General features: G+C 62.4%; 49 protein-coding genes and 2 pseudogenes (1 of these 51 running past the window's edge). 19 read left to right on the plus strand and 32 right to left on the minus strand.

The features are described 5' to 3' along the window. The 6 genes and pseudogenes from PG883_RS00895 to PG883_RS00920 all read right to left on the minus strand — a co-directional run. Positions 1-473: pseudogene (locus tag PG883_RS00895) on the minus strand (IS481-like element ISAs19 family transposase); the annotation flags it as partial. A gap of 169 nt (positions 474-642) precedes the next feature. Next, complete coding sequence (locus tag PG883_RS00900; protein ID WP_257710249.1) at positions 643-768, minus strand: hypothetical protein; 126 nt, start codon at positions 766-768, stop codon at positions 643-645. 366 nt (positions 769-1134) lie between these two features. Beyond that, complete coding sequence (gene guaA / locus PG883_RS00905; RefSeq protein ID WP_010674550.1) at positions 1135-2724, minus strand: glutamine-hydrolyzing GMP synthase; 1590 nt, start codon at positions 2722-2724, stop codon at positions 1135-1137. 83 nt (positions 2725-2807) lie between these two features. Then, complete coding sequence (guaB, locus tag PG883_RS00910; RefSeq protein WP_010674549.1) at positions 2808-4271, minus strand: IMP dehydrogenase; 1464 nt, start codon at positions 4269-4271, stop codon at positions 2808-2810. A gap of 264 nt (positions 4272-4535) precedes the next feature. After that, positions 4536-5171 carry a YitT family protein gene (locus tag PG883_RS00915; RefSeq protein WP_010674548.1) on the minus strand — a complete coding sequence of 212 codons (636 nt, stop codon included), beginning with the start codon at positions 5169-5171 and terminating at the stop codon, positions 4536-4538. Between the two features lie 825 nt (positions 5172-5996). After that, positions 5997-9203: an alpha-amylase family glycosyl hydrolase gene (locus PG883_RS00920; RefSeq protein ID WP_270806857.1), complete on the minus strand. Its 3207-nt coding sequence runs from the start codon at positions 9201-9203 to the stop codon at positions 5997-5999. Positions 9204-9579: 376 nt separating this feature from the next. Here PG883_RS00920 and PG883_RS00925 point away from each other — a divergent pair, with 376 nt between their 5' ends. Continuing rightward, positions 9580-10488, plus strand: coding sequence for a DMT family transporter (locus PG883_RS00925; protein ID WP_270806858.1), 909 nt, complete (start codon positions 9580-9582; stop codon positions 10486-10488). Positions 10489-10594: 106 nt separating this feature from the next. Next, positions 10595-11959, plus strand: coding sequence for an exodeoxyribonuclease VII large subunit (gene xseA, locus PG883_RS00930; RefSeq protein WP_143238326.1), 1365 nt, complete (start codon positions 10595-10597; stop codon positions 11957-11959). A gap of 56 nt (positions 11960-12015) precedes the next feature. Here the strand turns inward: xseA and hutW are convergent, their stop codons facing one another. The 12 genes and pseudogenes from hutW to pspA all read right to left on the minus strand — a co-directional run bounded on the left by hutW (position 12016) and on the right by pspA (position 23181). Then, the gene (hutW, locus tag PG883_RS00935) at positions 12016-13371 is read right to left on the minus strand and encodes a heme anaerobic degradation radical SAM methyltransferase ChuW/HutW (protein WP_270806883.1); all 1356 of its coding nucleotides are present in this window, start codon (positions 13369-13371) and stop codon (positions 12016-12018) included. A 275-nt stretch (positions 13372-13646) separates the two neighbouring features. Beyond that, positions 13647-14134: pseudogene (locus PG883_RS00940) on the minus strand (OmpA family protein). A gap of 33 nt (positions 14135-14167) precedes the next feature. Next, positions 14168-15409 carry a diguanylate cyclase domain-containing protein gene (locus tag PG883_RS00945; RefSeq protein ID WP_270806859.1) on the minus strand — a complete coding sequence of 414 codons (1242 nt, stop codon included), beginning with the start codon at positions 15407-15409 and terminating at the stop codon, positions 14168-14170. Then, positions 15406-15954, minus strand: a complete 549-nt coding sequence (locus tag PG883_RS00950) for a YfiR family protein (protein WP_029314443.1) — start codon at positions 15952-15954, stop codon at positions 15406-15408. The genes PG883_RS00945 and PG883_RS00950 overlap by 4 nt, the downstream gene beginning before the upstream one ends. Positions 15955-16146: 192 nt before the next feature. Next, complete coding sequence (gene tyrR, locus PG883_RS00955; protein ID WP_010674540.1) at positions 16147-17694, minus strand: transcriptional regulator TyrR; 1548 nt, start codon at positions 17692-17694, stop codon at positions 16147-16149. Between the two features lie 142 nt (positions 17695-17836). Continuing rightward, positions 17837-18175: a 4a-hydroxytetrahydrobiopterin dehydratase gene (locus tag PG883_RS00960; protein WP_010674539.1), complete on the minus strand. Its 339-nt coding sequence runs from the start codon at positions 18173-18175 to the stop codon at positions 17837-17839. Between the two features lie 41 nt (positions 18176-18216). After that, positions 18217-19011, minus strand: coding sequence for a phenylalanine 4-monooxygenase (gene phhA, locus PG883_RS00965; RefSeq protein ID WP_041215282.1), 795 nt, complete (start codon positions 19009-19011; stop codon positions 18217-18219). 166 nt (positions 19012-19177) lie between these two features. Then, complete coding sequence (locus PG883_RS00970) at positions 19178-20221, minus strand: YcjF family protein (RefSeq protein ID WP_201984275.1); 1044 nt, start codon at positions 20219-20221, stop codon at positions 19178-19180. 49 nt (positions 20222-20270) lie between these two features. Further along, on the minus strand, positions 20271-21677 hold the full coding sequence (locus tag PG883_RS00975; RefSeq protein ID WP_201984276.1) for a YcjX family protein: 1407 nt from the start codon (positions 21675-21677) through the stop codon (positions 20271-20273). 72 nt (positions 21678-21749) lie between these two features. Further along, positions 21750-22154 (minus strand): envelope stress response membrane protein PspC, encoded by a 405-nt coding sequence (pspC, locus tag PG883_RS00980; RefSeq protein WP_201997396.1) that lies wholly within the window; start codon positions 22152-22154, stop codon positions 21750-21752. Positions 22155-22260: 106 nt separating this feature from the next. Next, positions 22261-22497 (minus strand): envelope stress response membrane protein PspB, encoded by a 237-nt coding sequence (pspB, locus tag PG883_RS00985; RefSeq protein WP_005300084.1) that lies wholly within the window; start codon positions 22495-22497, stop codon positions 22261-22263. Between the two features lie 3 nt (positions 22498-22500). Beyond that, on the minus strand, positions 22501-23181 hold the full coding sequence (gene pspA, locus PG883_RS00990; protein ID WP_010674534.1) for a phage shock protein PspA: 681 nt from the start codon (positions 23179-23181) through the stop codon (positions 22501-22503). A 196-nt stretch (positions 23182-23377) separates the two neighbouring features. Here pspA and pspF point away from each other — a divergent pair, with 196 nt between their 5' ends. The 6 genes from pspF to PG883_RS01020 all read left to right on the plus strand — a co-directional run bounded on the left by pspF (position 23378) and on the right by PG883_RS01020 (position 30100). Next, positions 23378-24418: a phage shock protein operon transcriptional activator gene (gene pspF, locus PG883_RS00995; protein WP_010674533.1), complete on the plus strand. Its 1041-nt coding sequence runs from the start codon at positions 23378-23380 to the stop codon at positions 24416-24418. A 136-nt stretch (positions 24419-24554) separates the two neighbouring features. Further along, positions 24555-26150: an ABC transporter substrate-binding protein SapA gene (sapA, locus tag PG883_RS01000; RefSeq protein WP_270806884.1), complete on the plus strand. Its 1596-nt coding sequence runs from the start codon at positions 24555-24557 to the stop codon at positions 26148-26150. A gap of 61 nt (positions 26151-26211) precedes the next feature. After that, entirely contained in the window at positions 26212-27171 is a 960-nt protein-coding gene (locus PG883_RS01005; RefSeq protein WP_010674531.1) for an ABC transporter permease, read from the plus strand. A gap of 89 nt (positions 27172-27260) precedes the next feature. Next, on the plus strand, positions 27261-28154 hold the full coding sequence (locus PG883_RS01010) for an ABC transporter permease subunit (RefSeq protein ID WP_010674530.1): 894 nt from the start codon (positions 27261-27263) through the stop codon (positions 28152-28154). A gap of 79 nt (positions 28155-28233) precedes the next feature. Beyond that, a complete protein-coding gene (locus PG883_RS01015) occupies positions 28234-29232 on the plus strand; it encodes a peptide ABC transporter ATP-binding protein (RefSeq protein ID WP_010674529.1) in 999 nt (332 codons plus the stop codon). An 82-nt stretch (positions 29233-29314) separates the two neighbouring features. Beyond that, positions 29315-30100, plus strand: a complete 786-nt coding sequence (locus tag PG883_RS01020; RefSeq protein ID WP_039039015.1) for a peptide ABC transporter ATP-binding protein — start codon at positions 29315-29317, stop codon at positions 30098-30100. A gap of 138 nt (positions 30101-30238) precedes the next feature. Here PG883_RS01020 and miaE read toward each other — a convergent pair whose 3' ends face one another. Further along, positions 30239-30997, minus strand: coding sequence for a tRNA isopentenyl-2-thiomethyl-A-37 hydroxylase MiaE (miaE, locus tag PG883_RS01025; RefSeq protein WP_270806860.1), 759 nt, complete (start codon positions 30995-30997; stop codon positions 30239-30241). A 93-nt stretch (positions 30998-31090) separates the two neighbouring features. Next, a complete protein-coding gene (locus PG883_RS01030) occupies positions 31091-32101 on the minus strand; it encodes a LacI family DNA-binding transcriptional regulator (RefSeq protein ID WP_134997779.1) in 1011 nt (336 codons plus the stop codon). Positions 32102-32354: 253 nt separating this feature from the next. On the opposite strand from PG883_RS01030, the gene ascF reads away from it, so the two are divergent. After that, complete coding sequence (ascF, locus tag PG883_RS01035) at positions 32355-33809, plus strand: PTS cellobiose/arbutin/salicin transporter subunit IIBC (RefSeq protein WP_128296697.1); 1455 nt, start codon at positions 32355-32357, stop codon at positions 33807-33809. Positions 33810-33840: 31 nt separating this feature from the next. After that, positions 33841-35271, plus strand: coding sequence for a 6-phospho-beta-glucosidase (locus PG883_RS01040; RefSeq protein ID WP_048207539.1), 1431 nt, complete (start codon positions 33841-33843; stop codon positions 35269-35271). Between the two features lie 90 nt (positions 35272-35361). On the opposite strand, the gene purF is transcribed toward PG883_RS01040, so the two are convergent. The 7 genes from purF to lrp all read right to left on the minus strand — a co-directional run bounded on the left by purF (position 35362) and on the right by lrp (position 44419). Beyond that, positions 35362-36882 carry an amidophosphoribosyltransferase gene (purF, locus tag PG883_RS01045; RefSeq protein WP_010674523.1) on the minus strand — a complete coding sequence of 507 codons (1521 nt, stop codon included), beginning with the start codon at positions 36880-36882 and terminating at the stop codon, positions 35362-35364. Between the two features lie 18 nt (positions 36883-36900). Continuing rightward, positions 36901-37392 (minus strand): CvpA family protein, encoded by a 492-nt coding sequence (locus tag PG883_RS01050; RefSeq protein WP_010674522.1) that lies wholly within the window; start codon positions 37390-37392, stop codon positions 36901-36903. A 175-nt stretch (positions 37393-37567) separates the two neighbouring features. Next, positions 37568-38863, minus strand: coding sequence for a serine--tRNA ligase (gene serS, locus PG883_RS01055; protein ID WP_039039009.1), 1296 nt, complete (start codon positions 38861-38863; stop codon positions 37568-37570). A gap of 279 nt (positions 38864-39142) precedes the next feature. Beyond that, positions 39143-40480, minus strand: a complete 1338-nt coding sequence (locus PG883_RS01060) for a replication-associated recombination protein A (protein ID WP_270806861.1) — start codon at positions 40478-40480, stop codon at positions 39143-39145. A gap of 67 nt (positions 40481-40547) precedes the next feature. Continuing rightward, entirely contained in the window at positions 40548-41156 is a 609-nt protein-coding gene (gene lolA, locus PG883_RS01065) for an outer membrane lipoprotein chaperone LolA (protein ID WP_102948398.1), read from the minus strand. Positions 41157-41233: 77 nt separating this feature from the next. Beyond that, a complete protein-coding gene (locus tag PG883_RS01070; RefSeq protein WP_041211364.1) occupies positions 41234-43738 on the minus strand; it encodes a DNA translocase FtsK in 2505 nt (834 codons plus the stop codon). A 189-nt stretch (positions 43739-43927) separates the two neighbouring features. Then, entirely contained in the window at positions 43928-44419 is a 492-nt protein-coding gene (lrp, locus tag PG883_RS01075; protein WP_005300047.1) for a leucine-responsive transcriptional regulator Lrp, read from the minus strand. A 150-nt stretch (positions 44420-44569) separates the two neighbouring features. Here lrp and ald point away from each other — a divergent pair, with 150 nt between their 5' ends. The 3 genes from ald to PG883_RS01090 all read left to right on the plus strand — a co-directional run bounded on the left by ald (position 44570) and on the right by PG883_RS01090 (position 48119). Continuing rightward, positions 44570-45685 (plus strand): alanine dehydrogenase, encoded by a 1116-nt coding sequence (gene ald, locus PG883_RS01080; RefSeq protein WP_010674517.1) that lies wholly within the window; start codon positions 44570-44572, stop codon positions 45683-45685. 183 nt (positions 45686-45868) lie between these two features. Further along, positions 45869-46819, plus strand: coding sequence for a thioredoxin-disulfide reductase (trxB, locus tag PG883_RS01085; RefSeq protein ID WP_104452880.1), 951 nt, complete (start codon positions 45869-45871; stop codon positions 46817-46819). Positions 46820-46877: 58 nt separating this feature from the next. Next, on the plus strand, positions 46878-48119 hold the full coding sequence (locus tag PG883_RS01090) for a diguanylate cyclase (protein WP_052815246.1): 1242 nt from the start codon (positions 46878-46880) through the stop codon (positions 48117-48119). Between the two features lie 83 nt (positions 48120-48202). On the opposite strand, the gene PG883_RS01095 is transcribed toward PG883_RS01090, so the two are convergent. Further along, positions 48203-48673 (minus strand): glycine zipper 2TM domain-containing protein, encoded by a 471-nt coding sequence (locus PG883_RS01095; protein ID WP_010674514.1) that lies wholly within the window; start codon positions 48671-48673, stop codon positions 48203-48205. Positions 48674-48690: 17 nt separating this feature from the next. Between PG883_RS01095 and aat the strand changes: the two genes are divergently transcribed. The 3 genes from aat to infA all read left to right on the plus strand — a co-directional run bounded on the left by aat (position 48691) and on the right by infA (position 50398). Beyond that, entirely contained in the window at positions 48691-49398 is a 708-nt protein-coding gene (gene aat, locus PG883_RS01100; protein WP_270806862.1) for a leucyl/phenylalanyl-tRNA--protein transferase, read from the plus strand. Further along, on the plus strand, positions 49395-50111 hold the full coding sequence (locus tag PG883_RS01105) for an arginyltransferase (protein WP_010674512.1): 717 nt from the start codon (positions 49395-49397) through the stop codon (positions 50109-50111). Before aat ends, PG883_RS01105 begins: the two co-directional genes overlap by 4 nt. Before the next feature lie 68 nt (positions 50112-50179). Next, positions 50180-50398, plus strand: a complete 219-nt coding sequence (gene infA / locus PG883_RS01110) for a translation initiation factor IF-1 (RefSeq protein WP_005300033.1) — start codon at positions 50180-50182, stop codon at positions 50396-50398. A 69-nt stretch (positions 50399-50467) separates the two neighbouring features. Here the strand turns inward: infA and clpA are convergent, their stop codons facing one another. Then, positions 50468-52720, minus strand: a complete 2253-nt coding sequence (clpA, locus tag PG883_RS01115; protein WP_128273140.1) for an ATP-dependent Clp protease ATP-binding subunit ClpA — start codon at positions 52718-52720, stop codon at positions 50468-50470. A gap of 60 nt (positions 52721-52780) precedes the next feature. Then, complete coding sequence (clpS, locus tag PG883_RS01120; RefSeq protein ID WP_005325410.1) at positions 52781-53098, minus strand: ATP-dependent Clp protease adapter ClpS; 318 nt, start codon at positions 53096-53098, stop codon at positions 52781-52783. Between the two features lie 228 nt (positions 53099-53326). On the opposite strand from clpS, the gene cspD reads away from it, so the two are divergent. After that, positions 53327-53545 (plus strand): cold shock-like protein CspD, encoded by a 219-nt coding sequence (gene cspD / locus PG883_RS01125; RefSeq protein WP_010674510.1) that lies wholly within the window; start codon positions 53327-53329, stop codon positions 53543-53545. A 116-nt stretch (positions 53546-53661) separates the two neighbouring features. On the opposite strand, the gene asd is transcribed toward cspD, so the two are convergent. Then, positions 53662-54774 (minus strand): aspartate-semialdehyde dehydrogenase, encoded by a 1113-nt coding sequence (gene asd, locus PG883_RS01130; RefSeq protein ID WP_270806863.1) that lies wholly within the window; start codon positions 54772-54774, stop codon positions 53662-53664. A gap of 340 nt (positions 54775-55114) precedes the next feature. On the opposite strand from asd, the gene sugE reads away from it, so the two are divergent. Further along, a complete protein-coding gene (gene sugE, locus PG883_RS01135; protein ID WP_041211362.1) occupies positions 55115-55429 on the plus strand; it encodes a quaternary ammonium compound efflux SMR transporter SugE in 315 nt (104 codons plus the stop codon). Positions 55430-55645: 216 nt separating this feature from the next. Here the strand turns inward: sugE and PG883_RS01140 are convergent, their stop codons facing one another. Beyond that, complete coding sequence (locus PG883_RS01140) at positions 55646-56329, minus strand: B3/B4 domain-containing protein (protein ID WP_039039002.1); 684 nt, start codon at positions 56327-56329, stop codon at positions 55646-55648. 335 nt (positions 56330-56664) lie between these two features. On the opposite strand from PG883_RS01140, the gene ycaO reads away from it, so the two are divergent. Beyond that, positions 56665-57671 carry the 5' portion of a 30S ribosomal protein S12 methylthiotransferase accessory factor YcaO gene (gene ycaO / locus PG883_RS01145; protein WP_103260004.1) on the plus strand. Its footprint extends 754 nt past the window's final position, so the window shows 1007 of its 1761 coding nt (coding positions 1-1007); it begins with the start codon at positions 56665-56667; its stop codon lies beyond the right edge, outside the window.

A 57671-nucleotide genomic window follows, 5' to 3' on the forward strand; every position in this document is an offset into this window, starting at 1 on the left:
TCAATTTGGCGTTCGCGAAACTCGGGGCTGAAGCGCTCGAGCAGGCGGATCTGCTCGTCATTGAGCTCAATCGTCTGTTCCCTGTGGGTTTTCTCGAGGCGCAACAAGCGGTCATGCTTGGAGAGCAAGTCGTGACGTTGCCACACGCCACGCACACCGCCCGCACTGACGTTGATGCCTTGCAGAGCCAGTTCTTGCGCGACCCGCAGCGGGCCATGGGTTGGTCTGGTGAGAGAGTAATCGAGGATAGCCTGTTCAATCTCGGGAGCGACCCGGTTGGGATGCGCCCCTTTACAGCCGGGTAGTTTGTCGAGCAAGCCCTCGGCGCCATAGGTCTGATAGTTACGGCGAATTTCGTAGAACTGCTGACGGCTGTAGCCGATGAGCTTGCAGGCTTTGCTGACGTTATTGAGCTCTTTGGCGAGCTCTAGCAGACTGAGTTTACGACGTGCTACTTTCTCGTTGGTGGTCATACGGTGACTCAGGATAACACGGTAGGGGTACCGTTTTGTTATCCGGTTTGAAGCCGTATGACCACTCCCTTTTGTGGGCAACTGTCAGGTGAATACCATCTCCATACATTCAGAGGTGAAAAGACGCCATAAGGCGTCTTTCTTATTGCTGGTTGTTAGAGCAAACCGGTTAGGCGATCTCCCCCTCCCCGCAACCCACCCAGATCGGGGTGATGGAGGTGATATGAGCCGACCCATCCAGGGATTGGAAGATCTGCACCATGGCTTCCCCGTGGAGCGGGTTGGGCAGCGGCACCGTGGTTTTGCATTTGAAACGGTAACTGGTGCGCCTGCTATCACTTGGAGGGATTTTGAAGAAGTGTTTGATGCTGGACACAGTGGCACTTACCTTTCTGGGCATAACACTCGTGGATGGCCTTCAGAGGCTATGCAGCAAAGCCTTTCCCCTGCCCGGAGAAACCACAGCCTGCCGCCTTGTGTGGATGCGATAGATGAGGCTCTGCCTATCGACTCGGGCACTTACCATGACAACGTTGGCAACAGGGCCTCTATCCCCTTCGCCAGGAGCAAAATTTTCTCGCAAACGATTGGAAAAAGAAAAGGCGCCTCAAGGGCGCCTTTTTGACAGTTTTGCGTGATCTCAGGGAGAGGCGTTAACCGCTTATTCCCATTCGATAGTGGCAGGCGGCTTGCCGGAGACGTCGTACACCACGCGGGAGATGCCGTTGATCTCGTTGATGATGCGGTTCGACACGTGGCCGAGGAAGTCGTACGGCAGGTGAGCCCAGTGGGCGGTCATGAAGTCGATGGTCTCGACGGCGCGAAGCGCAATGACCCAGTCGTACTTGCGGCCATCGCCCATGACGCCGACGGAGCGCACCGGCAGGAAGACGGCGAACGCCTGGCTGACCTGGTTGTAGAGGTCGGCCTTGCGCAGCTCTTCGATGAAGATGGCGTCAGCCTTGCGCAGCAGGTCGCAGTACTCTTTCTTCACTTCGCCAAGCACGCGCACGCCCAGGCCCGGACCCGGGAAGGGGTGACGGTAGAGCATGTCGTAGGGCAGGCCGAGTTCGAGGCCGACACGGCGCACTTCGTCCTTGAACAGCTCGCGCAGCGGCTCCACCAGCCCCATCTTCATCTCTTCCGGCAGGCCGCCGACGTTGTGGTGGGACTTGATGACGTGAGCCTTGCCGGTCTTGCTGGCAGCGGATTCGATGACGTCCGGGTAGATGGTGCCCTGGGCCAGCCACTTGGCGTTCTTGAGCTTCTTGGACTCGTCGTCGAACACTTCGACGAAGACGCGGCCGATGGTCTTGCGCTTGGCTTCCGGCTCGTCGATACCCGCGAGAGCGGAGAGGAAGCGCTCTTCGGCGTCGACCTTGATGATGTTCAGGCCGAAGTGATCGCCGAACATGTCCATCACCTGCTGGCCTTCGTTCAGGCGCAGCAGGCCGTTGTCGACGAAGACGCAGGTCAGGCGATCGCCGATGGCGCGGTGCACCAGCATGGCGACCACGGAGGAGTCCACGCCGCCGGAGAGGCCCAGGATCACCTCGTCGTCACCCACCTGCTCGCGGATGCGGGCAACGGCGTCGTCGATGATGGTGGCCGGGGTCCAGAGGCACTCGCAGCCGCAGATGTCCTTGACGAAGTGCTCCAGCATACGGGCACCCTGACGGGTGTGGGTCACTTCCGGGTGGAACTGCACGCCGTAGAAGCGCTTGGCCTCGTCGGCCATGGCGGCATGGGGGCAGGTCGCGGTCTGGGCGATGGTGGTGAAGCCGGCCGGGATCTCGGTGACCTTGTCGCCGTGACTCATCCAGACATCCAGCAGGGCATTGCCGTTGTCGGCAATGGCGTCTTCGATGTTGCGCAAGAGGGCGCTGGTCTTGCCGGACTGGCCCAGCACTTCGACCTGGGCATAGCCGAATTCACGCAGGTTGGAGGACTGCACCTTGCCGCCGAGCTGCTCGGACATGGTCTGCATGCCGTAGCAGATGCCGAACACCGGCACACCGGCGTTGAACACGTACTCGGGGGCGCGCGGGCTGCCCGCCTCGGTCACGGATTCCGGGCCGCCGGAGAGGATGATGCCACTCGGGTTGAACTCGCGGATCTGCTCTTCGGTTACGTCCCAGGCCCACAGCTCGCAGTAGACGCCGATTTCACGGACGCGACGGGCGATGAGCTGGGTGTACTGGGAACCGAAATCCAGGATAAGGATACGGTGGGCGTGAATGTCTTTAGTCATTTTATTCCTGCATCAGGCTGATGTTGTCACAAAAAGCACGGGATAAAAAAAGGTGGAAAAACGGGGCGCAGAGCCCCGTTTCATCAGCCCATCCGATAGTTGGGGGCTTCTTTGGTAATGGTCACGTCGTGAACGTGGGACTCTTTCATCCCGGCGCCCGAGATGCGCACGAACTCGGCCTTGGTGCGCATGTCGTCGATGGTCGCGCTGCCGGTCAGACCCATGGAGGAGCGCAGGCCACCCATCTGCTGGTGGATGATCTCTTTGAGGCGGCCCTTGTACGGCACGCGCCCTTCGATCCCTTCCGGCACCAGCTTGTCGGCGGCGTTGTCGGTCTGGAAGTAACGGTCGCTGGAGCCCTTGGACATGGCACCCAGAGAGCCCATGCCGCGGTAGGACTTGAAGGAGCGGCCCTGATAGAGCTCGATCTCGCCCGGCGCCTCTTCGGTACCGGCAAACATGGAGCCCACCATGACGCAGCTTGCGCCCGCGGCGATGGCCTTGGCCACATCGCCGGAGAAGCGGATGCCGCCATCGGCAATCACCGGCACGCCGGTGCCTTCCAGGGCGTCAACGGCGTCGGAGATGGCGGTGATCTGGGGCACGCCCACGCCGGTCACGATACGGGTAGTACAGATGGAGCCCGGGCCGATACCGACCTTGACGGCGTTGACCCCCGCTTCCACCAGCGCCTTGGCGCCCGCGGCAGTGGCGACGTTGCCGCCGATGATCTGCAGGTCAGGATAGGCTTCACGGGTCGCCTTGATGCGATCCAGCACGCCCTGGGAGTGGCCGTGGGAGGAGTCAATCAGCAGCACGTCCACACCGGCTTCCACCAGGGCGGCGACGCGCTCTTCGTTGCCTGCACCGGCACCGACGGCGGCACCGACCCGCAGACGGCCACGCTCGTCTTTGCAGGCGTTGGGCTTGCGCTCGGCTTTCTGGAAGTCCTTCACGGTGATCATGCCCTTGAGCTTGAAGTCGCCGTTGACCACCAGCACCTTCTCGATGCGATGCTTTTGCATCAGGGCCACCACCTCTTCACGAGGGGCCCCTTCACGCACGGTCACCAGACGATCTTTCTGGGTCATGATCTGTTCGACGGTCTGGGAGAGATCGATGACGAAGCGCACGTCACGGCCGGTGATGATGCCCACCAGCTGGTTGCCGTCAGTCACCACGGGGTAACCGGCGAAACCGTTCTTGTGGCTCAGCTCCTTGATCTGGGCGATGGTCATGTCAGGGCGCACGGTAACGGGGTCGCTGACCACGCCGCTCTCGTACTTCTTGACCTTGCGCACTTCGGCAGCCTGCTGCTCGATGGACATGTTCTTGTGAATGAAGCCGATACCGCCTTCCTGGGCCAGTGCGATAGCCAGACGGGCTTCGGTCACTGTGTCCATGGCAGCGGAGATCATCGGGATATTCAGCGTGATCGCAGACGTGAGCTTGGTACGCAGGTCGGCGGTATTGGGGAGAACAGTGGAGTGGGCTGGAACCAACAGTACATCGTCGAAGGTCAGCGCTTCTTTGGCAATCCTGAGCATGGCAATATCTCACCGTTGAGGAGTGGGGGTGTAAAATATTGCCGACAAATTTTACTCATGCATTGGGCAGTGGTAAAGAAGTTTTTTGAATTTTTTATGGCGTAGCCCGATTTAACGCCACCAACAGGGCAAAAAACCAATAAATTCAGCCGTAACCATGCCGTTTTTCCCGACAAGATGATCTTTTTTGCCGTTGAGCCCCTTTCTGCCGCCAGTCTCCCGGAACGACCTTTTTCCACTCACAGCCGTCAGCCAGACCGGCGGTCAGTTCCCCTGATAGCGGCCCGGCTTGTGCCAGTTCATCAGCATGGCGTTCATGGCCAGCGCACTCAGGGTTGACCAGAGCAGCAGGGGAAGCGGCAGGGTGAGCAGAGAGAGCGCAAACACCAGCACATCCAGCACCATCTGGCTCTTTCCCGCATTGATGCCGGTGCGCCGTTGCAGCCAGAGCGTCACCACGCCGGTGCCCCCCACGGAGGCATTGTGGCGCGCCAGAGACAAGACCCCCATGCCGAGGAAGGTTCCCCCCACCAGGGCGGCAAACAGGGGATGGACATAGCTCACCGTCAGCAGCAGCGGCACCGCCTGGGTGGCCGCCGAGAGGGCGACGTTGACGATCAGCGTCTTGAGGGTGAAGGCGCGCCCCATGGTAACGTAGCAGAACACCATGAAGGGCAGGTTCACCAGGAAGAAGAGCACGCCGATGGGCAGGGTGCTGACATGGGCGATCAGCAGGGCGATGCCCGCGATGCCGCCGGTGATCATGCCGGAACACTTGAGCAGATTGAGCCCCACGGCGATAAACATGACCCCGAGCACCATGCCGTAGACATCGTCCTTGAGGGTATGGGCCAGCCCCCTGCCCGCAGCCGCTGGCTGCATGGTCATTTCACCTTCCATATGACTCCTTAGATCCGATGTGATGGTGGCATCCGTTGCCCGACAACCAGGCCGCATTGGGGCTGATGGCGGCGACCCGATCACCTTGCCGTCCCCACCCCCCAATCTTGCGCTCCCCCGCCCCCTAATGTCGCCATCATGGGGATGACAAGGCACAGCAAAAAGAGCGCCAATCAAAACAAGAGTCCGCGATAACATAAATAATCGGATTTAAATTCCGATAAATGCGCAATATGCAGGTCGAATGCACCACTTCCGTGATCGGCCATCACAGTGGCGCAGCATGTTTACCCGAGTCACCGAAAAAGGCCTCGTGCTATCCCCTTCACAGCCCGGTTTTTCGGCAGATCATGTCGATACGATGCCGCTTTTCAGCATGGATGATGCTTGTCATGGGGGAAATCCGGGGGCCAAACGGTGTGTTTCTTCGGGGCGGGCTCCAGGGGCGGATGTGGATATTACGCACCAATAAAGTGCAGTTGCACCAATATAGATCAACCGAGTGGCACGGTTTGCCTTGCACCGCGGTGCAAAGGCGACATGGGCACCGCTTTGCTCACTGCCATGAGCACTGCAATATGCAGAGCATGGAGTGACTCGGGCGGCGGATGCACCACTCTCCTTCCCTCTAGCCCCCTTCCCATGAGCGTGCTGGTCGCGAGTCCACAGGTCTGCCCATTCACCAGCCCCTCCGCAGCCAGAGTCCCATCAGGATGGGGCATCCATTCAGGCAGAGGCAGAGGCAGAGGCAGAGGCAGAAGGCAGAAGGCAGAATAAAAAAGTCGGCCCGAGGGCCGACTCGCTGCACCTTGTGACAGGGCTTCCTTACTTGAGGTATTTGCCGTCCGCGCCCACCTTGCCCGGGCCGTTCAGTACCCAGACCCGCGCCGAATAGGCGGGCACCGCAAAGCTCAGGCTGCCGTTGCTGACGCTCTGGCTCGCACCGGTTACCGCGTCCGTGTAGGTGCCGTTCTTCAGGCCACTCAGGTTTATCTGCTGGGCCGAGTTGGCCGCAAGGCCCACGGCGGCGTAGCTCCCTTGGGCGCTCAGATCACGCACGAAGCTGATGCCGCTCCCCCACTCGTTCACCTGGCTCATGGGCGCTTTTTGCAGGGCGGGCACCGCCTTGCGGATCTGGTTCAGGCGCTTGATGTGCTGATAGAGCGGGTGGCTCGGGGTGGCGGGGTTGTCCAGCACATCTCCGTAGTAGGCACGACCGGTCTGATCCACCGTCATGGTGGCCCCGTCGATGTCCTGGGGCTTACCCGCCTGGAACATCACCTCCTCCCCGTAGTAGAGGGTCGGGATCCCCCGCGCCGTCCAGAGCAGGTTGTAGGTCATGGCCGCATTCCCCTCTTCCCCGCCGTAGCGGTACTTGAAGTCATTGTCCGGCCCCACATCGTGGTTCTGGAAGAAGGTGATGAGCTTGGTGGCATCCCCATAGACCCAGTCCATGGCGAAGATCCCCCCTACCCCGCCAAAGTTCCCCCGGGTGACGTTGTCACGGAAGGTGGAGAAGAGGGAGAAGTCCAGCACCGAGAGGCCGGAATCGCCCCCTGCACGGGGATCGGCCGGGTTCGGCGTGGTGCGGGTGTACCACCAGGGGCGGATCACCGCCGAGGCATTGTCGTTGGCCAGCTCAGAGCCCCAGCCGGTGCCCTTGACCAGGTTTTCGCCAAAGACGAATAGCCCCGGCTTGTGGGCCTGCCAGTCGTGGACATAGGTCAGCAGTTCGTCCCGCTCGATGTGCTTCAAAGTATCGATGCGGATGGCATCAACCCCCATGTCGAGGTACTGACGAATGGCGCCGTTGAGGTAGTCCTTGACGTTCTGGTTGCCGGTGGCGAGATCGATGCAGTCCCCCGCCATGTGCTTGCGCTGCAGGGCAAGCGGGCTCTCCCAGTCACCGCCGGACATGAAACCGTCCAGGTGATACCAGGCGGGATCCAGGGTCTGGGCGTCGATGCCGAAGAAGCGGTTGGGGTTGTAGCCTGCGCTCGGCACGGTGGCGCCGGTCTTGGGGTCCACCAGGGGCTGGGTGCCCGCCGGATCGGACTGGCAGCGGGCCTTGTACCAGTCGGGCGCCGCCGGGTTGTCGTCGTCACAGCGGTTGGCGCTGGCGTAGTCCCCGAGATTGCCCTGATAGGGGCCATTGTTGATGAGTCCCTGGCTCGACCCCGCCGGTACGTAGTATTTGACGGGCAGGCGATCGATCCAGGTCTTGCCGCGCAGACCATACTGGCTCGAGTGGTTGAGCACCACATCCTGGATCACCTTGAGCCCCTTGGCGTGGGCCGCCTGGATGAACTCCCGGTAACCCGCCCCCGGCGACTCCAGACGGGGATCGACCCGGTAGAAGTCGTAGGCATGGTAGCCGTGGTAGTCGAGGCCGGAGCGGTTCTCCACCGGCGGCGTCACCCAGATGGCGGTGAAGCCGAGATCCTTGATGTAGTCGAGCTTGGCGATCAACCCCTTGAAGTCGCCACGCCACTGGGGATCCCCCGCCTTGTAGCGATCCCGGTTGTAGTAGTTGTTGCTGGCATCGCCATCATAGAAGCGGGCAGTCAGCAGGAAGTAGATGCTCTCGGCGCGAAAATCGCCGCTCGCCACCCCCTGCTCGCCGATACGGTACTCGAAGCGCTGCTCGCGCTGATTGCCGCTGGCGTCGATGGCAAGGGTGCGGATCACCAGATCGGTGCCGCTCCCCTTGTCACTCGCCAGCAGGGGCTGGCCTGCATAGCGGGCCGATGCCGTGGTGGGCTGGCTGCCGTCCGTGGTGAAATGCACGGCGGGGGCGCTGTCCTGATCGTCGCTCACTCCCAGGGTGATGGACTGACTGTCCACATAACTCCCCGGGGACGGGGTGGCCGTCACCGTGGGGGCCTGCAGATCGGCCCCGGCCAGCGTCTCCACCTCGATGGCCTTGCGCAGGCTGTCAAAGCAGATGCGATAGCTGGTGTTGGCGCTGACCAGATAATCCTGGGCCGGATACGCCTCGGTCCAGTCCCCCTTGTGGTCAATCTTGAAGCGGGGGTTGTTGCTGCCAAAGGCCTGCTCGGTGCAGAAGGTGGTGCCATCCTCGCTGGTCATGGGGGTGAGCCCCCAGTTGTTGGCCGTGCCCCGGAAGTACCAGCTGTCGCTGCTCTGTCCTGCCCCGACCACCACACTCACGCTGCTGCTGCCCTTGGCGCCCTGATCGTCGGTAACCGTGAGGCCATAGGTGAAGGTGCCGGTCTGGGTGGTGTTGACGACGATGCTCTCCGTGGTCTCGCCGCTGCTCCACAGATAGCTCGCGATCTGGCCGTCGGGATCCGTGGAGTCGCTGCCGCTCAAGGTGAGCGACGCCCCCTGGGTCACGTTCACCGTCCCCCCCGGGGTGATGACCGCGAGCGGCGGCTGGTTGTCATCCCCGAGGGGGGTGATGCTGTAGGCCAGGGTCTGATCGTTGACCTGGATGCGCACCGTGCCCACGGCGCTCCAGAAGATGTCGCCGCCACTTTTCTCCAGCACGCCGTCGCCGTTGCTGTCGCCAAAGTTGACGGCCCAGTCGCCAGCCTGATCAAACTTGAGGCGCTGGCTCGCCTTGCCATCCAGGTAGGCTTCCACCTGCCACAGGTGATCCCCTACCAGGGTCATGGGGAGGCTGGCCCAGCCGTTGAAGGTGCCGCGCACGTTGAGCTGCGGCAAGGTGCTGGCAAACCCCGAAGCCTCGCAACTGGCCACCGCCGTCGCGCTCACCGCCTGGGTGCTCGCGTTGATGCGGATCTGGTACGCCGTGTTGGCATTGACCCCGTAGTCGGCCGCCGGGTAGCTCTGCTGCCAGTTGCCGTACCTGTCTATCTTGAAGCGCGGGCCGCCGCTGGCATCCCCGCTCACGAAGCGCTGACAGGTATCAAAATTGACGCCGTCCGTCGACGTCATGGCGGTCGCCGCCCATCCATTCGCGGTGCCCCGGAAGAACCACTCCGCCGCCGTGCTCGGCGCCGTGATCAGGGTTCCCAACAATCCGGCCGCGAGTATCCATCTAGCCATTGATAGTCCTTTATTTTCATTGTTTGTGTGTGATGCCGGTGTGTCCCGGCATTCCCCCATCCGCAACGTCCCGCCTTCAGATGAGCCCGACCAGTCTAGAGTCCCCCATGGCCAATTAATGGCCAACACGCGCAAAATGTGACCACTGTCGACCTCGTCATGGGCTGTATGTGATTGATAGCGCTTTCATTTCCTGGTGCAGAAGTGAGGGGCACCCCCATCGGGGAGAGCAAGATGGCCGCCCTCCGCGACCACCTCGGGCACAGGGTCAGCCCCTGCCTCCTGCACGGCGCCGTTGCCACCGGGGACACTTGCCCCCATGATGCAATCCCCCTTGCCATCTCGGGCAACAGGGCGGTTCATTCAGGGAGAAACGATGAGACCATCGGATTACGGGAGATTGCTCGCGCTGGCAGCCATCTGGGGTGCCAGCTTTTTGTTCATGCGCATCGCGGCGCCGGCGTTCGGCTCGGTCAACACCACCTTCCTGCGGGTCTTCTTCGCCCTCGTCGGGCTCGCCGCCATGCTCCTGCTGCTGCGCACCCCCATGCAGTTTCAGGGCAAGCTCAAATCCATCATGGTGCTTGGCATCATCAACTCCGGCGTCCCCTTCCTGATGTATGCCGTGGCGGCCCTCTGGCTACCCGCAGGGTATTCCGCCATCCTCAACGCCACCACGCCCCTGATGGGCGCCCTCATCGGCTTCTCCTTCTTTCACGAGACGCTGGCCTTGCGAAAGTGGGCCGGGGTCATGCTGGGGCTGGTGGGCATCGGGCTCATCACCACCACCGGGGAGGTCGACCTGAGCGGCCAACTGGCCATCGGGGTGCTGGCCTGCCTCATCGCCACCGCCTGCTATGGCTGCGCCGGCTTCCTGACGAGACGCTGGGTCACCGAGCGGGGAGGCCTGGACGCCAAACTGGTGGCCTTTGGCAGCCAGATAGGTGCCGTCCTCTTCCTGCTTCCCTTCTTCGGCTACACCCTGGCGACCGGCCCCGCCGTCGACTGGGCCCAGCCTGGGGTCTGGGCCAGCGTGCTGGCGGTCGGCTTCCTCTGTACCGCCTTCGCCTATCTGCTCTATTTCAGGCTGATCGCCGACATCAGCCCCCTGCGAAGCCTCACTGTCACCTTCCTCATTCCGCCCTTCGGCATCCTGTGGGGCTATCTGGTGCTGGGGGAAACCCTCACCGGCGGCTTCGTGTTCGGCGGCGCCGTGGTCTGCCTCGCGGTCTGGCTGGTGACCAGCCCCGCCAGAGCCGTCAAGTCGGCCAAGGCACAAGCCTAGGCTCCGCGTCATCTGCCGGGCCCATGGCTCGGCAGATGGGCGCAACTGGGGTAAGATGACCCCCATCGTTTCTCCCGCCCCGGCGGACACCACAGCAGGGCCAGCCTTGAATCACCTCGAACCCGCCAGTCAGAGCAGACAACAGCAGATCTTCACCGTCACCCGCCTCAACAGCGCCGTGCGCATGATCCTGGAGCAGGATCTGGGGCTGGTGTGGCTCACCGGCGAGCTCTCCAACCTGGCGATGCCAAGTTCCGGCCACTGGTACTTCTCCCTCAAGGACATGTCGGCCCAGGTGCGCTGCGCCATGTTCAAGGGCAACAACCGCCGGGTGCCGTTCCGTCCCCAGGATGGCATGCAGGTGCTGGTGCAGGCGCGAGTCTCCCTCTATGAACCCCGGGGCGACTACCAGCTCATCATCGAGTCCATGCAGCCCGCCGGGGATGGCATGCTGGCCCTGCGCTTCGAGGAGCTCAAGCGCCGCCTCGGGGCCGAAGGGCTCTTTGACGAAGGGCGCAAGCGCCCCTTGCCCCGGGAACCCCGCGCCGTCGGGCTGGTCACCTCCGCCACAGGCGCCGCCCTGCACGACATGCTGACGGTGCTTGAACGCCGCGCCCCGGACTTGCCCGTTTTCATCTACCCGACCCAGGTGCAGGGGAGCGCCGCCACCGCCCAGATCGTCTCGGCCATCATGCTTGCCAACCGCCGCGCCGAGGTGGATGTGCTCATCGTCGGACGCGGCGGCGGTTCCCTTGAAGATCTCTGGTGCTTCAACGAAGAGGCGGTGGCACGGGCCATCGCAGGCTCCGCCATCCCCGTGGTGAGCGCCGTAGGACACGAGGTGGACGTCACCATCAGCGACTTTGCCGCCGACCTTCGTGCCCCCACCCCCTCTGCCGCCGCCGAGCTGGTCGCGCCGGACAGGAGCACCCGCGCCCAGCGCCTCGTGCACCTGCGCCAGCGGCTCACCCAGGCCATGAGCCGTCACCAGGTCGCCGCCCGCCATGGCTTCGTCCTGCTGCAGAAGCGGCTCGATCATCAGGATCCCAAGCGACGGCTGGAGCAGCAGTCCCAGCGCCTCGACGAGCTCGACCGCCGCTTGCAGCAGCACCTGCGTGATCGCCTGCACCAGGGGGAGCGGCGCCTGGCGGGCCTCGCCATGCGCCTGCAGGCCAGAAGCCCCGAAAAGCGGCTGGCCATCGGCAAACGTCGTCACCAGCTTGCCGAGGAACGCCTCCATGCCCTCATCGCAAAACGCCAGGATCTCGCCCGCCACCGCCTCGCCATGCTGGGAGCCCGCCTCGACGGCATCAGCCCGCTGGCCACCCTGGGGCGCGGTTACGCCATCGTGCGCACCCCCTCCGGGGAGGTGATCCGCCGCGCATCCCAGGTCAATGCAGGCCAGACCCTGATCACCACCCTCGCAGAGGGAGCGCTGCGGGTACGGGTGGACGAGGTCGACAACCGCTGACAAAAAGCGGGGGCCTGCACCAGGCCCCTGCCTCCTTTCTGTGCTCCGATAGCCCGTTATACCAGGGCATGACCGGCCATCTTGCCCGGGTGGCCGGATGGTTTCTCGCCCCCCTTGATCCCCCCCGGTGGATTGCACCTCAGATACTCGAACAACCCGGCCTGCAAATTCACGTTCCAGAAACGCCCCGCCAGGGTGAGGGCGAGACGCTCGGCCGAGAGCCGTGCCAGCCCGTGTCGCTGCCAGGCCTCAAAGAGCGGCATCAGGTGGGAGACCAGCCCCTGTGGCAATTGCGACAACGCCAGCCATCCGGTATCGAGCCCCCCTCGCAGCAGCCCGTCGAGACGGGCATCGGGATTGGGCCTCATCACCATGCCGGGAGCACGCACGCCCCCCGCCTGCGCCTCATGCCAGGGCGCCAGATCCCGGCCATACATGAGGCCGTGGCCGTGAATGTTGCCCCCCGCCCCTGCGCCGAAGGGCAGGATCTCGGCGCCCCACTTGGCCATCTGGTTGTAGCGGCTCTGCTCGGCATCGATGCGCCGCCAGTGGCTGCAGGAGAGCCGCTCCCAGCCCCCCGCCTCCAGCGTCCGTGCCCCGTCGGCATACATGACTGCCCGCTGCTGGCCATCGGCGGCCCAGCCCAGGGTGCCTTTCTCGTCGGCGCGCGCCAGGTTGGTGCCCGCCATGGAGATGAGTTGATAGAGATCCACCCCGTGCACCCCGCTCGCCATCACATCCGCGATATCCTGGCGCCACACGGCCTCATCCTGCCCCGGCAGACCGAAGATGAGATCCGCCACGATCACCGCCTCGTTGTGGCGGGTCAGCGCCGCCAGCCGGGACAGCAAGGTCTCCCTGTCATCGAAGCGGGCCGCCTGCTGGCGCACGCGGGTATCAAAACTCTGCACGCCGAACGAGAAGCGGTTGAAGCCACCCGCCAGGGCCGTCTGCCACTTCTCGTCATCAAAGCCGTTGAGCCGCCCCTCCAGGGTCAGCTCCGCATCCACGGTCAGGGGAAAACGGCGGATGGCGCTGGCCAGGCGGGCGAGATCGCCCGCCGCCATGTCGGTTGGCGTGCCGCCCCCCACATAGACCGCCGAGAAAGGCCGGCTCTGGACAAGCGGCGTCTCGGCTGCCTGGTGCAGCGACCCGCAGAGTGCCTCCATGTAGCGACTCATGCGCGCCGGATTGGCGCCGTTTTCGAAGAAGTTGCAAAAACTGCAGCGCTTGCGGCAAAACGGGATATGGATATAGAGCGCTCGGGCCTTGGCCTCGCTCTCCTGCTGCCACCAGGCTTGCCAGTCGGCATCGTCCAGCATCAGGGGGGCGGCCCCTCCCCGGCTGGCATGGGCCGACGTCTTGGCGGTGAAGGCGAATTTGAGGGGATCCGGGGTACAAAGCCCCGTCATGGTCGAAGAAAGCAGGAGAGTCGTCACTGGGGTTACCCTGCGTAAATAACACAAATGATAACGAATATCAGTTGCAGGTATTTGTGCTGGATCAAGTCGGGAAGGATTGAGCCGTCACTCTGTCCCCATCAGGGCAGCGCGCGTCAGGCAAGAAAAGCGTGAAACAACAAGGGAAGAGAGCCACTCTCCCACTGGAGAGTTGTGGCACACACAGGATCAGGCGGTTGATTCAAGGCTCCCGATGGGAGCGCCGCGCCGATACCGGCTGACGGGGGTCAGCCATTGCCGATGATGATGGCAACCCGTCGATTTTCCGCTCGCCCGGCAGCGGTCGCGTTGTCGGCGATGGGCGCCTCTTCTCCGCGGCCGCGGATATCCAGGTTCCCCTGTGGCATACCCACCGACACCAGGACATCGGCCACCGACCGTGCCCGCTTGAGGGATAGTTGCTGGTTGTAGGCCTCATCACCGTTGGAGTCGGTATGACCGTCCACCCGGGCCCGGTTCAGTCCTACCTCAATCAGGGCCTTGCCGAGTTTCTCTACCACCTGGCGGGTCTCGGGGTTGAGGGCCCCACATTGTTGGCGAACAGCACCTTGTTGGAGATATCCAGGGTCCATCCCTCGTCGGTCAGGTGAAATCCCTGCTCCTTCAAGGCGGCGATCTGCTCCGCCGTGAGCCCCTGGGGAGGGCTCTGGCACGCCGCCAGCACACTCAGCAACAGTACCACCAGGCCCGCTTTGATCGGGTTCAACATGCGCATTCTTATCATCCTTTCACTATTTCCGGTTTAACTTCACGTGCTCGTTTTTCGTGTTTCTCTCTCCTCCCTGCGTTGTCGTTTGGCTTGATACATGGCGTCGTCTGCCCATTGCAGCAGGGCATCCGCCGTCTTCCCCTGCTCGGGATAGCGGGCAGAGCCGATGCTGATCCCCACCCCGAGATGGCGACCGTCACTCAATACAACGGGGGTGTTCATGGCCTGCTGCACTCGCCCTATCACCTCGCGCACCTCGTCCTCCCCATGGATCGGGGTCAGGAGGATGACGAACTCATCTCCCCCCAGCCGGCAGACCAGATCCAGGGGCCTGAGCTGATGCTGCACCCGCCGCGCCACGGCGATCAGCACTTCGTCGCCGATGCTGTGGCCCAGGTTGTCATTGATCTGCTTGAAACGATCGCAATCCAGATAGAGCAGGGCAAAACCTTCATGCCCCTTGTTGCCTGCCAGGATGGCCTGCACCATGCGAGCCTCGAACAGAGCGCGGTTGGGCAGACCGGTCAGGGGATCATGAGTTGCCTGATGCAGCAGGCTGGCGTTCTCCCGCTTCTGGTGGGCCTGCCAGGCTTCCAGCTCATCGAGCAGCGAATTGAAATCCTCACCCAGCTCGTGCAGCTCGGCGATATTGGCCGCCGGCACCCGCTCCTTGAGAGCCCGCTGGCGGCTGACGTTGTAAGCCACCTCGGTCAGGGCCTTGAGGGGTGCCGTGATGGAGCGCTGCATCCGGCGCGCCACATGGAGTGCCCCGAGAATACTGATGAGCAGGCACACCAGGGTAGCCAGCAAGGTCTGCAATAGGAATCGCAACAGGTACTGGCCGTGACCGACCAGATGCACCCTGGCTATCTCCTTGTGCTCGCGCACCATGGGGAGCGCCACGGGCCCCGGCAGGATCAGGCGGGCCAGGTGCTGCTCCAGGGTGGTCCAGGGGGTAGTGATGTCCCGGCGCCAGCTCGCCAGCACCTGGCCGTCCGGCAGCACTATGCTGGCGCTGGCTATGTCTTCCCGGGAGGTGATGGTCTCCAGGGCATCCAGTGCCGCCTCCTTGTCATGGAAGACCACGGCCGCCTCAGTGGTGTAGCTGATGGCCCGCGCCACCAGCTTGAGGTTGTGATCCGCATAAAGGCGCAGCGCCAGCAGCGCCGTGACGGTCAGAAACAACCCGGCCATGCAGACGGCAGTCAGGGAGATCATCATGTGGGTGCGCCCCAGACTCTGTCGCAGGGTAAGCCGGGGAGTGGCGTGATGGACCGTCATCGCACCTCCTCATCGGCTCGCGCTAGCTTGAGCACGGCCGGGTGCACTCGCACACCGCTGCGGGCCAGCGCATCCAGATTGACCCGAAAACGCACCCTCTCCTCCCCGGCCTGCAGACAGAAGACCGCATCGGCGATGCATTCGCGGCTCTGCTCACTGATGCTGAGGATGGCGTGACCGCGCAGGCGCTCGAACAGGGAGAGGCGCTGTGCCGGTGCCAGCACCCCCAGATAGATGACATCGCAGCGCTGGATCAGCGCCTCATCGCCCATGTCGTAGCGATGCACCTCCACCGGTCGGCCATTGGCCTGCCGTTCGATGGTCAGAAGGGATGACGCATATTCCGTCGGTGCCGTGATGCAGAGCCGAAGTCTGGCGGGCTCGCTGGGCCAGCGGGTGTAACTGAGGATATCGAGCACGGTCTGGCGCACCATGTCACTGCGCGCCTCGGCGGAGGTCGCCGCCACGGTCAGGTTTGCCAGCATCAGCATGCAGCACAGTGGCGCCAGCCACATCAGTAACCGGAGGTAACAAAACATCTGCATGGTGCCCGCGAGAGTGTCAAGGTCGGCGCCGGGGTAACCCGACGCCCATGATGAGAGTGCCTGCATGGCACCGCACCGAGCTTACCAGCCGGGTGGCCAGCCCCCAGAGGCAAGTGGCACGGCTGCGTCACCGGGCGTCGCAGCCGTGCCAGCAAGGCGCTCAATGCCCCAGGCAGACACCGTCCATCGACACTACTTCTTGCCAATCCCATATTCGCGCAGCTTGTTGGCGATGGCGGTATGGGAGACACCGAGCCGCTTGGCCAGTTGGCGGGTGGAGGGGAACGCCGGGTAGAGCCGCTCCAGCAGGCGGCTCTCGAAACGCTTCACCGCCTCGTCGAGCCCCCCTTCGAACCACTCGTCGATGAGCGGCATGGCATCGGCCGCCACCGGCAAGTCCACGTGCTCGGGTCCAATCTCGTCCCCTTCCAGCAGGGTCATGGCCCGATAGAGGCAGTTGCGCAACTGGCGCACGTTGCCGGGCCAGCGGTAGGCGGTGAGGTACTCGGCCATGTTGCGGGTAAAGCGCGGACGCGGGCGCTGCAGTTCGCTGGCAAAGCGCGACACGAACTGCTGGGCCAGGGCCATGATGTCCGCCTTGCGCTCGCGCAGCGGCGGCAGATTGAGGCTAAGCACATTGAGGCGGTAGTAGAGATCTTCGCGAAACTTCCCTTCATGAACCAGATCCAGCAACTGCTTCTGGGTGGTGCAGATGAAGCGCACGTTGACCCTCACCTCCTGCTCGTCACCGACCCGGCGAAACACGCCATCTTGCAGCACCCGCAGGAACTTGGTCTGCAGATGGGGGGACATGTCGCCGATCTCGTCCAGCATCAGGGTGCCGCCGCTGGCCAGCTCCAGCACCCCGCGCTTGCCCTCGGTGTTGTTGCCAAAGGCGCCGGGGGCATAGCCGAACAGCTCGCTCTCGGCCACGTTGTCCGGCATGGCCGCGCAGTTGAGCGCCATGAAGGGGTGGCTGGAGCGCAGGCTGGCGCCGTGGCAGGCCCGGGCCAGCAACTCCTTGCCGGTGCCGGTCTCCCCCACGATGAGCAAGGGAGCGTCCTGCATCGCGAGCTTGGCTGCCTGGGCCAGCACCTCTTTCATCTTCTGGCTCTCGGCCTGGAGGTGCTCAAAGCCCCCCACTTCCACCGCGTGCAGGGCACTGAAGTGCATGCCGACCCGGCGGGCGGATTTGAGCACCACTACGGCGCCGGCCAGAGCCTGCTTGCCCTTCTCTTCGGCCACGAACAGCGGCATCAGATCGCCCAGGTACTCTTCGCCACCGAGGCTCAGCTTGCAGGTCTGGGGCTTGATCTCCCCCGACTCCAGCCAGCGGCCAAACGAGAAGCCCTTGACCAGGGAGGCGATCGCCACGCCGCGCACCTCGTCCGGTGGCAACGCCAGGGTGGTGAGGGCGGCCTGGTTGGCCTGGGTCACCCGCCCCTTGCTGTCGAGGGAGAAGACCAGGTCCGGCAGCGCCTTGAGCAGGGCCTCTATCTCGTGGTGTTCCCGCTCGGAGGGCATGTAGGGGATGGTCTTGACGTCATAGACGCCGGGAATGCGGCGAATTTCCGGCATCAGATGCTGAAAGTCACGGAACTCCAGCTCGGGGAAATTGAGATAGATGATGCCTGAGGTATCGATTTCGATGCCGCGCAGATCGATGTTGTGCTCCACCAGTCGGTCGAGCAATTCCCGGGTCAGGCCCAGACGGTCTTCACAGCTGACTTCAAGACGCATTCGGCACACACTTCCTAGCTAACATTCTGAATAACGGGATAATACAGACTCGATCCCGCCAGTGCGAGCGCTCCCCCATAAAAATGCGGGCCTGCCCCGCTTTCACCGGGCAAGCCCTGTCTGCGTTGGCGCCAGATGGCGGTTACTTCATCAGCCCGTCGGTGCGGGCTGCCATGATGAAGTCGTTGCGATGCAAGCCGCCTATCTTGTGGGTCCACCAGCTCACGGTCACCTTGCCCCATTCAAGCAAGATCGCCGGATGATGGAACTCCGCCTCCGCCAGTTCTCCGAGGCGGTTGGTGAACGCCAGCCCCTCCTTGAAGTTGCGAAACACAAATTCACGGCGCAGTTGCAGCTCGCCGTTGACCACCAGGGGCTGCCAGTCGGGGATGAGATGCATCAGCTCCCCCAGCTCCTGATCGCTCACCCTGGGGGCATCGGCGCGGCACGCCTCGCATCGTTGACTCGCCAGTTCAGTCATTCGGGACTCCTTTCATGAAACATCGTGGGAATGAATTCGGGTTAGCTCGCCTGCTTGCCGGCAACGGGGGCAAAGCGGGGTGGACGCAAGCCAAGACGACGGGCCTCGGCCACGGCCGCCATGATCCCCTGCCCCTCCAGACCATAGAGGGTATCGAGACGAGGCAGCACGAAATAGGTCGGCTGCATGATGTCGATGCGATAGGGGGTACGCAGGATCTCCAGCAGATCGAAGGGCTGCAGCTCGGGCTTGCCCGAGAGGGCATAGGCGGTCTCGCCGATGGAGGAGAGAATGCCGCCGCCGTAGATACGCAGCCCCTCCTCCCCCTGCAGGAGACCGAACTCCACCGTGAACCAGTAGAGCCGCGCCAGATAGACCCGCTCCTCCTTGCTCGCATGGAGTCCGAGCCGACCATACAGGTGAGTGAAGTGGGCAAAGGCCGGGTTGGTCAGCATGGCGCAGTGGCCGAAGATCTCGTGGAAGATGTCGGGCTCTTGCAGGTAGTCGAGCTCGTCCCGGCGGCGAATGAAGGTGGCGACGGGAAAACGGCGATCAGCGAGCAGCGCGAAGAAGTGATCAAAGGAGATGAGGGCCGGCACCGCCGCCACCGACCAGCCGGTGGCGGGCATCAGGGCAGCGTTGATCTCGCCTAGCTGGGGGATGCGGTCCAGAGGCAGGTCGAGGCGTGCCAACCCGGCCTGGTATTCGTCGCAGGCCTTGCCATCGAGCGCCGCAAGCTGGCGTGCAATCAGGATCCGCCAGGTGCCGTGCTCCTCGTCCGTGTAGTGGATCCTGCCCTGCCCATCCGGTTGGCGGGCCGTGTAGAGACTTGCCATGAGTGATCCCATCCTTCGGGTGCCAGCCGCCATCCGGGCGGTCACTGGTCGTTGAGTCATGGGATCACTGTAACGGTTTGCCCCTCAAAAAAGCAGCCGACCCCGGGGTCGGCTGCTTTTGACAATTGTAAATTATTTGTGACATCCCTATCAAATCCCAGTCACCTCACGACTTGTTGAGATAACCCGCCAACTGGCCGATCAGCCGCTTGCGCAACTCCCCCAGTTTCGGCTTCTCGTCGGCACACCAGGGGAGCGGACGACAGGCTTCCATGGTACGCATCCCAAGGCGCGCGGTGAGCAACCCGGCCCCGACCCCTTGGGCGGCGCGGGCGGAGAGCTTGGCGGTCAGCTCGGCCCCTAGCAGATCCATCCCTACCTCGGTCACCAGCTCGGTGGCCCCCGCATAGAGCATGTTGCGAAACACCTGGCGGATGAGGCGGATGCGGCTCCAGTAGCCGAGCTCGATGGCGTAGACATCGGCGATGTCCTCGATCATCCGCAGGTTGCGCCAGAGCATCAGCATCATGTCGACGGTGGCGAGCGGGCTCAGGGCCACCAGCACGGCGGCCTCCCCCGACCATTTGGCGACGCGGGCCTGGGCCAGCTTGTCCCGCTCGGTGAGCACCAACTGGCTGTAGAGGGTCAGCACTTCCCGATCGCTGTGGCTCTCGTCAAGCTGGGATAGCCAGGTGCGATACCCTTCCCGCCCCTTGTCACCGCTCTTCTCGGCCAGGGCCTCGCAGAAGGCCTGCCCCTGACCCACCCCCTGATGGGCCAGCAGACCCTCGGCTCTTGAGCGCACATCCTGGCGCCGCTTCAAGGTGCGCAGCCGCAGCCATTCGCGCCCCGCCACCCCGGCGGTGCCCACCGCCACCAGGCCGGAGGCGAGCAGCCAGGCGCCGCCCCAGAAGGGGGAGGCGGCAAACTGATCCACCAGAAAAGCGCCAAACTGGCCAAGCGACAGCAGCCCCACCCCGCCCAGCCCCCAGGCCAGCAGACGATGGCGGCGCCGAGGCCTGACGGTAAGCGCGGGTTCCACCTCGGTGAGCTCGTCCAGCGCGTCCAGAGGCTCGAAGCTCTCCTCTTCCAGCCGCCGGGCCGGGGCCGGTGGTTGCGCTTCGCTTGCCACCGATGGCGCGGGCTCCAGCGTCACCTTGCCTTGCAGGGGAGCGGCGTCATCGGTGCGCCATCTTGTCTGATCGTTCATCGCATTCTCTCCTGTGGGCGCCCCTCGAGCACAGCGGGTCACCCACCCGTTATTCGAGGTGATCCCCGAGCAGGAATTCCAGCGCCGCATCGAGCCGGATATGGGGGAGCACCTGATGGGCGCTCATGGGCAGCGGGCGAAAGGCCTGAAAATCAAACCCTTGAGTTTTCCACCACTGCGCAGGCGGGATCTGGGCAGGCACCTCCCCCGGGAAGAGCAGCAAGGGTTCGCCCGAGAGGGTAGTGCCACGAATGGCGGGAAATTCCCGTCCGTCTGCCACCCCCTTGCCTACCTCGGTGGCCTTGATGGCGGCCAGCGCCAGGCATTCGGTCTCTATCCCCTCGAAGCGGGCCTGACCCCGGCCACGGCTCACCAGGTGCTGCAGGAGCGACACCAGAGGCCCGTGCTGCTCCGGCGTGACGTGATCGGCCTTGCTCGCCACAAACAGCAGCTTATCGATGCGCGGGGCGAACAGACGGCGCCACCAGTTGCTCTTGCCATAGGCGAAGCTCTCCATGATGCGGGCGATGGCCTGCTGCATGTCACCAAAGCTCGCGGCACCGGCATTGAGGGGCGCCAGGCAGTCCACCAGCACGATCTGGCGATCAAAGCCTGCAAAGTGCTGCTCATAGAAGCCCTGTACCAGATGCTGCTTGTACTGCTCGAAGCGCTGCTTGAAGGTGGCGTAGAGGGTGCCGTCTTCGGGGGAGTGTGTGGGCATCTCCCATACCCAGGGCACGAATTGCAGCAGCGGCGCACCGGCATACTCGCCGGGCAACACGAAACGCCCGGGCTGGATGAGGTGAAGCCCGAGCGCCTGCTTGCAGGCGTGCAGATATTCGGTGTAGCGGGCGGCCAGTTCGCTGGCGGCACGCTCCTCGAAGGCTTGATCTGCCTGCCAGAGCGGCGTCAACCAGCCTGCCGCCAGGGCTTGCAGCTCGGGGCGGCACAGTTGCTCCCGCACCTGCTCGCTCCACTGCTCGTAGTTCAGATCCAGCAGCGGCAAATCCAGCAGCCATTCCCCGGGATAATCCACTAGATCCACATAGAGGGTGGAGATCTCCCCCAGGTGCCGACGCAGCGGATGGCGGGTGCGATAACGGATCTCGAGGCGTACCTCAGCCACCCCCCGGGTCGGCGCGGGCCAGGCGGGCGGATCGCCAAACAGGGCATCGAGGCCCCGTTCATAGGGAAAGGTGGGAATGTGGGCGTTTTGCTGGGGCACCCGGCGAGCACCAAGGATGCGTCCCTGACGCTGGGCGTCCCAGAGTGGCAGACGACCGTCGATGGCCGCGTGCTCCAGTTGATTGACCAGCGCCGTGATAAACGCGGTCTTGCCACTGCGAGAGAGGCCGGTGACCGCCAGCCGGATGTGGCGATCCCGGGCCCGGTTCACCGCGTCAACGGCCTTGTGCTGGAGCACCGACCAGGAGTGTTCAAGTTTGTTGCGTATCAAGGCGGGTCTTCTTCTCCTTGTGATCACATCAGAGAGACGGCCGCGAGGCAGTATCCTCGCGGCCCGGCACGATTAGAGCTTGCTGAACTCCCGTTGCAGGGTGAACTCCTTGGAGGTCACCAGCTTCTCGATGCGCTGCACCCTGGGCTCCAGTGCATCCAGCTCCTGGCCGATGCGGACAAGGGCCTGATGAGGTGTGACGCCAGCCTGCCAGCTGCGCACCTTCATCCGCACCTCGGCGAATTCGGCATCTTCCTGGGAGTAGAGGGTGACCGGCTTCTTGTCGAGCAAGAACCAGGCGGCAATATAGGCGGTGAAGGTGATGAAACCGGCGAAGATGAGACCACTGATGGCCAGCAGCCGCACGATCCAGGTCTCCACCCCGAAGTACTCTGCCAGACCGGCACAGACCCCGGCAATCTTGCCTCGCTGGGGATCCCGGTACAGGTTGCGCCCTTCACGACTGACACTGTTCATACCTTGTTCCTCCAACCGGGGACTTCCGCATCCAGAATCGACGCCAATACGGTTTCGGCCCGCTCCGGCTTTTTGCCACGGTCATGACATCTCTCATTGAAAACCGTCATACCTTGTTTCTCCAACCAGGAACCTCGGCATCCAGAATCGACTCCAGGGCGCCGACCCGTTCCTGCATCTTCTCGGCACGCACCAGCAAGCCCTGCAGCTGTTCACGCTCACCATCGGCAAGACCGGCGCCAATGCGTCCCTTGGCGCGGTAGTGCAGCACCAGCCAGATGGGGGCCACCACCACCATGAAGACCACCATGGGAACCATCAATACACCCAGCAGATCTTCCATCTGTTACTCTCCCTGTTTCGGTGCCGGATTGTGCTGGCCCAGCTTCTGGCGCATGGCTTCCAGCTCGCGGCTGATCTGGTCGTCCGCTTCCAGCTCGGCAAACTGCTGGGCGAGCGCCTTGTCGGACTGCCCCAGATCGGCGCGGGCTTCCATCTCGTCGATGCGGCGCTCCATGCGCTCGAACTTGCTCACCACGGCCTGACTGTCGCCACGAGCCACCTGGCTTTGCACGTTGAGGCGGCTGCTGGCGGCTTCGCTGCGAATGGCCATCGCCTTCTGGCGGGCACGGGCGTCTTCCAGCTTGGCTTCCAGCTGGCGGATCTCCTCCCCCAGCTTCTCGATGCCGCTGTCCACCGCCTGCTGTTCCCGAGACAGGGCGTCGGCAAGCTCCGCCTGTTTGCTCTTCTCGATGAGGGCGGCCCGGGCCAGATCTTCGCGCCCCTTGGTCAGGGCCAGCTCGGCCTTGCCCTGCCACTCGGCGACCCGCTCCTGATGGCGGCTCACCTGACGGCCGATCTCTTTTTGATTCGCGAGGAAGCGGGCCAGGTTGGAGCGCTCCTTCACCAGTTCATCTTCCATCTCCTGGATGATCAGACGCACCATCTTCTGGGGATCTTCCGCCTTGTCGAGCAGGGCCGTCAGATTGGAATTGATGATGTCGGCCAGGCGAGAAAAAATGCTCATGATTGTACTCCTGTGATAGGCATCGGGTTGTGTCTCCATTGACAATGGCAACTTGTGTGCCAATCTGGAACAATATTTAACTTGTTGATTTATATGGGCACTCAGAATGCAGTTCAAGTCCCTGGGAAACAAGTGATGATTAAAATAACCAACTTTTGGTAAGATTAACCAGATTTTTCAACTCACAGGGGCAGGGATGACCACGGCCACGGAAAGTCTGTTGGGTGAATCCAACGCATTTCTAGAAATCATCGAGCAGGCATCGCGCCTCGCGCCGCTGCGCAAGCCCGTACTCATCATCGGCGAGCGGGGGACCGGCAAGGAGCTCATCGCCCACCGCCTACATTATCTCTCGGATCGCTGGGATCAAAGCTTTGTCACCATCAACTGCGCCACCTTGAGCGAGAGCCTGCTAGAGACCGAGCTGTTCGGCCACGAGGCGGGCTCTTTCACTGGCGCCGCCAAGCGTCATCAGGGGCGCTTCGAGCGGGCCGACGGCGGCACCCTGTTCCTCGACGAACTGGCCACCACCAGCGCCCGGGTGCAGGAAAAACTGCTGCGGGTCATCGAGTATGGGGAGTTCGAGCGGGTGGGCGGCGCCAAGCCCCTCAAGGTGGATGTGCGGCTGGTGTGCGCCACCAACGAGGATCTGCCAGCACTGGCACAGAAAGGACGGTTTCGTCACGACCTGCTGGACCGGCTCGCCTTCGACGTCATCACCCTGCCCCCCCTGCGGGAGCGGCGCGAGGACATCCTGATGCTGGCGGAGCACTTCGCCCACGGCATGACCCGGGAGCTGGGGTATCCGCTCTTTGCCGGCTTCTCGCGCAAGGCGACCCAGCTGCTGCAAGATTACCCCTGGCCGGGCAACGTGCGGGAGCTCAAGAACGTGGTGGAGCGCAGCCTCTATCGCCAGGGCAACCCCCAGCTGCCGCTGGCGGAGCTGGTGCTCAATCCCTTTGACTCCCCCTGGCGCCCCCGTGCCCGAGGTGACGCCGCCCCTTCCACCGACGCGCCGACCTCGGCAGAGACGGCCCCGACCCTGCCGCTGGATCTCAAAGGGGCGGTGGCGGAGTACGAGATTAATTTACTCAAGCAAGCGATGCAGCAATCCCAGTATAATCAGCGTAAAGCAGCCCAGTTGCTGGCCCTGAGCTATCACCAGTTCCGGGGGATGCTGCGCAAATATCAATTGCTGGACGGGGATGACAACAGTGGCAACCAGGAGGCGGGCTGATGCCTGGCACCGGGTCTGTGCGCGCGGATAACGCGGCGCACGTCACCCCCGACGGGAGCGCCTGCCCGGCCGCCCCCCGCAACGCGCCCGCCCCCTGGCGGGCAACTTTGTCTGAAAACATGGTTCCAACATGAGAATGCTCATCCCCCTGCTGCTTGGTCTCCTGGTCCTGGTCAGCGGCTGTCAGAAACGCGATGAAGCCTCCAAAACCGGGCTCATCTATTGTGCCGAAGGGGCACCCCGAACCTTCAACCCGCAGCTTGCCAATTCGGATGCGACCCTGGATGCCAGTGCCCGTCCCATCTACGATCGCCTGCTCGAGGTCAATGCCAACACCCTCGGCATCGAAGGGGGGCTCGCCACCCGCTGGCAAAGCAGCGAGGACGGCCTCTCCTATACCCTAACCCTGCGCAAGGGAGTGACCTTCCACCGTACCCCCTGGTTCAGCCCGACCCGTCACTTCAATGCCGACGACGTCCTGTTCACCTGGCAGCGTCTGCTGGACGAACACCACCCCTTCCACGCCGTCTCCGGCGGCGAGTACCCCTATTTTTACAGCCTGGGGCTCGGCAACCTCATCAAGCGGGTCTACAAGAAGGGGCCCTATGAGGTGGTGTTCGAGCTGAACCGCCCCGATGCCTCCTTCCTCGCCACCCTGGCCAGCGACTACGCCATCGTGCTCTCCGCCGAGTACGGGGAGCAGATGCTAAAGGCCGGCACTCCGGCGCTGCTGGACAGCCGCCCCATCGGCACCGGCCCCTTCAGCTTCAAGGAGTATCGCCACAACGAGTTCGTGCGCTACCTGCGCCACCCCGGCTACTGGGGCGGCGAGGCCAGAATGGAGCAGCTCATCTACGACATCACCCCCAAATCCTCCAAGCGCCTTGCCAAGCTGCTGACCGGCGAGTGCGACGTGATGAGCACCCCCTCTGCCAGCCAGTTGTCGGTGATAGACAAAGACTCCCACCTGGATCTGTCGGTGCAGTCGGGGATGAACGTCGCCTTCCTCGCCCTCAATACCCGCAAGGCCCCGTTCAACAAGGTGCAGGTGCGCCAGGCCCTCGCCAGCGCCATCAATGTGCAGAATCTGCTGCAGGCGGTCTATTTCGAGACCGGCCAGAGCGCCGCCAGCCTGCTGCCGCCCCTCTCATGGGGCTACAACCCCTCCCTGCCCCAGCGCAAGCCTGATCTCAAGCTCGCTCGCCAGTTGCTCAAGGACGCGGGCTACCCCAACGGCTTCGAGATGCAGGTGCTGGTGCAACCCGGCGCCCGTCCCTACAACCCGGACGGCCTCAAGACGGCGCAACTGATGCGCAGCGATTTCGCCAAGATTGGGGTGAGCCTCAAGATAGTGCAGCAGGCCTGGCCGGTCATCGAGACCCGGCTCGCCCATGGACAATATGACAGCCTGCTCTCGGGCTGGATCGCCGACAACGCGGATCCGGACAACTTCTTCCGCCAGTTGCTGAGCTGCGCCGCCGTCGAGCGGGGCAACAACTACAGCCGCTGGTGCAGCCCGGCGTTTGATCAGCTGCTGGACGATGCGGTGACCACCCCGCAGCTCGCCTTCCGCCTGCGCAACTATTACTATGCCCAGTCCCTGCTCAACGAGCAGTTGCCGCTCATTCCCCTGGCCCATGCCCTGAGAACCCAGGTGAGTCGCAGCGACATTCAGGGGCTGACCCTGATGCCTTTTGGCGGCACCACCTTCAACCAGGCCCATCGGGAGTGACCATGACAGATAACCACTCCATCGTCGGGCCATCGGCGCACCGTCCCCAGGAGGCATAAGCATGTTTTTCTATATCCTGCGCCGCATCACCCTGCTGGTGATCACCCTCCTGGTGCTGACTCTGGGGGCCTACCTCCTGGAGTTTCGCCTCATCACCCAGGTGCTGGATTTCTGGCACGGCTATCCTGACTTCCTCCAGCGCATCGCCGCTGGGGATTTCGGGCTCTCCAGCGTCTCCGGCCAACCGGTCCTCGACGAGATCCGTCACTACTTCCCGGCGACCCTGACCCTCTGCCTCGCCGCCTTCGCCATCTCGCTGCTGGTGGGCATCCCTCTGGGCACCCTCGCGGCCCTCTATCAGGGGCGCAGCCCGGACCTCTCCATCATGGCCGCCGGCCTCGTCGGCTATGCCATCCCGGTCTTCTGGCTGGGGCTGCTGATGGTGATGTTCTTCTCCCTGGATCTTGGCTGGCTCCCCTCATCTGGCCAGATCAGCCTGCTCTACGACGTGCCCTCCATCACCGGGATCGCCATCGTCGATGTGCTGATGAGCCAGGAGCCCTGGCGGGAAGCTGCCCTGCACGACGCCCTGCGCCATCTGGTACTGCCTTCCCTGGTGCTGGCCGTGGTGCCCACCACCGAGGTGATCCGCCACGTGCGCAGCTCCCTCATCGACGTGATGAAACAGAACTACATCAAGGCCGCCGCCAGCCGCGGACTCTCCCGCCGCCAGATCGTCTGGCGTCACGGGCTCAAGAACGCCCTGCCCCCGGTGTTGCCGCTGCTGGGGCTGCAACTTGGCAGCGTGCTCACATCCGCCATGATCACCGAGGTGGTGTTCGACTGGCCCGGCATCGGCCGCTGGCTGGTGAGCAGCATCGCGCTGCAGGACTATGCCGCCATCCGCGGCGCCTTCCTGGTGGTGGCGAGCTTCGTCATCTTCATCAGCGTCAGCACCGATCTGCTGACCACCATCATGTATCCGGCACGGCGTAAAGAACTCTATGCAAGACAAGATTGATTGCGGTCTGTGGATGAACCACGGCGGCCCATGGGCCACCGGTGCACAGGCGTGCCCATCCCCTTGCGACCAGCACGGGAGCCTGCACCATGCACGATAAATCGAACATCTATCCGGAGCTCAAGATCCTCTCCCCCCTGGAACAGACCTGGGCCTCCTACCGGCGCAACCCGCTGGCCATGGCGGGGCTCTGGTGCTTCGGGCTGCTGCTGCTGGTGACCCTCATCGGTCCCCTGGTAATCCCCTACGGCATCGACGATCAGCACAGCAACCACCTGCTGCTCGCCCCCTCCTGGGCCAACAGCGGCAACATCGATTACTTCCTGGGGACCGACGATCTGGGGCGCGACATCCTCTCCCGTCTGGTGGCCGGGGCCAGGCTCACCTTCGGCAACGCCCTGCTGGTGGTGCTCATCGCGCTGGTCATCGGCTCGGCCATCGGCATCCTCGGTGGCATGAGCAAGGGGGTGAAGTCGAGCGTGCTCCATCACCTGCTCGATACCCTGCTCTCCATCCCGTCCCTGCTGCTGGCCATCATCGTCGTGGCCATCCTGGGGCCGGGTCTGTTCAACACCCTGATCGCCATCACGCTCGCGTTGATACCACCTTTCATCCGGGCGACCTACAACGCGGTCCACGCCGAGATGCAGAAGGAGTACATCATCGCCAGCCGCCTCGACGGCTCTCCGCCCCAGCGGATCATGCGTCTGGCCATCTTGCCGAACATCGTCGAGACCCTGGTGACCCAGACCACCCGCACCCTCTCCGCCGCCATCCTGGACATCTCGGCGGTGGGCTTCCTCGGTCTCGGGGCCCAGTCTCCCCAGCCGGAGTGGGGTGCCATGCTGGCCGATTCGAGCGATCTTATCTATCTGGCCCCCTGGACGGTGACCCTGCCCGGGATGGCCATTCTGTTCAGCGTGCTGGTGACCAACCTGGTGGGCGAAGGCATTCGCGAAGCACTCAAAGAGGGGAACGACTGATGTTGCCAGCCTTGTTATCTATCCCCGCCCCCGGACGCCCTGAGCGACCCGGCTGCGCCCTGAACGGGAGACATTGCTGATGCCCCTGCTCGATATACGCAACCTCACCATCGAAATCGACACCCCCCAGGGCAAGGTCAAGGCGGTGGACAGAGTCAGCCTGACCCTGAACGAGGGGGAAATCCGCGGGCTGGTGGGGGAATCCGGCTCGGGCAAGAGCCTGGTGGCCAAGGTGATCGTTGGCATCCAGAAGGACAACTGGACGGTGCGCGCCGACCGGATGCGCTTCAACGACATGGACCTGCTGACCATGGCGCCCAAGGAACGGCGCCGCATCATGGGGCGGGAGATAGCGATGATCTTCCAGGATCCCATCAGCTGCCTAGACCCCTCGGAGGAGATAGGCACCCAGCTCGAAGAGGCCATCCCCACCAGCGCCTTCACCGGCAAGTTCTGGCAGCGTTTCCAGTGGCGCAAGAAGCGGGCCATCGCCCTGCTGCACCGGGTCGGGGTCAAGGATCACCGCAAGGTGATGCGGGCCTATCCCCACGAGCTGTCGGACGGCATGTGCCAGAAGGTGATGATCGCCATGGCCATCGCCAACCAGCCGCGCCTGCTGGTGGCGGACGAACCCACCAGCGCCATGGAGTCCACCACCCACTCCCAGATCCTGCGGTTGCTGGACAAGATGAACAAGCTGGGCAATACCACCATCCTCATCATCAGCAACGACATCGCCGCCATCGCGAACCTGACCGACACCCTCAACATCATGTATTGCGGCCAGATGGTGGAAGTGGGGACCCGGGACCAGATCCTGGAATCCCCTCACCACCCCTATACGGATGCCCTGCTCAAGTCCATCCCGGACTTTGACAAACTGGTGCGCCACAAGTCCCGGCTCGAGACCCTGCCCGGGGTGATACCGCCGCTGCAGCATCTGCCCATCGGCTGCCGCCTCGGCCCACGCTGCCCCTACGCCCAGAAGCAGTGCGTGCAGACACCGCTGATGAGCAAGGTCAAGGGGCATCAGTTCAGTTGCCACTTCCCGCTCAACATGGAAGAACCGAAGAAATGAACCGGCACCAGACCCTGATCCGGGGCACCTGCCCGCCCCGTCAGCCCCTCTATCCGGCGAGCGCACCCAAGGAGACCACGTCGTGACCGAACCTTCCCTGTTGCAGGTCAGGGGCCTGTGCAAGACCTACCAGAACCGCACCGGCCTGTTCAGGCGCCGCGCGGTGGAGGCGATAAAGCCTCTCTCGTTCGATCTCGAGGTGGGCCAGACCCTGGCCATCGTCGGGGAGGCGGGCTCGGGCAAGAGCACCCTGGCCCGCATTCTGGCGGGCATGATTGAACCGAGTGGCGGGGAGATCGCCATCGAGGGGCAACCCATGGTCCACGGCGATTACCAGACCCGCTGCAAGCTGCTGCGGATGATCTTCCAGGACCCCAACACCTCCCTTAACCGGAAAATCCGGGTCGGCCAGATCCTGGAGACCCCCCTTCGCCTCAACACGGCCCTGAGCGAGGAGGAGCGCCGGGAGAAGGTGATCCAGACCCTGCGCATGGTGGGCATGCTGCCCGACCACGCCCTCTTCTATCCCCAGATGCTCTCCGCCGGCCAGCAGCAGCGAGTGGGGCTGGCACGGGCGCTCATCCTCAATCCCAAGATAGTGGTGGCGGACGAGGCACTCTCGACCCTGGATATTTCGGTACGCTCCCAGATCATCAACCTGCTGCTGGAGATGCAGGAGACCATGGGGCTGAGCTATGTGCTGGTGGCCAACGATCTGGGGATCGTCAGCCACATCAGCGACGAGGTGCTGGTGATGCACGAAGGCCGTGTGGTGGAGCGCGGCAAGACCTTGCGGGTCTTCGCCGATCCCCAGCACGACGTCACCCGCCGCCTCATTCAGAACTACAACAACGAATACCGCCGCTGATCCCGCGGCGCGTTTCCCCTTGTGCCAGACATAAAAAAACCCGGCCTGATGTCTCATCAGTCGCCGGGGGATTGCGCTCAAAAAGTGATTGCGTCGCTCGTAGTAGGAACAGGGGAATGGTAGGCAGCCCCCGTCACCTCAACAACTGTCAGATCTGACAGGCAGTCCGCTATGGAACCGGAATTGCGGATCCGGCGAACAGATGAGCTCGGCCTCCAGGCGACCGAAGAAGGCCACCCGCTCGCTGATGTCTTCGTCTGCGAACGTCTGTGCCAGGGCCAGGTAGTCCTGATAGTGACGCGCCTCCGAGCGCAGCAGGGAGACATAGAAGCGGCCAAGCTCCTCGTCCAGATGAGGGGCCAGCCTGGCAAAACGCTCGCAGGATCGCGCTTCGATATAGGCACCGATGATCATCTTGTCCACCACGGCCGTCGGCTCGTAGGTGCGCACATGGGTCAGCAGGCTGCGGGCATAGCGGGAGGCGGTGACGGGACCATAAGGGATGCCCCGTGCGGCCATGATCTCCAGCACCTGCTCGAAGTGGTGCAACTCCTCTTGGATGAGGCGCACCATGGGGAACAGCAGGGGATTGCGCTCCAGCTCCGCAAACACGCTCCTGTCTGATTCGCCCATGGTGCGCTTGCCGAGGATCTCCGCCTTCTCCGGCAAGGCATCGAGCTCCCGGTAGAAGGTCAGCTTGGGCAACAGGTGACGCTTCTCCTTGGGCAGGCAGTAGCGGCGCACCAGGCTGTGGGCGGTGAGTGCCGCCTTGTTCTCGCAGTTGGCGTGATCGATAAGCAGGGTCGGCAACTGGGCGGGATCCCGCGCCATTTCCACCCACTCATCCGGGGTCTCGCAATGCAGGAACTGGCGAACGGGGGCTAACAGGTCATCCATCTGAACTCTCATCTGTTGATACGACACGCGGCGACTGGCGCCGGGGGGCCTATGCTAACGGATCCCGCCCGGCCTGCCCACCGCCATCATGGCTCAGCCCGTCAGACGCCTGAGGGAGTCGCGGCGGATCAGGGTGCCGCTGAAGGCGGGCAGTGCGTCCCGGCTCCCCTCCTCCACCATGGTGATCAGGCGGTTGATGGTCTCCTGGATCATCCCGTTCACCGGCATCTTGACGCTCGACAGCGCGGGAATGACGTAAGGGGCCAGGGGAATGTCGTCAAACCCCACCACCGAAACCTCGTCAGGCACCATCACACCGGCTTCGTGCAGCCGTTTGATGGCCCCGATCGCCATGTCATCGTTGCTGGCCACCAGGGCGCTGAAGCGAGCGCCTCGCGCCAGCAGGGTCGAGACGGCGGCCGCGCCACAGGCGGGGGTCCATTTGCCGGGGGCGATCAAGGTCTCCTGCACGGGGATGCCGTGCCGGATCAGCGCCTGCCGGTAACCGGCCAGGCGCTCGGCGCCGGTGGGGGAATCCGCAGAGCCTGCAATGAAGGCGATCTCCCTGTGCCCCATGGCCACCAGCTTGTCCACCACCGCCTCCGCCGCCGTCTGCTGATCCGCATAGACGCAGTGGGCCGGATGGCGGCTCAGACGCCGGTTGAGCACCATGATGGGCTGCTCATGCTGCTCGATGATCTCGTCCATCTCCTCCACCCCAAGAAAGCGCGGATAGATGATGACGCCATCGCAACGGGAATCGAGCAGATACTGGATGGCCTGGCGCTCCTCGTCGGCGCTGTGCTTGCCGTCCGCCAGTATGAGCTGGCGCCCGCGATCCTCGGTCATCCGCGCCACCTGGGAGAGCAGCTCGCCGAAGTAGACGCCGTGGTAGAGGGTGTTGGTGACCACCAGTCCCAGGGTCCGGGTGTGCCTGGTCGCCAGCTGCCTCGCCACCAGGTTGGGGCGATAGCCGCACTCCTCGATGGCCTGCTGCACCCGGTCCCGGGTCTCCTGGCTGGTGTAACCGTTGCCCGACAACACCCGGGAGACCGTCGCCTTCGACACCCCTGCCCGCCTTGCCACCTCCAGCATCGTCGTCATTGTGTTCTCCCTTGCTCGTAACGGGGCGCAGTGTACTGCACCGACCCCGGCTTGTCGTCGCACGAATGGCGTGCAGGCCCGGGTTCAGTGATCCCATTCACGGATCCGGACGCTCGCTGCACAAGGTGCTTGTCTCCCGCGCTCAGGCCGCGCACTCTATGTGGAACCGGTTCCACACTCAGTTTCATGCGCGTTCCCGCCCTTCGCGGCGGCGGGAGCGAGCAGGCCCACTTGGTTAAAAGGATCTACCTCGATGTCAAAAAACTATGCGGCTCTGGCCGGTACCGTCATCACCGCACTCGGCGGCGCCGACAACGTCGTCGCCGTGACCCACTGCATGACGCGGCTGCGCTTTGTGCTGGGCGATCCCGCCCGGGTCAATGGCCCTGCCCTCAAGGCGATCACGGGCGTGCTCGGGGTGGTGCAGGCGGATAACCAGTGTCAGGTGATCATCGGCAACACCGTCTCCCACGCCTATCGCGAAGTGCTGGCCCTGCTGCCCCAGGGTGGCGGGCAGACTCCGCTTGCGGAGGCTTCCGCTGGCTGGAGCCTGCGCCGCATGGGCGCCGCCATCCTCGACGCCCTGATCGGCACCATGTCCCCCCTCATCCCGGCCATCATCGGCGGCTCCATGCTCAAGCTGCTGGCCATGGTGCTGGAGATGACCGGCGTGCTGGAGAAAGGCTCCTCGACCCTCACCATCCTCACGGTGGCCGGGGATGGGGCCTTCTTCTTCCTGCCCCTGATGGTGGCCGCCTCCGCCGCCGTCAAGTTCAAGACCAACATGTCCCTGGCCATCGCCATCGCAGGCGTGCTGGTGCACCCCAGCTTCATCGAGCTGATGGCCAGAGCCGCCGAAGGGGAGCAGGTGACTTTCGCCCTGGTCCCGGTGACCGCGGTCAAATACACCTACACCGTCATTCCGGCGCTGGTGATGACCTGGTGCCTCTCCTACATCGAGGGCTGGGTCGACCGCATCACCCCGGCGGTCACCAAGAACTTCCTCAAACCCATGCTGATCGTGCTGATCGCGGCGCCGCTGGCCATCCTCTTCATCGGCCCCGTCGGCATCTGGATTGGCACCGCCATCTCCGGCCTGGTCTACACGGTCCACGACTACCTGGGCTGGCTGTCGGTGGCCATCATGGGGGCGCTCTGGCCCCTGCTGGTGATGACCGGCATGCACCGCGTCTTCACCCCGACCATCATCCAGACCATCGCCGAGACCGGCAAGGAAGGCATGGTGATGCCCTCCGAAATCGGCGCCAATCTCTCTCTTGGCGGCTCGTCCCTGGCGGTGGCCTGGCGCACCCGTAACCCGGAACTGCGCCAGACGGCGCTCGCGGCGGCCGCCTCCGCCATCATGGCGGGGATCTCCGAACCCGCGCTCTACGGTGTGGCCCTGCGCCTCAAGCGTCCGCTCATCGCAAGCCTCATCAGCGGCTTTGTCTGCGGCGCCGTCGCCGGCATGGCGGGGCTCGCCAGCCACTCCATGGCCGCCCCCGGGCTCTTTACCAGCGTGCAGTTCTTCGATCCGGCCAACCCCATGACCATCGCCTGGGTGTTCGGCGTGATGGCCCTCTCGGTGGTGCTCTCCTTCGTGCTGACCCTGGTGATGGGGTTCGAGGACATCCCGGTCGAGAGCCCGGCCCCCCGCGCCGAACCCGTGCAACCCGTCGCCACCAGCCAGGCGCAGGCCGGGCTGTGACACCCCATTCAGACATGACAAGAGGTAACCAATGTCGTTAACAAGATTTCCCGAGGGCTTTCTCTGGGGCGGTGCCCTGGCCGCCAATCAGGCGGAGGGCGGCTATCTCGAGGGGGGCAAGGGGCTGACCACGGTAGACATGATCCCCCATGGCCCGCGCCGCATGGCGGTCAAACTCGGCCAGGAGAAGCGCATCACCCTGCAAGATGACGAGTTCTACCCAAGCCACGGGGCTATCGATTTCTATCACCGCTATCGGGAGGACATAGCCCTGATGGCCGAGATGGGCTTCACCGTGTTTCGCACCTCCATCGCCTGGGCCCGTCTCTACCCCAGGGGGGACGAGCGCGAGCCCAATGCCGAGGGCATCGCCTTCTACCGGGCAGTGTTCGAGGAGTGCAGAAAGTACAACATCGAGCCCCTGGTGACCCTGTGCCACTTCGATGTGCCTATGCACCTGGTGACCGAGTACGGCTCCTGGCGCAACCGCCAGATGGTGGAGTTTTTCACCCGCTACGCCCGCACCTGCTTCGAGCAGTTCGACGGCCTGGTGAAGTACTGGCTCACCTTCAACGAGATCAACATCCTGCTGCACAGCCCCTTCTCCGGGGCGGGGCTGGTGTTCGAGCAAGGGGAGCACCAGGATCAGGTGAAGTATCAGGCCGCCCACCACGAGCTGGTGGCCAGCGCCCTGGCGACCCGGATCGCCCACGAGGTGAACCCGGCCAACCAGGTGGGCTGCATGCTGGCGGGGGGCAACTTCTACCCCTACTCCTGCAAGCCCGCCGACGTCTGGACCGCCCTCCAGAAAGATCGGGAGAACCTCCTCTTCATCGACGTGCAAGCCAGGGGTGCCTATCCGGCCTATGCGCAGAGGGTGTTTCGTGACAAGGGGGTCACCCTGGTGAAGGGGCCGGAAGATGACGAGATCCTCAGGCACACAGTAGATTTCGTCTCCTTCAGCTACTACGCCTCCCGCTGCGCCGCCGCCGACATGAATGCGGGCAACACCAGCGAGGCCAACGTGGTCAAGTCCCTGCGCAATCCCCACATCGAGGTGAGCGAGTGGGGCTGGGGCATCGACCCCCTGGGCCTTCGCATCACCCTCAACACCTTGCACGATCGCTACCAGAAGCCCCTCTTCCTGGTGGAAAACGGCCTGGGGGCGGTGGACGAAGTGAACGAGCAAGGGGAGATAGAGGACGACTACCGCATCGACTACCTGCGCGCCCACATCGAGGCCATGGGGGACGCCATCAAGGACGGCGTGCCCCTGATGGGGTACACCAGCTGGGGCTGCATCGATCTCGTCTCCGCCTCCACCGGCGAGATGAGCAAGCGCTACGGCTTCGTCCATGTGGACAGGGACGACGCCGGCCATGGCACCCTGGCCCGCCGGCGCAAGAAGTCGTTCTGGTGGTACAAGAAGGTGATCGCGAGCAACGGGGAGGATCTGGCCTGAGGCCCCCCTCAGTTTCGCCGCAAGGCGCATCCATGCAACAGGGGGGCCGAGGCCCCCCTGTTGTTCATCACGCTGGCAATCTGAAAACGTTTAACTGCCTTCGTTGAAGATCTCGAGGTTGCTGGTCCCTTCCTGCCACTCGCGCACCGCCTTGTTGTCGTCGCTGCGCAGGGCATTGAGGTGGTCCAGATAACCCTGATCCACGTCGGAGGTCACATAGTGACCGTTGAAGACCGAGGTCTCGAAGTGGCGCAGCTCGGGGTTGATCTCCCGCACCGCCTCTTCCAGATCTTCCAGATCCTGGAAGATGAGGCCGTCGGCACCGATAAGCTTGCACACCTCTTCCACTTCACGGCCATGGGCAATGAGCTCGTTGGCGGTGGGCATGTCGATGCCGTAGACGTTGGGGAAGCGAATTTCCGGTGCGGCCGAGGCGAAGTAGACCTTGGCTGCCCCCGCTTCACGGGCCATCTGGATGATCTGCTCGGAGGTGGTGCCCCGCACGATGGAGTCGTCCACCAGCAACACCTTCTTGCCCTTGAATTCGGAGCTGATGGCGTTGAGCTTGCGGCGCACCGACTTCTTGCGCTGGGTCTGGCCCGGCATGATGAAGGTACGGCCGATGTAGCGGTTCTTCACGAAGCCCTGACGGTACGGAAGGCCCAGGGTGTGGGCGATTTCCAGCGCCACGTCGCAGGAGGTCTCGGGGATGGGGATGACCACGTCCACGTCGAGATCGTCCCACTCCCGTGCGATCTTCTGGCCCAGCTTGCGACCCATGTTGAGGCGGGCGGCATAGACGGAGACCTTGTCGATGAAGGAGTCGGGGCGGGCGAAGTAGACGTATTCGAAGATGCAGGGGTTCATCTGCGGGTTCTCCGCACACTGCTCGGAGAAGAGCTGGCCCTGCTCGGTGATGTAGATGGCCTCGCCCGGGGCGACGTCACGCACCGTCTCGAAGCCGATGGCGTCGAGGGCCACGCTCTCGGAGGCGAGCATGTACTCCACCTGCCCCTGCTCGTCGACCCGGCGACCCAGGATCAGCGGGCGAATGCCGTTCGGATCGCGAAAACCGATGAGGCCGTGGCCGATCACCAGAGAGACCACGGCATAGGCGCCGCGGATCTGCTGGTGCACCTTGCGCACCGCCGAGAAGATATCTTCCGGTCGCAGCGCCATCTTGTCGCACAAGTCCAGCTCGTGGGCCAGCACGTTCAACAGCACTTCGGAGTCCGAGGTGGTATTGATGTGGCGGCGGGCCACCTTGAACTGCTGCTCCTTGAGCTCCTTGGCGTTGGTGAGGTTGCCGTTGTGGGCCAGCACCATGCCGTAGGGGGAGTTCACGTAAAACGGCTGCGCCTCTGCCGCACTGGAGCTGCCTGCGGTGGGATAACGGACGTGTCCGATGCCGATATTCCCTTTCAGGCGCTGCATGTGGCGCACTTCAAACACATCCTTCACCAGACCGTTGGCCTTGCGTTGCCGGAAGTTTCCACTGTCAATGGTCACGATCCCGGCGGCATCCTGTCCCCTGTGCTGCAACACCGTCAAGGCGTCGTAGAGGGCCTGATTGACGGGGGTGGTGCCAACTATACCGACAATACCGCACATGTCTTTGCTACCTCGAAGTCACTGTACCTGTTGAAGAAAACTGGACGAGTTCATCATGAACCCGAAAAACCACTGGATCACCGGCTTGAACTCCGGCACCAGCCTGGACGCCACCCACCAGTCGCTCTGGGAGAGGCTGGTGAAGGTATCCATGAAAAACAGCAGGGCGCTGACGATCAGCACCCCGCGAATGGCGCCAAAACAGACCCCGAGCACCCTGTCGGTGCCGGAAAGCCCGGTCTTTTCCACCAGCAGGCCCACCACGTAGTTCACCACGCTCCCCAGGATCAGGGTCGCCACGAACAGGGCGGCGATGGCCAGACCGTTGCGCACCATGGCATCGGAGAAAGAGGTGAAATAGACGGCGAGATCGGGATAGAAATGGCTGGCAATGAAAAAGGCGACGAACCAGGTGACCAGAGACATGGCCTCCTTGAGAAAGCCGCGCACCAGGCTGATGAGGGCGGAGAAACCGACGATGCCGATGATGGCGTAATCAATCCAGACCATAGAAAAAGATGTCCTGCGAAATTGCGGCGCAGTCTAACAAAAACGATTGCGCAATGCTTGATAAAATTGTGTTACAGGCCCGAAGGGAGCTATCCCTTCCCCTTGCGGCGGGTTTCCCGGGCCCAGAATGCACAACGCCATGGCATGCCATGGCGTTGTCGTCTGCAACCAGCGCTTACCCGATGTGGGTCAGGCCGCCCATGTAGGATTGCAGCGCAGCCGGGATGGCGATGCGGCCATCTGCCTGTTGGTAGTTCTCGAGCACGGCCACCAGGGTACGACCCACCGCCAGACCGGAACCATTCAGGGTGTGAATGAGCTGCGGTTTGCCGTCGATGCGCACGCGAGCCTGCATGCGGCGCGCCTGGAAGTCGGTGCAGTTGGAGACGGAGGAGATCTCGCGATAGGTGTTCTGGGCCGGCAGCCACACTTCCAGATCGTAGGTCTTGGCGGCGCAGAAGCCCATGTCACCGGTGGAAAGCGCCATCACGCGATACGGCAGCTCCAGCAGTTGCAGCACCTTCTCGGCGTGACCCACCATCTCTTCCAGGGCATCCCAGGATTTTTCCGGGTGCACCAGTTGCACCATCTCGACCTTGTCGAACTGGTGCATGCGGATGAGGCCACGGGTATCACGACCGTAGGAGCCCGCTTCGGAGCGGAAGCAGGGGCTGTGGGCGGTCATCTTGATGGGCAGCTCCTGCTCGTCGAAGATCTCGTCACGGGCCATGTTGGTGAGCGGCACTTCGGAGGTCGGGATGAGGGAGAACTTGCGCACCTTGCCTTCGTCTTCCCCTTCCCCTTCGATGCCGGTATTGAAGAGGTCCTGGGAGAACTTGGGCAGCTGGCCGGTGCCGTACAGGCTGTCCGGGTTGACCAGATAGGGCACGTAGCACTCGGTGTAGCCGTGCTGCAGGGTGTGCAGGTCCAGCATGAACTGGGCCAGGGCGCGGTGCAGACGGGCAATCTGGCCCTTCATCACCACGAAACGGGCACCGGAGAGCTTGACGCCGTTCTTGAAGTCGACCCCCTTGGCCGCCTCACCCAGATCGATGTGATCGCGCACCGGGAAATCGAACTCACGCGGGGTACCCCAGCGGCGGACCTCCACGTTGTCGTTCTCGTCACGGCCCACCGGGGTGGTCTCGCTCGGCAGGTTGGGGATGGCGTCGGCGATCCCCTTGAGCTGGGCCAGCAGGGCCTCCAGCTCGACCTTGCTGGTCTCGAGCTCGTCGTTGATCTTGGTCACCTCGGCCTTGAGGGGGGCAACATCTTCACCACGACGGGCAGCCTCACCGATGGACTTGGAGCGGGCGTTGCGCTCGGCCTGCAGCTCCTGGGTGCGGGACTGCAGATCCTTGCGTTTCTCTTCCAGAACATTGACCGCCGCTACGTCCAGAACGTAGCCACGTGTCGCCAGACGAGCGGCAGCTTCGGTGATGTCGCTGCGCAGATATTTGGGATCCAGCATGGTTTACCTACTTTTTTAAATGGGATCTGGGCCCGGGTCATCGTGACCGGGTTGGGAAACAGATCCGGAAGTTAACATCGGTTGGCGCACCCCTTTGCCTTCGGAATCGGGCCTTCGAAATCAAGAAGATGGTGCAAGGCCAAGACAACCGGGGTCAGACGGGCAGTGTAGCAGACCGCCCCCCCGCCCGAACAGGGACTATTGCGCCCGTTTTTGCCGGCCCCCCTCCCCTGATGCCCTTGCCGTGCGCTTTCCCGGCAAGGGGCTTGAAGGTCTTTCCTATCGCTTGCGCGGGCTCTGCTTGTCCAGCTCGTGCAGATAGTCGAGCTTCTGGGCTATCTGCTTCTCAAGCCCCCGCTCGGTGGGTTGATAGTACTGCTTGCCGGCAAGCTCCGGGGGGAAGTACTGCTCGCCGGCGGCATAGGCCCCCGGCTCGTCGTGGGCGTAGCGATACTCGGCGCCGTAGCCCATCTCGCTCATGAGCTTGGTAGGGGCATTGCGAAGGTGCGGCGGCACCTCGAAGTCCGGCAGGTTCTTGGCGTCGTGAAGCGCCGCCTTCCAGGCGGTGTAGACCGCATTGCTCTTGGGGGCGCAGGCGAGGTAGACGATGGCCTGGGCGATGGCCCGCTCCCCCTCCGCCGGACCGATGCGATGGAAGCAGTCCCAGGCCGAGAGCGCCACCTGCATGGCACGGGGATCGGCGTTGCCCACGTCTTCCGAGGCAATGGCCAGCAAGCGGCGGGCGATGTAGAGGGGATCGCAGCCGGCGCTCACCATGCGGGCATACCAGTAGAGGGCCGCATCCGGTGCCGAGCCGCGAATGGACTTGTGCACCGCCGAGATGAGGTCGTAGAAGTGATCGCCGCCCTTGTCGAAACGGGCCACGTGCTCTCCCACCACGGCGGCGAGCAGGGTACTGTCGATCACCCGCGCCCCTGAGCTGTCGGCCTCGGCCATGTCGGCCAGGAGCTCCAGATAGTTCAGAGACTTGCGCCCGTCTCCGTCCACGGCTTTCGCCAGCGCCTCCTTGGCCCCGGGGGCAAAGCGCAGGCTAGGGTCATTGAGCCCGCGCGGGTCCTGCATCGCCTGATCGATCATGGCGAGGATATCCTGCTCCTCCAGCCTCTTGAGCAGATAGACCCGGGCCCGGGAGAGCAGCGCGTTGTTGAGCTCGAACGAGGGGTTCTCGGTGGTGGCGCCGATGAAGGTGATGGTGCCGTCTTCGATGTGGGGCAGGAAGACATCCTGCTGGCTCTTGTTGAAGCGGTGGACTTCATCCACGAACAGGATGGAGCGTACCCCGCGCCAGCCGTTCTCCTTCGCCTTGTCGAGGGCCGCGCGGATCTCCTTGATGCCGGAGGTGACCGCCGAGAGCCGCTCCACCTCCGCCTGGCAGTAGTGGGCAACCAGTTCTGCCAGCGTGGTCTTGCCGGTGCCAGGGGGCCCCCAGAGGATCATGGAGTGGCAGTGCCCCGCCAGAATCGCTTTTCGCAGGGGCTTGTCCGGCCCCAGGATATGCTGCTGGCCGATGTACTGCTCGAGGGTTTGCGGCCGCATCCGGGCCGCAAGCGGACGAAAGTCCGAGGAGAAATCCAGGGATAAATTGCTCATCTGCATTGACCTTGCATCTGATCGGTCATAAACAACACCCGGTCAGACGATAACGCCGGTAACGGCTGGCTCATCAGCGCTGGTCGTCCAGCTCGACCCCCTTCGGGATCTTGAAGACAAATTCGTTGCCCTTGAGCACCGGCTTGCGGTTGAAGCTGCTCAGGGTGAACTCGCTCCACTGGCCCTGGGCCTCTTTCACGTCGAAGCGACTGATGTTGTTCTGACGGTCGAAGGTGATGCGAAAGGAGGCGATCAGCTCGTCCTTGTTGCGGCTGGTGACGGTATAGACATCCCCTTCCTGGGTCACCTCATAGTTCTTCCAGAGGCTGTTGTCGTTGCCCGCGATGAGCACGAAGGGGGTGTTGAGCACCGCATCCTTCATCTTGAGGGCGGTGACCTGCTCGACGAAAGGATCGTACACCCACACATCCTTGCCATCGGCCACGATCAAACTCTCGTCCGGGGAGGTAGTGTGCCAGTTGAAGCGGTTGGGTCGCTGCACCAGCAGGGAACCGCTCGCCTTTTGCAGCTCCTTGCCCTTGCTGTCATAGACAGTCTGGGCAAACGTCGCGGAGAAGACATTGACGGAGGAGAGCTTCTCCTTGAGATCGCTGGCCGCATCGGCCCATACCTGGCTGCTGGCGACCAGCAGAATGGAACCCATCAACAGTTGTTTTTTCATCAGGCTCTTCATAGGGAGGTTCTCGATAAAAGGCCACGCCCGCAGAGGGCATGGCCAGAATGATACAGGGGTTAGGCTTAGTCACGAACCGGCGGCGGTGCCAGCACGTCGCGCTGGCCGTTGCCACCCGGGGCGCTGACGATGCCCTGGTTTTCCATCTGCTCGATGAGACGGGCCGCCCGGTTGTAACCGATCTTGAACTTGCGCTGGACGCTGGAGGTGGAGCCACGGCGGGATTCCACCACGAAGGCCACCGCCTCGTCGAACAGGGGATCGAGCTCTTCATCGCCGCCCCCGCCGAAGTCGCCACCGCCGCCCTCGCCGTCCGACTCGCCGGAGAGGATCTCGTCGATGTAATCCGGCTCGCCACGCAGTTTCCAGTCCGCCACCACCTTGTGTACCTCGTGGTCATCGACGAAGGCACCGTGGACACGGGTGGGGTTGGAGGTGCCGGCAGGCATGTAGAGCATGTCACCCATGCCGAGCAGGGATTCGGCGCCCCCCTGGTCCAGGATGGTGCGCGAATCGATCTTGCTCGACACCTGGAAGGAGATACGGGTCGGGATGTTGGCCTTGATGAGGCCGGTAATGACATCCACCGACGGACGCTGGGTCGCGAGGATAAGGTGAATACCGGCCGCCCGCGCCTTCTGGGCGATACGGGCGATAAGCTCCTCAACCTTCTTGCCGACGATCATCATCATGTCGGCGAACTCGTCCACCACCACCACGATGTGGGGCAGTTTTTCCAGCTCCGGCGGCATCTGATCCATGGAGTCGCCCGGACGCCACAGGGGGTCGACCAGGGGATCCCCCGCCTCGATGGCGGCCAACACCTTGTCGTTGTACCCCTTGAGGTTGCGCACCCCGACCGCGGACATCAGCTTGTAACGACGCTCCATCTCGCCTACGCACCAGCGCAGGGCGTTGGCGGCATCCTTCATGTCGGTGACCACCTCGGTCAGCAGATGCGGAATGCCTTCATAGACCGAGAGCTCCAGCATCTTGGGGTCGATCATGATGAAGCGCAGATCCTCGGGGGAGGATTTGTAGAGCATGGAGATGATCATGGTGTTCACCCCCACCGACTTGCCCGAGCCCGTGGTACCGGCCACCAGCAGGTGAGGCATCTTGGCGAGGTTCACCACCACGGGTTCCCCCGCGATGTCCTGACCCAGCCCCATGGTGAGCGGATTGCGGCTGGCCGCGAACGCCTCGCAGTCGAGGGTTTCCCGCAGGTAGACGGTCTGGCGTACCCGGTTGGGCAGCTCGATCCCGACGAACGTCTTGCCCGGGATCACCTCCACCACCCGCACGCTGCTGGCAGAGAGAGAACGGGCGAGATCCCGGGAAAGATTGGTGATCTTGCTCGCCTTCATGCCCGGCGCCAGGTCCAGTTCGAAGCGGGTAATGACGGGACCGGGATAGACGCCCACCACCTTGGCCTGCACGTTGTAATCGGCGAGCTTCGCCTCCACCAGCCGGCCCATGCGCTCCAGCTCGTCCTTGCTCATCATCTGGGTCTTGGCGGGCGGCCTGTCCAACAGATCGATGCTCGGTAAAGGGGCCAGACCGGGCTGGGGACGGCGCTTGGCTTTCACCGGCGCAGCGGCAACGGGAGCATCGGGTTCGTCATCCCCCTCCGCCCAGGGCAAGTCGAGGTCATCTTCTTCCTGGCGCACGGCGGGACGCGGACGGCCATTGGCCACGCGCTTGCCCTTGGCGGCAGGCGCCGGAGCCTCGTCCTCTTCGTCGTCAAACTGCGGATCGAACTGGAAGGTGTCTTCGTCAAGCTCCGGCAGCCATTCGTCAGCTTTTGTCTTTTGAGCGCGATTCTTCGCCTTGGGGTTGCGTGTCCAGCTGCCGTGGGGGTCTTCGTCATCCTCTTCCTGATCGAAGCTGCCCACGCCCCCTTCCAGCAGGGGATCCGGCCCCTCATAGCGGGGCTGGCGCCAGCCACCGGTGAGCCAGCGGCCCAGGGTGGTGGGGAAATGGTAGATGGCGCTGACTGAGCCGGTGCAGGCGGCACCGATGCGCTCGACAATGGTGAGCCAGGACCAGCCGGTAAAGAGGGTGATGCCGGTCGCCACGAAGCAGAGCAGCATCAGGTTGGCCCCCACGCCGCCAAACAGCGGCACCACGGCGGAGGCGATCACATCCCCCACCAGGCCGCCGGCGGAAAAGTTCTGCAAGTCGTTGAAGTTCATGCTGGCGATGGCGGACATGCCAAGCACCGTCAGCACGAAGCCGATGATCCGTACCGACAGGGTGAGGTAATCCACTTCCAGCAGCTTGCTCGGGCGCCAGAACAGGCTCCAGCCAAGCAGCACCACCAGAGGGGGCACCAGATAGGAGAAGGCCCCGAAGGTAAACATGGTGATGTCGGCGAGCCAGGCACCGGCGCTGCCCGCGAGGTTTTTCACCTCCCCTTGCCAGGAGGTTTGCGACCAGCCGGGATCGGCGGGATGGTAGGTCAGCAGGGCAAGCAAAAGATAGGCAGCCATCAAGGTGATGGCGATCAAGACGGCCTCGAAGATCCGTTGTGTACCTGATAAAGGAGTAAACAGCTTTTTATCGGCCAAACTCCGGCTCCTTTGTGAAAACATGAATGCGGGGATAGGGGGCCTAGTATCCCTGAAAAGCCCACCGATTGTCAGCCAGTGCCTGAGGGCGGGCCTGAAACTCTCTATAAGAAGAAACGAGCGGACCGGCCGCTCGTTTCTGACTATCGTGACTCGTCATGGAACTTGCAAGTCACAGCACAACCCCGCTTATCGGGTGCTGATCACCAGACGACTGCTCTGTTTGACCTCTTCCATCACCACGTAGGTGCGGGTGTCGTTCACGCCCGGCAGACGCAGCAGGGTTTCACCCAGCAGGCGGCGGTAAGCGGACATGTCGCTGACGCGGGTCTTGAGCAGATAGTCGAAATCACCGGACACCAGATGGCACTCCTGGATCTCTTCGAGCACCTGAACAGCCTTGTTGAACTGCTCGAACACATCGGGGGCGCCACGATTGAGGGTAATTTCCACGAACACCAGCAGAGACGCGTCCAGATAATGAGGGTTCAGAATGGCGGCATATCCTTCGATATACCCTTGTCGCTCCAGGCGACGAACCCGTTCCAGACACGGTGTGGGACTCAGGCCAACTCGTTTGGACAACTCAACGTTCGAAATCCTGCCATCCTTTTGCAGTTCATTCAGAATGTTGCGGTCAATCCTGTCCAAATCCTTTAGCCGACTCTTAGCTTCCATCATTTAATTCCATCCTTTGGCTATTTTTTGGTAAGAATCACCAGTCACTTTATAATAATGGTCACAAATCCTGTCAATACCTGAATATACTAGGCGCAAATATCGCTTAACATCTAGGCAACATAAACCACCAATCGATAGACGAGGGATAGCATGATTATCGGTGTACCTAAGGAAATAAAAAACCATGAATATCGCGTAGGCATGGTTCCGGCCAGTGTACGTGAACTGACAGCACGAAACCATACTGTTTTCGTCCAAAGCGGCGCAGGAAATGGCATTGGGTTCAGTGACGCAGATTATCTGGCTGCCGGAGCCGAGATCCTGGCCTCCGCTGCCGAAGTTTTCGCCAAGGCGGAGATGATCGTCAAGGTCAAGGAACCCCAGGCAGTGGAACGGGCCATGCTGCGTCCTGGCCAGACCCTCTTTACCTATCTGCATCTGGCGCCGGACCTGGCCCAGACCCAGGATCTCATCGACAGTGGTGCCGTCTGCATCGCCTATGAAACCGTCACAGACGGTCGTGGCGGTCTGCCCCTGCTGGCCCCCATGTCGGAAGTGGCCGGACGCATGTCTATTCAGGCCGGTGCCCAGGCACTGGAGAAATCCCGTGGCGGCAGCGGCGTGCTGCTCGGTGGTGTGCCCGGTGTGGAACCGGCCAAGGTGGTGATCATCGGTGGTGGTGTGGTGGGCTCCAACGCAGCCCGCATGGCCGTCGGCCTGCGTGCCGACGTCACCATCCTCGACAACAACGTCGATACCCTGCGCCGTCTCGACAGCGAGTTCCAGGGGGCTGCCAAGGTGGTCTACTCCAACCGCGAGACCCTGGAGCGCCATCTGCTGGCGGCGGACCTGGTCATCGGCGGCGTGCTGGTGCCTGGCGCCACTGCGCCAAAACTTGTCAGCCGTGACCACATTGCTCGCATGAAACCCGGTGCGGCCATCGTGGACGTGGCCATCGACCAGGGCGGCTGTGTCGAGACCTCCCATGCCACCACCCATGAAGATCCCACCTTCATCGTCGACGAGGTGGTGCACTACTGCGTGGCCAACATGCCGGGTGCCGTGGCGCGGACCTCCACCGTGGCCCTGAACAACGCCACCCTCCCCTTCATCATCAAGCTGGCCGAACAGGGCTATCGCAACGCTCTGCTCGCCGATCCCCACCTGTTGCACGGCCTGAACGTGATGGCGGGCAAAATCACCTGCAAGGAGGTTGCCGTGGCCCACAATCTGGCTTACACGGATCCCCTGACCCTGCTGAACTGATCGCGTCCCTGCAAAGGGAGGTAGATGAGTGAAAATCCGCCCGCGATGGGCGGTTTTTTTATGCCTGCCATCCCCGGCTCACCCCTCTTGTTGGCGATTGCCCCAATCGATGCGCTGGCCTTTGACCACGGATCACGAATTACCTACAATCGCGCAAACTCATCACGTCTCGGAAATCACATCATGAGCCAAGTCACTCACAGCAAACTGCTGATCCTGGGATCCGGTCCGGCAGGTTACACTGCGGCCGTCTATGCCGCTCGCGCCAACCTCAATCCCCTGCTCATCACCGGCATGCAGCAAGGTGGTCAGCTGACCACCACCACCGAAGTGGAAAACTGGCCAGGGGACGCGGAAGGGCTGACCGGCCCGGCCCTGATGGAGCGCATGAAAGAGCATGCAGAGAAGTTCGATACCCGCATCCTCTTTGATCACATCAATGAAGTGACGCTGACCGAGCGTCCCTTCCGCCTCAAGGGCGACAACGGGGAATACACCTGCGATGCGCTGATCCTCGCCACCGGCGCCTCCGCCAAATACCTGGGTCTGCCCTCAGAAGAGGCCTTCAAGGGCCGCGGCGTCTCCGCCTGCGCCACCTGTGACGGCTTCTTCTACCGCAACCAGGAAGTGGCCGTGGTCGGTGGCGGCAACACCGCCGTGGAAGAGGCTCTCTATCTGGCCAACATCGCCAAGAAGGTGCACCTCATCCATCGCCGCGACGAGTTCCGCGCCGAGAAGATCCTGATCAAGCGCCTCAACGACAAGGTCAAGAGCGGCAATATCGTCCTGCACACCCATCAGACCCTGGACGAAGTACTGGGTGACGACATGGGCGTCACCGGCGTGCGCCTGCGCAGCACCCGGGATGACACCACCTCCGAGCTGCCGCTGATGGGGGTCTTCATCGCCATCGGTCACCAGCCCAACACCCAGATCTTCGAAGGGCAGCTGGCGATGGAAAACGGCTATCTGAAGGTGCGTGGCGGACTGGAAGGGTTCGCAACCCAGACCAGCATCCCGGGCGTGTTCGCCGCCGGCGACGTGGCCGATCACGTCTACCGCCAGGCGATCACCTCCGCAGGGACCGGCTGCATGGCCGCCCTCGATGCAGAGCGATATCTGGACGCACAATAATCGGAAGGATATAAAGGGCATGCCAGTTGGCATGCCCTTTTTTATTGCAAGGAGCAGGATGAAACGAAAAATAATGATAGTGGAAGACAGCCTGACGGTACGCCGCATGCTGACCCAGGCCATTGCGCAGCAGACCGGGCTGGAAATCGACGCCTTCGATACCCTTGAAGGGGCTCGCGATTGCCATGGGGAAGATTATGTGGTCGCCCTGGTGGATCTCACCCTGCCGGACGCCCCCAGCGGAGAAGCTGTCAATGTGCTGAGGGAGCGTGGGTTGCCGGTGGTGATCCTGACGGCCGACATCAGCGAAGAGAAGCGGGAAGCCTGGCTGGAAGCCGGGGTGCTGGACTATGTGATGAAGGATTCACGTCACTCCCTGCAATATGCCGTCGGTCTGGTGCACCGCCTCTACCTCAACCAGGCCATCGAAGTCTTGGTGGTCGACGATTCACGCACCTCCCGTCACCGTACCGCGGCCCAGTTGCGCAAGCAGTTGTTGCAGGTGCACGAGGCCAATTCAGCCCGCGATGCGCTGGCGCAGCTCGAGCAGCACCCCGCCATTCGCCTGATGCTGGTGGACTACTACATGCCGGAGATCGATGGCATCAGCCTGGTGCGAATGCTGCGCGAGCGCTACAGCAAGCAGCAGCTCGCCATCATCGGCATCTCGGTGTCGGACAAACACGGCCTCTCGGCACGCTACCTCAAGCAAGGGGCGAATGATTTTCTCAATCAGCCCTTTGAACCCGAGGAGCTGCAGTGCCGGGTCAGCCACAACCTGGAGGCCCTTGAGCAGTTCAACAACATCCAGGAATCGGCCAACCGAGACTACCTGACCGGACTTTACAACAGACGCTACTGGTTCAACGAGGGTCAAAAGTGGTTCGAGGAGCATCAGCGCCATCAGGCGCAGCTCTCCCTGTGCGTGCTCGATGTGGATCACTTCAAGCAGGTCAATGATCACTGGGGGCATGCCATCGGCGATCAGCTGCTCTGTCATCTGGCCAGGCTGCTCACCCAGTTCTTCCCGGATGCCATGATAGCCCGATTCGGTGGTGAAGAATTTGCCCTGATGGTGCCCCACTGCCCCGTTCCCGTGCTGCTCAAGCGACTGGAAGGGCTTCGTCTGCAAATGCGCCAGCAACCGCTGTCGCGGGAGATATCGCTCTTTGTACGCGCCAGTTTCGGCGTCATCAATGTCGGGCGGCTCTCCATGGACGAGGCGCTGAGCGAGGCAGATCGCCAGTTGTATCAGGCAAAGAATACCGGGCGAGACAAGATAGTCTGTCAGGACGTCTGAGCAAGCATCAGCAGAGACACTCCGTGTAGTACCGCCCGGCGCCCCTTGTGTGGCGGCCGCCGGGTCAATCCCTTCTTCACCGTTCAATAGGTCTTGTCGACCCGCACTCCATCGTTGAAATAGAGGATGCGTACCTTGTCGCCCTGCGCAAAGACCATGGCCGGATCGTAATCCTGGATCACGTTGATGAGCCCATTCTGCTCGTTGCGGATCAGCAGCTCCACCAGCTTGTTCTCCACCACGCTGCCCCCTGACTGAAACTGCTGCACCGCCGCCGCTCCCGCCAGTGCCCCGACCGCAGTGGCAATCTCCCGCCCGTGCCCACCGCCAAACTGGTTGCCGAGCAGCCCGCCAAGCACGGCCCCTCCCAGAGTTTTCCAGCCGGAATGCTCTGATTCCACCATCTGGCGCTGGGTGATGTTGCGCACCGCATCCACCTGGCCGAAGACCACCTGCTCCACCGGACGCGCCGTGTTGCGTTCATACACCGCACTCCAGGCCGGTGCCGTGACAAAGCCAAGCAAGCTGGATACTATCAGGATAATGGCCTTCATCTATGAACCTCTGCCTTATGTCTCGCTATCTTACCGAACTGGATGATGAGCTGTGCTGGTTTCCCTCCCCCAGCCATGCGCTGGAAGAGCCCAACGGGCTGCTCGCGATTGGGGGAGATCTCTCCCCCACTCGGTTGCTGGCAGCTTACCACAGCGGGATCTTTCCGTGGAATGAACCCCATCAGCCACTGCTGTGGTGGTCACCGGATCCCAGGGGAGTCATCGTGCCCGAGGAACTCCACATCGGCCGCAGCCTGCAGAAGTGTTTGCGCCGCACCCCCTTCGAGATTTACATCAATCGCGCCTTTGATGACGTCATTGCAGCCTGCGCCGCCCCCCGTCGCACCGCCAGCGGCACCTGGATAAGTGCCCCCATGATCGACGCCTATCGGCGCCTTCATCGCCTCGGTCATGCCCACTCCATCGAGATCTGGCAGGATGATCAGTTGCAGGCAGGCCTCTATGGTCTCTCCCTGGGTCGACTCTTTTGTGGTGAATCCATGTTCAGCCGCATCGACAATGGCGCCAAACTGGCCATGGTGGCCCTCTGTCGCCACTTTGCAGGGCACGGCGGTGCCCTCATCGACTGCCAGATGCAAAACGACTTTCTGGCCACGCTGGGCGTCCAGGAGTGGCCAAGGCAGCGCTTTCTGACCACCCTGGCCACCCTGACCCGGCAACCGTTGCAAGAGGGATGCTGGCAACCGAGGAGAGTCAGCCTATGAGTGAAGAAGTGATCCTCAAGGTCGGGCTGACCCCCAGGCACCCGTGCAGCTACCTCGGTCACGAGCAGGAGCAGTTGCTGGTCCTGATGGACCATGAATTGCTCAACGCCGCCGGGTACGAACGGCTGCTGACGGCAGGATTCCGGCGCAGTGGCAACGACATCTATCGTCCTCACTGCCCCGCCTGCAGCGCCTGCCAATCCTTGCGCATACACAGTGAACGCTTCACCCCGAGCCGTGGGCAGAAACGCATCCGCCAGTTGAACCGAGATCTCGAACTCGTGCTGAGCTATGACGACAAGCCCGAGTATTACCAGCTCTATGAACGCTATATCCGTGAGCGCCATAGGGATGGCAGCATGTATCCACCGAGCCGGACCCAATACAAGGGGTTCCTGCACTGCGACTGGATGCCCCCCCTCTATCTGGAGATGCGCAAGGAGGGACGCCTCATCGGCGTGGCCACCACGGACCTGCTTCCCCACTCTCTGAGCGCCATGTACACCTTCTTCGACCCCGACTATGCCGACCGGTCGCTCGGCACCTTCGCCATCCTGAGCCAGTTGGAACTGGCCAGACGTACCGGTCGTCAGTGGCTCTATCTGGGGTATCTGGTGGAGGAGTGCCGCAAGATGAATTACAAGCGCCAATACCTGCCCCATGAGCTGCTGGTACAGGGCGAATGGAAAAAAATCGACACCAAGCCCGAGTAAACTTTACACATAGCCTTAAATCCGGCATGATCCAGCGGTTTTTTGTTGTGGCTTATCAAGAGGATTCAATGGCTAAAGAAGACAGTATTGAGATGCAGGGTACCATTCTCGAAACCTTGCCCAATACCATGTTCCGTGTGGAACTGGAAAATGGTCACGTGGTTATCGCTCATATTTCCGGCAAGATGCGCAAAAACTACATCCGTATCCTGACTGGCGACAAAGTAACGGTGGCTCTGACTCCGTACGATCTCTCCAAGGGACGTATTGTTTTCCGCTCTCGCTAAGCCAGGAATTCAGCAAAAAACCCCAGCCTCTCGGTTGGGGTTTTTTGTCATTTCCGGCCTTGCTCACAGTCAGTGAGAGACAGCTTCAACGTTGACCTGAAAATCAAAGCTGAGGCTGTTGTTCACCAGCTCGACCTTCACGATGCCGCCATCGACCAGGGAACCGAACAGGATCTCGTTGGCCAGGGGCTTCTTGAGGTGCTCCTGAATGACCCGGCCCATGGGTCTTGCCCCCATTGCCCTGTCATACCCTTTCTCTGCCAACCAGTGGCGCGCCTCTTCAGACACCTCCAGTGAAACGCCCTTGGCATCCAGCTGAACCTGCAACTCGACGATGAACTTGTCGACCACCTGATGGATCACTCTCATGTCGAGATGGTTGAACCAGATGGTGTGATCGAGCCGGTTGCGGAACTCCGGACTGAACGTCTTGTTGATCACCGCCATGGCATCGTGGCTCATGTCCTGCTGCTGGAAACCGATGGACTTGCGCTGGGTCTCCTGAACCCCTGCGTTGGTGGTCATCACCAGGATCACATTGCGAAAATCTGCCTTGCGCCCGTTGTTGTCCGTCAGGGTACCGTTGTCCATCACCTGCAGCAGCAGGTTGAAGACATCCGGGTGCGCCTTCTCGATCTCGTCAAGCAGCACGACGGAGTGCGGATGCTTGAGGACGGAGTCGGTCAACAGCCCTCCCTGCTCGAATCCCACGTAACCGGGAGGAGCCCCGATCAACCGGGACACGGTATGGCGTTCCATGTATTCCGACATGTCAAATCGCAATACCTCGACCCCGAGCGCCTTGCCCAGTTGCTGGGTCACTTCGGTCTTGCCCACCCCGGTCGGGCCGGCAAACAGGAAGCAGCCCACAGGTCGACGTTCGTTGCCAAGCCCTGAACGTGACAACCGAATGGCATCGGTCAGCACCTCGATGGCCTTGTCCTGCCCGAACACCACCATCTTGAGATTACGCTCCAGGTTCTTCAGCACTTCCTTGTCGGAGGAGGAGACAGATTTCTCGGGAATACGGGCAATCTTGGCAACAATGGCTTCGATTTCCGGCACATTGATCACCTTCTTGCGCTTGCTGACGGGCAAGAGGCGTTGCCCTGCCCCCGCTTCGTCGATGACGTCGATGGCCTTGTCAGGCAGATGGCGATCATTGATGTACTTGGCGGAGAGCTCCACCGCCGCCCGGATCGCCTTGACGGTATAACGCACGCCATGGTGAGACTCATAACGGCTCTTGAGTCCCATCAGAATGCGAGTGGTGTCGTCTACTGTGGGCTCGACGATGTCGATCTTCTGGAAGCGACGAGCCAGAGCCCTGTCCTTCTCGAAGATCTGGGCATATTCCTGGTAGGTGGTGGAGCCCACGCAGCGCAGCAAACCATTGGAGAGCAGCGGCTTGATGAGGTTGGCCGCATCCAGCTGGCCACCGGAAGCAGCACCAGCGCCAATGATGGTGTGGATCTCGTCGATGAAGAGGATGGCCCCCTCCTGACGTTCAATCTGCTTGAGCAGCACCTTGAGGCGCTTCTCAAAGTCACCACGATACTTGGTGCCCGCCAGCAGGGAGCCCATGTCCAGGGAGTAGATGGTGCTACCCGCAATCACCTCGGGCACATCCCCCTTGACGATACGGTAGGCAAGCCCTTCGGCGATGGCGGTCTTGCCCACACCGGCTTCCCCGACCAGCAAGGGGTTGTTCTTGCGGCGGCGGCACAATACCTGAATGGTGCGATTGAGCTCCTGATCACGGCCGATGAGCGGATCGATACGCCCCTCCAGCACCAGCTGGTTGAGGTTGGTGGCAAAGCTTTCTATCTGGGCAGAGGATACCTCGTCATCAGATTCCGCATTGTTGCCACCACTCTCGGGCTTGTTGTCCTTGCGCACCCCGTGGGACAGGAAGTTCACCACATCCAGGCGGCTTATTTCGGCTTTTTTCAGGAAATAGGCGGCCTGGGACTCTTGTTCGCTGAAGATGGCAACCAGGACATTGGCACCACTCACCTCGGTATTGCCGGACGACTGGACATGGAAGACGGCACGTTGCAGCACGCGCTGGAAGCCCAGCGTCGGCTGGGTTTCCCTGTCTTCGTCGTCACGGGGGATGAGCGGAGTCGTTTGATTGATGAAGGCGCGGATCTCTTTGCGCATCTGTTCCACATCCGCACCACATGAACTCAGCGCCTCATGGGCTGAGCTGTTATCCAGCAGGGCCAACAACAGGTGCTCGACGGTCATGAATTCGTGGCGCTCGTCACGGGCCAGTTTGAAAGCCTCGTTCAGCGTCTTTTCTAGATCTTTGTTCAACATAGGCACCTCCCCTCAGTACAGCAACAATGCGGTGTCGTTATCGCCATCAAGTCATCAGATTCAAGCCTTTTCCATGGTACATAGCAGTGGATGTTCGTTGTTACGTGAATAGGTGTTGACCTGGACCACTTTGGTCTCGGCAATCTCGGCGGTAAATGTGCCGCAGACTCCCTTACCACTATAATGCACGCTCAGCATCACCTGAGTGGCCTTCTCCAGATCCATACCAAAGAACCTTTGCAGCACCTCCACCACGAACTCCATCGGTGTGTAGTCGTCGTTGTTCAGGACGACCTTGTACATGGGTGGCGGTTGCAGCTTCGTTTTCTCTGCCTCTGCAATCTCTTCATTAGCAAAGAGTTCTTTCTGCTTGCTCATAGTTGCGCTTTGGTACCTCTAGATTACTACCGTGTCGCTCAAGATTGTCAATAGACTTGTTAACCAGATCACATCGGTTGTTAACAACTTCTTGACTCGCTTAAAAGTTGGACTAGATTGGTTACTTGCTAATCGGCGCCCGTCTGCTACGGGGTCATGCCCTAGTTATATAAGGCTGGCGCAGGTTACTCAACGACTTCAGGGTAATCAATAAAAGGATGTAGATGTATGGCAACCGGAACAGTCAAGTGGTTCAACAACGCAAAAGGATTTGGGTTTATCTGTCCGGAAGGCGGTGGTGAAGACATCTTCGCTCACTACTCCACGATTCAAATGGAAGGTTACAAGACCTTGAAAGCAGGTCAGGCAGTCAACTTTGAACTGCAGCAGGGGCCGAAAGGAAATCATGCCTCTGTCATCGTGCCAAACGAAGCACAGAACATCTAAGAGTCAAACTGGATAAATTAAAAAGCGGCATCCCAAGGGATGCCGCTTTTTTATGGACAGGCACGAAGAGGGGAACAAGAAAGGCCAGGCCTTCCCTGTTCCCTGCTGCAGCTACCTCAGCGGGCCAGCAGGATGTTCAGCATGCGACGCAGCGGCTCGGCGGCGCCCCACAGCAACTGGTCACCCACGGTAAAGGCGGCCAGGTACTCCGGACCCATATTGAGCTTGCGCAGACGACCCACCGGGATGCTGAGGGTGCCAGTAACGGCAGCCGGGGTCAGCTCGCGGGCGGTGATGTCGCGATCGTTGGGGATCACCTTGACCCAGTCGTTGTGGGCAGCCAGCAGGGCTTCGATCTCGGCCAGCGGCACATCTTTTTTCAGCTTGATGGTGAAGGCCTGGCTGTGGCAGCGCAGGGCCCCGATCCGCACGCACAGACCATCCACCGGGATAGCGGCGTTTTCGATACCCAGGATCTTGTTGGTCTCGGCCTGGCCCTTCCACTCTTCACGGCTCTGGCCGTTGTCGAGCTTGGTGTCGATCCAGGGAATGAGGCCACCGGCCAGCGGCACACCGAAATTGTCCACCGGCAGGGTGCCGGAGCGGGTCTTCTCGGTGATCTTGCGCTCGATGTCGAGGATGGCGGAGGCGGGATCCGCCAGCTCCACCGCCACTTCATCCCGCAGCATGCCCATCTGGGTGACCAGCTCGCGCATGTGGCGGGCACCACCACCGGAGGCCGCCTGATAGGTGGCCACGCTCACCCACTCCACCAGATCGGCCTTGAACAGGCCACCCAGGGCCAGCAGCATCAGGCTGACGGTGCAGTTGCCGCCAACGAAGGTCTTGATGCCGTTGTTCAGGGCATCTTCGATGACGTCGCCGTTGACCGGATCCAGGATGATGACCGCGTCCTTCTCCATGCGCAGGGAGGAGGCGGCATCAATCCAGTAGCCCTGCCAGCCGGCGGCTTTCAGGCGCGGATAGACATCCTTGGTGTAGTCGCCGCCCTGGGCGGTGATGATGACGTCCTGTTCGGCCAGCGCCTCGAGATCGAAGGCGTCCTGCAGGGTGCCGGCATCGACGCCAAAATTGGGGGCGGCCTCACCGGCCTGGGAGGTGGTGAAGAAGGTGGGTTGAATGCGGGCAAAATCCTTCTCTTCCTGCATCCGGCTCATCAAGACCGAACCCACCATGCCACGCCAACCGACCAAACCTACTTTTTTCATAATGTCCTACCCTGGATAGCTGCTTATAGAAATCGTGTGTGGTACCCGTGACCCCCTGCCTTGGCGCCAGCCGTTTACAAGGGATTCACAATATATGAGTTGCAAAAAATGCGTCTGTCCACATTACGGATTGTGACGGCGGGCGCAAGTCGAATTGCGCAATATTCTGTGCCATTCGCTGCAATATCCGTCGGCCTGGCCGACCTGCGGGCAGCCGGTTGGCATCCAGCCTCCACTTGGGGCATCATTGAGACCGACCGGCAGCCCCGCTGCCCCTCGGGGACGGCCCCGAGGCCTCCTGATACGCAGGGACGACCCTGCCTCCTGCGGAATCTGCCTTATGTCTTGGTTGCTATTGCTGTTGGCCGGCCTGTTCGAGGTCGCCTGGGCCATCGGCCTCAAATACACCGACGGTTTCAGCCGTCCCCTCCCCACCCTGCTGACCCTGATCGCCATGGCCGTGAGCGTGCTGCTGCTCGCCATGGCGGTCAAACAGCTGCCCCTTGGCACCGCCTACGCGGTCTGGACCGGCATCGGCGCGGTAGGCACCGTGCTGATGGGGATCTGGCTGTTCAACGAACCGGCCACCCTGGCCCGAGTGCTCTGCCTGCTGCTGATCATCGGCGGGATCCTGGGTCTGAAATTCATCGGTTAGGCGCGCTGAAAGGGCCGGGTACACCGGCCCCGACGTGGCAAGCTCCAGGGGACGATGTCAGCCCGGCGTGTTGCCGTGTTCCTCTGCTTGCTGATGTGTTCGCAGGCGGTGGCTAAAGGCGGGCGGCACAGACGTGGCATGGCGAGCAAGATCCTCCCCATGACCGCCCGGGCGAGCATGGGGCGCCTCCTTTTATCTTTTCGTCTGCTCCTTCAATCACTCCACCAGCGTCTGCTCGATGCGGGCCCCAGGCATCATCTGCGTGAGACCGGCAATCAGCCTGTCGCCGGCCTCCCACAAGGCTGTGCGCGGCATCGGCGGCAGACACTCCAGAATGAACCACATCCGGGGGGAAGAGAGGCTCAGGCGAGTGCGGATCCCCTGGCGCCAGTTCCAGCGGCGACAGGTGACGCCGAGATCGTCCCGCCACACCACCTCTCCGGGAGCCGGTGCCTCCTGGGTTGGCAGCCCTTCTTTGAGGGTGTCAAAGCATTCGCTGCCATCGGCAATCACCAGGCGCGGCGCTCCCACATAGGCCGCCAGATCCTCCCCGCCCACGGGAATGGCATACTCGATGCTGATGGCGTTGTAGAGATCGACAACGGGATCGATGGCAGGCAAGACGCCATCGCGCAGCACCCGCTTGCGCAGTGCCTGGGCCGAGCAGGGCGTGCGGGCAGGCTTGGCGCCAAACCCCTTGAATACCTGATCCCAGGCGGCCAGATGTTCAAGGGCCCAGGGGGCCTCGTCGGTGCCAAGGGCCGCACATGCCCGGGCCAGGGCCCGCTCCCCCACCAGAGTGTCAATCACGGGGGCGGCTTCCACCACGATGCTGAGGGCACAAAAGCCCGGCGCCAACCTGGCTATCTCGGGGTCTATACGGGGGATCATCGGGAACATTCAGCACTCCTGGTCAAGGTTCATCAAGACGGGGGGGCGGAACGGGCACGGGCGCTCCCCTCTTTTCCTTCCCCCGCCAACGGTTGACGCCATGATGAAGGGCACAGGGTCATAATAAAATTTACTTTATCTTAATTATGTTAAGTAAAACTGATGACCCAACCCTCTTTCCCATGAAAAATCGCCGCCCCGCAGCGCACCGCCCGGTCCCACTACCACACCCCGCCCCTCCAATGCAGCCCTGGGCAAGCCCACACCATTGCCCTGGCCGCTTTCCCCGTCACTCATGCTATTATCTGCGTCCAAACATGAGCCCATAAAATCAGGACATTGTGATGACCGACCACACTTTTATTCCCGGCAAGGACGCAGCGCTGGAAGACTCCATCGAACGCTTCCAGACCAAGCTGCAAGCCCTGGGGTTTGATATCGAAGAGGCCTCCTGGCTCAACCCCGTGCCCAACGTCTGGTCCGTGCACATCCGGGACAAGGAGTGCGCCCTCTGCTTCACCAACGGCAAGGGTGCCAGCAAGAAGGCGGCGCTCGCCTCCGCCCTTGGCGAGTATTTCGAGCGTCTCTCCACCAACTACTTCTTCGCCGATTTCTACCTGGGCGAGCAGGTCGCCAATGGCGACTTCGTCCACTACCCGAACGAGAAGTGGTTCCCTATCGAGGGGGATCAGCTTCCCACTGGTCTGCTCGACTCCTTCACCCGCAAGTTCTACAACCCGGACGGGGAAGTGACCGCCGACATGTTGGTGGACCTGCAGTCCGGCAACGAGGAGCGCGGCATCGTCGCCCTGCCCTTCGAGCGTCAGTCCGACCACCAGACCGTCTACATCCCGATGAACATCGTCGGCAACCTGTATGTTTCCAACGGCATGAGTGCCGGCAACACCCGCACCGAGGCCCGCACCCAGGGGTTGTCGGAGGTGTTCGAGCGCCACGTGAAGAACAAGATCATCGCCGAGGCCATCAGCCTGCCCCAGATCCCGGGCGAGGTCATCGCCCGTTACCCGGGCATCAAGGCCTCCATCGATGCACTGGAGGCCGAAGGCTTCCCCATCTACAGCTTCGATGCCTCCCTCGGCGGCCGTTATCCGGTCATCTGCGTGGTGCTGCTCAACCCGAGCAACGGCACCTGCTTTGCCTCCTTCGGCGCCCACCCGCGCTTCGAGGTCGCCTTCGAGCGTACCGTCACCGAACTGCTGCAAGGGCGCAGTCTCAAGGATCTGGACGTCTTCGTGCCGCCGTCGTTCGACAACGAGCAGGTGGCGGATCACCACAACCTGGAGACCCACTTCATCGACTCCTCCGGCCTCATCAGCTGGGATCTGTTCAA

It is taken from the genome of Aeromonas sp. QDB25 (assembly GCF_027707725.1).
Classification (GTDB): domain Bacteria; phylum Pseudomonadota; class Gammaproteobacteria; order Enterobacterales; family Aeromonadaceae; genus Aeromonas; species Aeromonas caviae.

Excerpts from the sequence above, each read along its gene's own strand:
- guaA (WP_010674550.1), bottom strand. The coding sequence starts at position 2,724 with ATGACTAAAGACATTCACGCCCACCGTATCCTTATCCTGGATTTCGGT.
- guaB (WP_010674549.1), bottom strand. The coding sequence starts at position 4,271 with ATGCTCAGGATTGCCAAAGAAGCGCTGACCTTCGACGATGTACTGTTG.
- PG883_RS00915 (WP_010674548.1), bottom strand. The coding sequence starts at position 5,171 with ATGGAAGGTGAAATGACCATGCAGCCAGCGGCTGCGGGCAGGGGGCTG.
- PG883_RS00920 (WP_270806857.1), bottom strand. The coding sequence starts at position 9,203 with ATGGCTAGATGGATACTCGCGGCCGGATTGTTGGGAACCCTGATCACG.
- PG883_RS00925 (WP_270806858.1), top strand. The coding sequence starts at position 9,580 with ATGAGACCATCGGATTACGGGAGATTGCTCGCGCTGGCAGCCATCTGG.
- hutW (WP_270806883.1), bottom strand. The coding sequence starts at position 13,371 with ATGACGGGGCTTTGTACCCCGGATCCCCTCAAATTCGCCTTCACCGCC.
- PG883_RS00945 (WP_270806859.1), bottom strand. The coding sequence starts at position 15,409 with ATGACGGTCCATCACGCCACTCCCCGGCTTACCCTGCGACAGAGTCTG.
- PG883_RS00950 (WP_029314443.1), bottom strand. The coding sequence starts at position 15,954 with ATGCAGATGTTTTGTTACCTCCGGTTACTGATGTGGCTGGCGCCACTG.
- tyrR (WP_010674540.1), bottom strand. The coding sequence starts at position 17,694 with ATGCGTCTTGAAGTCAGCTGTGAAGACCGTCTGGGCCTGACCCGGGAA.
- PG883_RS00960 (WP_010674539.1), bottom strand. The coding sequence starts at position 18,175 with ATGACTGAACTGGCGAGTCAACGATGCGAGGCGTGCCGCGCCGATGCC.
- phhA (WP_041215282.1), bottom strand. The coding sequence starts at position 19,011 with ATGGCAAGTCTCTACACGGCCCGCCAACCGGATGGGCAGGGCAGGATC.
- PG883_RS00970 (WP_201984275.1), bottom strand. The coding sequence starts at position 20,221 with ATGAACGATCAGACAAGATGGCGCACCGATGACGCCGCTCCCCTGCAA.
- pspC (WP_201997396.1), bottom strand. The coding sequence starts at position 22,154 with ATGAACAGTGTCAGTCGTGAAGGGCGCAACCTGTACCGGGATCCCCAG.
- pspB (WP_005300084.1), bottom strand. The coding sequence starts at position 22,497 with ATGGAAGATCTGCTGGGTGTATTGATGGTTCCCATGGTGGTCTTCATG.
- pspA (WP_010674534.1), bottom strand. The coding sequence starts at position 23,181 with ATGAGCATTTTTTCTCGCCTGGCCGACATCATCAATTCCAATCTGACG.
- pspF (WP_010674533.1), top strand. The coding sequence starts at position 23,378 with ATGACCACGGCCACGGAAAGTCTGTTGGGTGAATCCAACGCATTTCTA.
- sapA (WP_270806884.1), top strand. The coding sequence starts at position 24,555 with ATGCTCATCCCCCTGCTGCTTGGTCTCCTGGTCCTGGTCAGCGGCTGT.
- PG883_RS01005 (WP_010674531.1), top strand. The coding sequence starts at position 26,212 with ATGTTTTTCTATATCCTGCGCCGCATCACCCTGCTGGTGATCACCCTC.
- PG883_RS01010 (WP_010674530.1), top strand. The coding sequence starts at position 27,261 with ATGCACGATAAATCGAACATCTATCCGGAGCTCAAGATCCTCTCCCCC.
- PG883_RS01015 (WP_010674529.1), top strand. The coding sequence starts at position 28,234 with ATGCCCCTGCTCGATATACGCAACCTCACCATCGAAATCGACACCCCC.
- miaE (WP_270806860.1), bottom strand. The coding sequence starts at position 30,997 with ATGGATGACCTGTTAGCCCCCGTTCGCCAGTTCCTGCATTGCGAGACC.
- PG883_RS01030 (WP_134997779.1), bottom strand. The coding sequence starts at position 32,101 with ATGACGACGATGCTGGAGGTGGCAAGGCGGGCAGGGGTGTCGAAGGCG.
- ascF (WP_128296697.1), top strand. The coding sequence starts at position 32,355 with ATGTCAAAAAACTATGCGGCTCTGGCCGGTACCGTCATCACCGCACTC.
- PG883_RS01040 (WP_048207539.1), top strand. The coding sequence starts at position 33,841 with ATGTCGTTAACAAGATTTCCCGAGGGCTTTCTCTGGGGCGGTGCCCTG.
- purF (WP_010674523.1), bottom strand. The coding sequence starts at position 36,882 with ATGTGCGGTATTGTCGGTATAGTTGGCACCACCCCCGTCAATCAGGCC.
- PG883_RS01050 (WP_010674522.1), bottom strand. The coding sequence starts at position 37,392 with ATGGTCTGGATTGATTACGCCATCATCGGCATCGTCGGTTTCTCCGCC.
- serS (WP_039039009.1), bottom strand. The coding sequence starts at position 38,863 with ATGCTGGATCCCAAATATCTGCGCAGCGACATCACCGAAGCTGCCGCT.
- PG883_RS01060 (WP_270806861.1), bottom strand. The coding sequence starts at position 40,480 with ATGCAGATGAGCAATTTATCCCTGGATTTCTCCTCGGACTTTCGTCCG.
- lolA (WP_102948398.1), bottom strand. The coding sequence starts at position 41,156 with ATGAAAAAACAACTGTTGATGGGTTCCATTCTGCTGGTCGCCAGCAGC.
- lrp (WP_005300047.1), bottom strand. The coding sequence starts at position 44,419 with ATGATGGAAGCTAAGAGTCGGCTAAAGGATTTGGACAGGATTGACCGC.
- ald (WP_010674517.1), top strand. The coding sequence starts at position 44,570 with ATGATTATCGGTGTACCTAAGGAAATAAAAAACCATGAATATCGCGTA.
- trxB (WP_104452880.1), top strand. The coding sequence starts at position 45,869 with ATGAGCCAAGTCACTCACAGCAAACTGCTGATCCTGGGATCCGGTCCG.
- PG883_RS01090 (WP_052815246.1), top strand. The coding sequence starts at position 46,878 with ATGAAACGAAAAATAATGATAGTGGAAGACAGCCTGACGGTACGCCGC.
- PG883_RS01095 (WP_010674514.1), bottom strand. The coding sequence starts at position 48,673 with ATGAAGGCCATTATCCTGATAGTATCCAGCTTGCTTGGCTTTGTCACG.
- aat (WP_270806862.1), top strand. The coding sequence starts at position 48,691 with ATGTCTCGCTATCTTACCGAACTGGATGATGAGCTGTGCTGGTTTCCC.
- PG883_RS01105 (WP_010674512.1), top strand. The coding sequence starts at position 49,395 with ATGAGTGAAGAAGTGATCCTCAAGGTCGGGCTGACCCCCAGGCACCCG.
- infA (WP_005300033.1), top strand. The coding sequence starts at position 50,180 with ATGGCTAAAGAAGACAGTATTGAGATGCAGGGTACCATTCTCGAAACC.
- clpA (WP_128273140.1), bottom strand. The coding sequence starts at position 52,720 with ATGTTGAACAAAGATCTAGAAAAGACGCTGAACGAGGCTTTCAAACTG.
- clpS (WP_005325410.1), bottom strand. The coding sequence starts at position 53,098 with ATGAGCAAGCAGAAAGAACTCTTTGCTAATGAAGAGATTGCAGAGGCA.
- cspD (WP_010674510.1), top strand. The coding sequence starts at position 53,327 with ATGGCAACCGGAACAGTCAAGTGGTTCAACAACGCAAAAGGATTTGGG.
- asd (WP_270806863.1), bottom strand. The coding sequence starts at position 54,774 with ATGAAAAAAGTAGGTTTGGTCGGTTGGCGTGGCATGGTGGGTTCGGTC.
- sugE (WP_041211362.1), top strand. The coding sequence starts at position 55,115 with ATGTCTTGGTTGCTATTGCTGTTGGCCGGCCTGTTCGAGGTCGCCTGG.
- PG883_RS01140 (WP_039039002.1), bottom strand. The coding sequence starts at position 56,329 with ATGTTCCCGATGATCCCCCGTATAGACCCCGAGATAGCCAGGTTGGCG.